This is a genomic window from Nitrospirota bacterium, assembly GCA_016180645.1.
In the GTDB taxonomy this organism is placed as follows: domain Bacteria; phylum JACPQY01; class JACPQY01; order JACPQY01; family JACPQY01; genus JACPAV01.
Genome location: JACPAV010000020.1, coordinates 1 through 57,671 on the forward strand (window position 1 = coordinate 1; position 57,671 = coordinate 57,671).

Here is a 57,671-nt window from a genome sequence, read left to right on the forward strand (position 1 = left end):
CGAAGACGAGGATCCCGCCAGGGCCAAGACTCTCTACTGGCGTGGGAAGGAATTCGGCTGGCGTTCGCTCATGGAGAACAAGTGCTTCAAGAAGCGCTTTGATGCAAAGCCCGCCAACCCGGACTGGTACGATCTCGCCCAATGCTTCACGAAAAAGCAGGAGGCTCAGTATCTCGTATGGACCGCGGCGGCGTGGGGTGGCTGGCTCAAGCTCAGCATGCAGGAGGAGGACGCAAGCTTCGAGATCTTCTTCGACGCCGTGCCCGTCCGGGAGTTCATGGACCGGGCGAGGGTGCTGGATGAGAACTACTACTACGGCATGCCGCTCCTGTTCTTCGGAATCCTGTACACGCAGATGCCGCCCATGGCCGGAGGCGGCAGGGACAAGGCAGAGGAAACCTTTCAAAAGGCCTTCCGTGTTTCAGACGGCAGGTTCCTGCTGGCGAAAGTCATGTACGCCCGATTTCTCCTCGTCGCCATCAAGGATCGGGAGGCCTTCACCAAGACGCTGAAGGAAGTCATCGAAGCGCCCGACGATCTCCTGCCGGAGGCGCGCTTGGCCAACGCGATCGCCAAGAGAAAAGCGACGTTCTTTCTTTCAAGGATGAACGAGCTTTTCTGACCATGCTCGGCGCGGTCACAATTTGAGCTTTTTCCCCGACCCTTCTCTTCGTAGCGTCCGGTTTCATACCGGACGAATTATCGCCCGATGTAAAATCGGGCGCTACCAGGGATGGTTGCCAAGAAAACGCTATTTTCGCCCCCGTGCTTGGTATCTCCTCCTCGTTCTTCTCTTACCGCATCGGGAGGCGGTGCCTGCCGGCGCCTCGCGTGACGAAGGAGTTGTGCTCCGGGAACGACCTCTTGCCCTTCGATTGGCAACCGTTCCCCCCGAAGACACCAGCTACGGGATCGCCATCCGAAGGACCGCCAAGCGTATCGAGGAACGGTCAAAGGGGCGACTCAAGATCAAGCACTATGCCGGTGCTGTGCTTGGAGATGAACCGCCCGTGGCCAAGATGGTCCAAGATGGTGAAATCGAGGCGGGAGGACTTACGGGGCTCGGCTTGGGAAAGATTTCTCCGGAGATCCGCATTCTGGAACTCCCCCTGCTGTTTGAGACGTACCAGGAGCAGGACTACATCATGCAGCGCTATTTCGCCCACTTTGCTGATGGAATGGAGAAACAGGGGGTCAAGCTCCTTTCCCTGATAAGCTACGGCAGGATCAACCTTTGGAGCAACGTTCCCATCCATACAATTGAAGATGCACTGAGCATGAAACTGTGGCTCTGGAAAGGCGATGTGCTTGCCGAAGCGATCACAGCGTCCTTGGGCGGGCGCAAGGAGAACGTGGTGCCGCTGGAGATCACGGAGGTCCCGGCTGCCCTGCATGATGGCCGGGTGAATCTCATCTACAACTTCGCGGCAGGGCTGATCATCTTGGGTTGGTACCCCTATGTGACCCATGTGATCACAGACACGCTAAGCCGGGCGGTGTCGGGCTTTGTGGTGAACCTGAAGGCGTGGAACTCCTTCCCGGCGGATCTTCAGGAAATATGCCGCGATGAGCTACGAAACACGATGGAGACACTCGGAACGTGGATAAGTCGCGACGACCGCACTGCCTACATAGCCTTGGTGAAGCGTGGAATCCAGGGGACGGAAATGAACGAAAAGGAAAAGGAGAAATTCAGAACGAAGATGCGCGAAGTGCGGTTTTCGCTGGTGGGAAAGCTCTATTCACGAGAACTCCTCGACAGTATCCTGGCGGACCTGGAGTCTTTTCGCGCGGCGGAACGACAGAAGGACGCTGCTCCCGGGAAGTATTGATCGTTGCGTAGTCAATGCCGCGTTCACCCTTCGACGAGCTCAGGGCGAACGGCTTTTTCCGCTCGTGGTGAGCTTGTCGAACCATGAGCGGGGTGGGCCCACAGGCGGCCTTATCCAGGCAAGGATCAGGGCGTGACTTACATGGCGATTTCGCTCACCGCGACACTACTCGCGGTCCTGTTGCAGGCAGCTAGCGCGACTGCACCGACCATTGAGCCTCAGCCCGCCCCGGAATACCTCCTGCGCGCGGCTACCCTAGCCCCGGAGGGGTATGTTTGGGTCAAGTACGTTCGCCAACTGTACAATGAGGTTACCCGGCGGACGGACGGCAAGGTCCGGCTGGACTTATACACCGGTGGTTCCACCGGCGACGAGCCGGAAATCGTCGAGCAGATGAGGACCGGTGATCTGGAGGGAGCGGGGATGACCATCAACGGAGCGCATCGTATCGACCCGGCGTTCAGCGTCCTATCCCTACCCTTCCTGTTTGACTCGGCACAGGAGTGGCTCTACGTGGCCGAGCGCATGCTCGAATACTTCAGGCCACGGGCATGGAGGGCAGGATACTACTTGACTTCAATCCTCATACAGGGAGGTCCCACCCAGTGGTATTCCACCCAGCCCCCGATGCCGCTATCCGATCTCATGGAGAAAGCCACATGCTGGGCTTGGGCGGGGGGTGAGCCGACCATGAGGGCGCAGTACGACGCCTGGGGCGCGAAACATGTTTTCGAGACCGGTGCTCTGGAAGTCGCGGAGGCACTCGACAAGGGGAAAATATCCCTTTTCCGTACCTCCGGGCTTGCCATGGTCGCATTCCAGTGGTTTCCATACGTGAAAACTGTCTACATGGTGAACGTCCTCTACGAACCAGGGGTGATCGTCATCACGCGGAAGGCATGGGAGAAGCTGCCACAGGAGTTCCAAAAAGTGATCCAAGACGTCACCCGAGAGCACATGCCGCGACTCAACAAGCGCGCCTTGCACGACGACGAAGTGGCCCTGCTGGGCATGACCAAGCGATACGTGGACATCGTTCATCCCAAGCCGGAGGAGATGGCGTGGCTGAAGGAGAAGAGCATGGCCGTGTGGAAGAAGCTGGAGGGGAAGATGTTCCCGCCGGAACTGCTTTCAAAAGTGATCGAGCTGAGGGACGAATACCGCCGCCTGAAGAATCCGTGATCGCGCAGGAGACCCGCCGGGCAGACACAAACGCTTCCCGTGCAGCTTCGAGGACACGGGCCACTCGCATGACAGCCGCGGTTCTCCTGGCTTTCGCGCTGGGCACATCGGTTGCGCTCGCCGAACCGCCCGTGGGCCGGACCTACGTTATCCGTACCGCGAGTCTTGCGCCTGAAGGGTACGTTTGGACAAAGTACGTTCGCCGTACGTTCGAAGCAATCACCGCGAGAACGGGTGGTCAGGTCCGGTTGGAGTTGCATGCTGGAGGGGTGATGGGTGATGAACCGGAGATGATCCAAAAGCTTGAGGCGGGTGAAATAGACGCGGTGGGTGTGACGTTCAACGGCGCGAACCGCATGGACCCCGCACTAGCGGTACTGGGTTTGCCTTTCCTATTCGATTCGGACTCGGAGTACTCGTACGTAGCAAACAGTCTCCTCCAGTTCTTCCATCAGCGTCTGCTCAAGCAGGGCTACTACATGCTGGCGTTGATTTTCCAAGGTGGAGGAGCACAACTGTTTTCAACCCAACCTCCTACCAGTCTTCGGGAACTCGTATCTACGGGGGTATTCTGGACGTGGAAGGGTGACAGAACACTTGAGGTATGGTTTGAGGCCATGAGAGTGACAAAAACCGTACAGTCAGAAGTACCAGAAGCTCTGGCCCTACTTCAGGACGGACGTGTAAGCGTTTTTTCGACCACTGCGATACCGATGGTCGCCTTGGGATGGTTTCCTTACGTCCGCACAGTGTACATGGTCGATGCGGCCTATCTGATGGGCGTGGTCGTGATCACGCGGCGTGTGTGGGATCGTCTTTCGGCCGACTTGAGACGTGTCATGGATGAAGAGTGGGAAAAGGCGGTGCCCGGTTTCAACAAAGCGATTCTCCGAGACGAAGAGATCGCCCTACTTGGCATGTTGAAGCGGAAGGTAACCATCGTCCACCCGATGCCGGAAGAGATGACTTGGCTCAAAGAGCGGAGCCTGACCATGTGGAAGAAACTTGAGGGTACGTTCTTCCCGCCGGAACTGCTCGATCGGGTCCTTCAACTGCGGGACGAATATCGCAGGCTGAATCCGAAACCATGAGATTTGACGGATTCCGAACCGTCGTGCGTCGGATTTCGTGGGTGGCTGTGGCCGCAGCTCTTTCCACATGGGCGCCGGAGGCAACAAGCCAAGGGATGCCCTCGATGAAAATGGGCGGATCCCATTCCGAAAAGGGAGCGTACGTCCTTCATGTAGGCACGGTTGCGCCCGAAGGCGTGATGTACCACAAGTACGTGATGAGGGCGCTGAGGGAGAGCGAAGAGCGCTCGGCTGGTAGGTTGAGGTTCGTTATGCACGCGGGGGGCTCTGCGGGTGACGAACCGGAGGTCGCGAAAAAGATCCTCGACGGAAGACTGGACGGCGGCGGAATCTCGATCAACGGCGCGCAGAGACTGGAGCCGGAGACGATGATTCTCACGCTTCCCTTCTTCTACGAGTCCGAAGAGGAGTACGAGTACGTGCGGGACAGGCTGCTCCCATATCTCACGGAACGGCTCAATGCCCGCGGGGTCGTACTTCTCGGTTTCATCGAGCGTGGGGGGCCGATCCAGCTTTTTTCAACACAGGAGCACGGGTCTGTGCGGGAGCTGATTGAGAACGCTTCGTGGTGGTCGTGGCAAGGTGATCAGTCCATGCCACTCTTCTTTAGCGGCGTGGGTGCCGGTGCTATCGTCCCGACCGACCTGGACGGCCTCACCCAGGGTTTAAGAAAAGGAAGCATAACTGCATTCAGGACCGCGGTTGCAGATACTGTGATTCTCGGCTGGTATCCATGGGTGAAGGCTATCTACAAGTTCGACTTGGCCCAGGAGTTCGGGATTGTGGTTATGAACCGCCGTTCCTTTGAGAGATTGCCCGCCGACTTGCAAGGTGTCATACGGCGGGTCTATGAGGAGCTGCTGCCGGACATCAACAAGAAGATCCGACGCGACGAGGAGATCGCCATGGTTGGGCTCTACAAGCGCGGGGTGAAGGTCATCCATCCTTCCAAGGAGGACCGCAACTGGCTCTCCCGAAACAAGGAGGCCATCTGGGATGCCTATCAGAAGGAGTTCTTTCCGCGGGGGTTGCTGGACCGGGTGATCGCCTTGCGGGAGGAGTACCGCCGTTCAAAGATCGAATAACGCCTACCGGAGAATTCTCCGCAGATTGCTCAGTGTCCATATGTTCTGGACCGGTCTCGGCGAGGCGGGACAGAGTCAACGATCAGGAACGAAGGCGAGGACGCCGCTCGCGCGCTTGTTTTCCTTTTGAAGCTTCGATCAGACTTGGGGGTGCGAATCTTGACGAAGCCCTCGAAGTTCACGCTCGACAGCTTGCATGGGTGAACTCCTCTCCATCACCACACAACGTACTCATCTCCTTCGATGAGGACCTTTCGGGTTGAGGGGTTCCGAAGAACGTCAACGCGAACGGCGTTGGCACACTGGGAGTGATGCGCTCGTCACCAGGAGAGACTCACCTCCGAATTGAGAGAAGCTGATACTTCACTCCAGTTTGCCATTCGTACGGCCATCAGCCGGTAACTGGGGCAAGGACGGGGAACGAAGGGGCAGGAAATCGCTGTCCGGAGTGGATCAGGAATCAGAACGGGATAAGCTCACGCACCTTGCAGCGGAGAATGCTCGCAAGGCGGCTGAGAACCTCGATCGAAGGTCCTCGGCCACCTCGCTCGAGTAAGCCCAAGTAGTTGGGGGTAAGTCCGGCGGCAGCAGCTAGGCGTTCTTGGGTCAGGCCCGCACGCTTGCGATATTTTCGGATGGCATTGCCAATCTGGCTTCGATGATCCTGAGAGTGTTCCATCATGCTTCGGAAACAGGACGGGGCGCCCGGCGCGAGGGTACGGGGGAGCGGCCAGGCGCCCCTGTGTGGGCTTACAGATCTTGTGGCTTGAGTGTCTTGCGACCGTTGGCCTTGGCGCGCGCGCAGGCCGATGCGATGAGAGACCGAGTCTTGCCGTCGAGCGCCGGGTAGAAATCCGACGAGACGTTGCACCCCTTGGCGGCGTCCTTGGTACGGCTCTTGGAGACGATGAGTTCTTTGGTCTTGGCCATGTTCCCTCCTGTCAGTTGGTTGTTTGAGTCAGCTTCGGGTTAGCAAAGTGGTGCCGCGTTGTCAATCGTGTCGAGAGACGCAGGACGGATGTGCCGATTCTTGCGGGGCTGGATGGGAAACCCCGGTGCGAGGAATTACTGGTTGGCGAGGGCTGTACGGGCGATCAGAACGGCAGATTGAGACCGCCGGTCTTCGGCTTGAGTCCCTTCCGCCTGGCTTCCTGCTCATAGGGGAAGGGACAGCCGCACTTGTCGCAGTCCACCTCCGAACCCAGCACGCAGGGCAGCTTCCGATTGAGCTTCAGATCCAGGGTGAGGGTGCGCCGGGGCATGTTGCACTTCGGCGTGATTTCCTTCGCCGTCTCACTCTTCATCAGCTCCAGCACGACCTCGGAGTTGAGAAGCAAGTCGGGATGTTTTTTCTTGACGGAGACCAGGCGGTCGATGAATCGATCCCTTTCCTCCCACGAGAAATCGAGGACGTTCTTCTGGGTCTCGGTGTGTTTGTAGCCCCTGACCGTCTCATACTGCCGGAGCGGCGTGAAGAGCAGGACAAGAAACGAGACGGACGCCGGCTTCTCGATCCGGCGAAGGTCCTCGACCATGGTCTCCAGGCAACCTTCATTCATGCGGTGGAAGGTGGCCTGAAACACCACGTGGTCGATCGGGCTTTCGCCGAGGTTCTTCATCGTCTTGTCGTAACTGCCCCGACCCCGCACCTGATCGTGAATCCCGCGAGTGCCGTCCAACGAGACAAAAGGGATCAGCCCGGGGAGTTTCGGTATCGGCAGGGTCCCGTTCGTGAAAAGCTGGTTCATCTGGAAGAGTTTCGCCCCCCGCTCCAGAATCTGCGGCCGGTAGGTCGGCTCACCCCCACACCATCCCATACTCACGATCTTGTGCCGCTCCTGGAGGATCTTCATCCCCGCCAGGAACTCTTCCGTGTCGATCTCCTCGGACTCATGCTCCTCCCGATAATAGAAGCAGTGCTTGCACCGAAGATTGCAGCGATCGGTAACATCGACGATGGCGGAGTGGTGTTCCGCGCCGGTCAGATTCTCATACATGGAACCCCCTCTGGCATGATTTTTCTGATTCCATACCATCGAGCGGCTGTGGTCAAGTGGCTAAGCCGGGCGAGGTAGTCCTCCCGGTCCTGGAGATCATGGAGTGCTCATTGTGTTTTCTTCTTGATTCCATGGGACCACACGCAGGATCACAGGCCAGGCCGTAGCCGGCGGATTGTCGTGCACGGTCTGCTTATTGGAACCTGATTTCCGCGCCGGCATGGCCGTAATTCCGCGCGCCCGGCTTCCGGGTTCGACAAATCGGATCGACCTGCTTCGCCTCTCCGGCGAGAAACATACCCCAATGTGCCAGCACAGTGCGTGAATATCTCAGCAGGATTTAGTCATCCAATCCGAAGGTTCAACAAGAAGTTGTTTTATCACCCAAACCACCTTGACATGATTTCGGCGCCGTGCTATTTGCCCCGCCCATGAAATTCTTTGACGCAGTGCGTCAGGCGAGAGTTCAACGAAAAATGGGCCGGAGCGACCTCGCCGAGAAGGTCGGGATCAGCCGGATCTCCATGGGAAGCAGCACTCTCCCGCCTGCGGGTATCGTATCCCCTACCGTGGCAGTCCGTGGGACTGGGCGTTTCTTATTCCGCGTTGTCCTGGGCGCGCTGTTCGCCGGCTGTACGGCCGAAAGACGATCGGACCAGGAGGCGGTTGCTCAGGCGAGGGAGATCATCGTGGACGTCCCTTTGACGCCGGAGGCAGCCGCGGCGATGGTGGGCATAGGGGAGGAGGCGATTTCAGCGGGAGTACGTCTGGGGCGACGTGGGATTTCACAGGAGGTAGTACGGGGGGGCATTCGGGCGGAGGAGACGCAACTGATTGCCTCCGGGATCCGCGGCGGCATCCGTGCGGGCGTGAGGGGCGGAATTCGGGCCGGGTCTCAGACTGGGGTTCGCGGTGGTGCTCAGGAAGGCGTGAGGCTTTCGCCGGGTCGACAGGGATCCGGAGCGCCTGACCTCTCATACGAGTTTCGAGTGACCCTCCCTGCCGGGCTCGATGCTCAGCGGCCGGATCTGTTTGTGGACATTGCTCTCACGGGCGCGCCATCAAGGCCTTTGGTGTCGATGGTGGCTGGGGGTGCAGTGAACGTCGCGACGGGAGGGCAGGTGCAGGTCAACGAACTCGAGTTGGGCACGGGGGCGACCCTCCTGCCGGACCAGGACGGGGATGGTGTCGCGAGCCTCATTGAGGTCGCTGTTTCGATCGTGCTGGTAACGGATATTCGGCCCGATGATCCCGATTCCGTCCCAACGCAGGAACTTGTTCAGAAGGCCTTTCTTCGGATGCAGGAGCGATTGAATGCGCTGCTCAAGGATCAGGGGTTTAACGGGCTCGTGGTGGTGATCGTGGATCTGGCGGCGCCGGACACGAGTGTGAGTGCGGACGTGGCAAAGAACGGGGGCTTCACGAAGAGTACGAGAATCGTCTTTTCGCTGGGATGCACGGAACCCGGCTGCCGGTTTAGCTGCGAGCTCGATGGCGCGGCGGCTGAGCCCTGCGAATCGCCCTATTCAACGGAGGCAGGCGAGGGAAGGCACGAACTGAGGGTAAGGGCTTCGGATGCGCTGGGAAATGCGGACCGCACACCGGCGGTTTTCGTTTGGACCGTCATCACCAAGGGCGCCGCGACGGTGCCGGAGGATGTTCCGGCGCCGGTATCGAATGCGGCGGCCGCGACAGTCAAGTTCGGCTGCGGCGCGGGTTCGGGATGCGCGTTCCGGTGTGAGCTCGACGGGAAGCCGTTTCCCGCGCCTCAGGGTGCGTGCAGTTCACCCCTTGTGCTGAGCGGTCTTGGAGAGGGAGAGCATTTGCTCAAGATTGTGGCAACGGACGCGGCCGGCAACACGGAACCTCAGCCGACGGTGATTGCATGGACGGTAGATACGAAGGCGCCGGACACGCTGGTGAAGTCAAAACCGGCGGCACTCACGAGCAAGGTTGTTGCCGTGTTCGAATTCTCGTCCGACGATGTGGCGGCATCCTTCTCCTGTTCGGTGGACGGCGGAGTCTCCCAAGCGTGCTCGTCCCCGTTCTCGGCGAGCGTGAGCGAAGGTAGGCATGTCTTGCAGGTAGTTGCGACGGACAAGGCGGGAAACGTGGATCCGACTCCCGCTACGGCGGCCTGGGAGTTGGATACGACGGCCCCATCCTTCGCGGGACTGAGTGGATCTCAAGTGGTCTCAGTAAACCAGGTGACACTTTCATGGAGCGCAGCGACGGACAAGGTGACTCCGGCGCAGAAGATCGTCTACGAGATCTGCCAGAGCACGGTGGCGCAGAGTTGTGTGGGAAACTTCGTGGGGGCCGTCGCCGTGCCGGCAGGATCGACATCCTATTCGATGGGCGGGCTTTCGCCGGCCACCAGGTACTACCTTGTAGTGCGAGCGGTGGATGAGGCGGGGAATCGGGAGTCCAACCTGATTGAGAAGAGCGCCGCGACAGTGCTGGATGGGAGGGTGTCCGGCAGCGCACAACATTCGTGTGCGGTAACGGGCGGAGGACTCGTGAAGTGCTGGGGAAGGGGCAATAGCGGCGAATTGGGAGACGGCGTGACGTCGGGCCCGGTTACGTGCGGTGGGTCGTTCTATGCAAATCCGACGCCCGTTACGGTGAACGGGCTTTCGGGAGTTGTGCGTGTTGTGGGTGGCGGAGCCTTCAGTTGTGGGTTGTCGAGTGGAGGGAGCCTACGATGCTGGGGTGGAAATTTCTACGGTCAGCATGGGGATGGCAGCCGAACGACGAAGTCAGTACCTGCCGGTAGTGATGGTGTGCAGGGGTTGAGTGACGTATCCGTGGGTGCAGGAGGATATCACGCCTGCGGAATGTTTTCGGGTGGGGTGGTCAAGTGCTGGGGAGGGAACGGCTACGGCCAACTGGGGGGCGGCGGAACAAGCGGTCCGAATGACTGCGAGGGACAGGCATGCAGCACCACGCCTGCGGCCGTGGTGGGCATCGGTGCCGCGGTTGGTGTGGTTGCGGGGGACCTCTTCGCATGTGCCTTGGAAGGGGACGGCGGTGTGAAGTGCTGGGGTGAAAATTCGATGGGTCAGCTCGGTGACGGTACCGTGGCTGGAAGAGGAACGCCGATGACCGTTCCGGGCGTGACGCCTGCCCGCAGGCTCTTTGCTGGATCCACGCAAGCGTGTGCTCTCATGACCGATGGGAACTACAAGTGCTGGGGCTCCAATGCGTACGGAGAATTGGGTACGGGAGGCACCGGCCCGGATACGTGTGGTTCTACGCCGTGCAGCAGGACTCCTGTGACGTCGGTCAATCTCGCCGGCGCCGTTTTGCCCGCCCTGGGAGCAGGGCACACTTGTGGGCTGTTCGGAGGTGGTGTTGTGAAATGCTGGGGACAAGGCGGGTTGGGCCAACTCGGAAACGGCGGGACAAGCGACAGCACTGCGCCCGTGACCGTGGGCGGACTTGCCGGGGTCGTTGGGATTGCCGCGGGCTGGAATCACACCTGTGCTCTGCGGTCGGATGGGAAGATTCTCTGTTGGGGGGCGAACACATGCGGCCAGCTTGGGGACGGGACCACCGTGGACGGAAGCGTGCCGACGGCGGTCCTGAACTTCCCTTGAGGTGCGTGGTGGCGGTTGGTTCCAGCATGCTGAGGCACTCGCCAAGATCGTCAGCCTCACGCCGGGGAGGACGCGGAATGGAACATGGCCTGCCGGGTGGTTTGCCGGCCATCCTGGCTTGGTTCCTTCTTGTGGCGCCAGGAGTCCTGTTCGGGGTGTCTTGCGAGGGCGGTGGCTTGAGAACGGTGGAGAAGAGGGGACTCTTCACCTTCGAGCCGGCGCCGGGCAGCTACACGTTCACGGAGATCGCAGCGCTTGGCGGCGTGCGCGTTTCGGGGGAAAAGACGAAGAGGATCTTCTACAGATTTTCGACGGCGCCCGTTGTGGGTGACCTGCGGACGAGCGTCATGAAGAACGGTGACCAGATACCGGCGGTGGCGTTCCCGGGGAATGGTTCAGCTCCCACCCTGGAGGCGGTGCTGTATGTTGCCGCCGAATTGGAGAGCGGCGATGTTTCCGAGGTTGTGCGGGTTGACTACAAGCTGGATCTTCCGCCCCATATCTTCTTCGATCCGCCTGTTGGAACGTATGCCGGGGCCGTCAAGGGCAGCGTCAAATGCAACGAAGGCTGTTCGCTGGTCGTTGGGAGGACGGCGGAAGGAGCAGACCGGCAGGAAACGCTGGGGAATGATTCGATGGAGTTCGACCTGGACAAGAACACGGAGGTCGTGGTGGTAGCCAAGGATTCGGCGAACCAGGTGAGACAGGTTACGGTGCACTACACCATCGGCGCGGAGATCCTGCTTACCATTGAGTCGGGGTCCTGTTCGGAAGCAGGCAGGGAGGCCGCGGAGAGCTTGATTGAGCTCAGATGCAAGACGTTTCCCGCGCGGCTCACGTTCACGAGCAACGCGGGTAAGCTGGAATTTTCGCTGGATGGGCAGACGTTTGCGCCGGTGAGCGGCGAGGTCGCCGTGGGAGAGGCGGGGGTTGTTCTGGTGCGCGCATCATCCGGCGCGGCCACGCGGACGTTCCAACTGGTTCTGGGGCAGGAGGGCGACTCGAAGATCTTCCTCTCTCCGAAACCGGGGTCGTATCGGACGGGGTTCACGCTGCGGGTCCTTTCCATACCGCGGGGTGACGTTACGGTTACCATCGTGGGGAGGGGGTTTGAGAAGAAGCCGGTTACGTGCAAATCCTGCAGCTTTGAATTCAAGGAGGAGGGGACCTACAACCTGCTCGTCTCATACGGCGTCATGCAACAAACCGTGGTCTACGTGATCGACTCGAAGGCCCCGGTCGTGACGCTCATCCCCGAGCCGGGGAGTTACAGCGTGACGACGAGCAAGCAGGAGGTCCGCTTCGAGACGGACGAGACGGCGAAAGTGAATGTGGTTGCATGCCAGGACCGGGGGAAGTGCACGGAGTTCAAGGAGGTGAAGCGCATCGGTCTTCCCAGCGGAGCGTGGACGCTGCTCTATCACTCCGTCGACGGCGCGGACAACGTGAGCGCCCCGCTTCAGGCCGTCTACACGATCTCCCAATCGCGGACCGTTCTTCCGAATGAGTTGAAAATCGAGGCGACGCGGAACATTTCCGTGCAAGGCGGCTTCTTCCCGGTCCCGGTGAATCCGTCGACGAAAGTTCAGGCTTCCACGGCGTATCCGCCGTATCCGACCGTCGCCGTAACCCGGGCGGACATCAAGCGAGGCGTCATGTGTACCGAGGCCGGGCTGTTCGCGCCGAGCTTCACATCGACCTTGACCTGCACGGACATGGATGTCGGAGATGCGCCGCTCTTCGCTTCCGGCAATTCCGTCTACTACGGAAACCCGGATTCGACGGCGGGCGCTTCGATCGTGATCTCCTGGCCTCTGCCGATCGAGGAGGTTCGGGCTACGGAGCCGGGGAAGATACTCTTCCTCGACAACGCGGCAAGCGTGTGCATTTGCACGCCGCCGTACGATTGTGGGATCTCGTCGTCCGCGGACCTTGTCGCGATCGGCCAGAGCTTCGCGATGGTCAAGAGAACGGTATCGGGGTCCTCCACGAAGGAGAATACGAATATCGCCTGCCGCAAGCTGGCGTCAGGATCGAGGTTGATCGGAGCGATCTACGACCCCAACCCGGCGGCCCCGGCATCGACGGCAGCGGATCCTTTGCTGGACTTCGCGACGAACGTGGTGGTGGCGAATTCGAGCGGGGGCGCGTTCACGGTGTCCCCTTTCCCGAGCAAGAGCCCGCTGAACGGAACGCCGCTCTTTGGCGACGTGCGCCTGCCCTACACGGTGATCTTCTATAGGGACACATCCGGGCGGGCGCATGCCGTCGTGTGGCGCGAAATCGACAAGGAGTACCAGTTTGACGAGGTGATCCCCATCGACCCGGCCGGATTCGAAATGGTGGGAGACAAGCTCTTGGTGTGCGGCGGGCAGGGGGTCTATTTGGTTTCGGCGGGGATGAAGCAGTACGTCTACCTCGGGGAGACGGATATCGTCGGCTGCGGCATCAACTCGAACTTTTCTTTCATCGTGGTCGAGAAGGCGACGGGAGGCAACCCGAACAAGATCAAGGAACTGGACGTGCTGGCGCAGAATGCGACGCCGAGCGGCCGCGCCGTGTCTCTCCCGCAGAATGCTCATGCGAAGGTACTCACAGCGAAAGACTCGGTGATCGTCGGCCTCCTGGACACGGGCACGGGTCTGAGCGGGTTCACGGCGGACTTTGACGAGGGAACGGCGCGGGTGATGGGAAGCGCGGCGCTGATGAGGTCCAACTACACCTATCCCGACATCGATCCATCTGTTGGGACGGCGGGCTATACAGCGCCTGCATTCAAGTCGGGCCCGGGGGCCGTGCTGGCCATGGCGTCCACAAGCGGTGGGGATGCACCCGTGGTCATTGGATACCGGGATGTATGGTTCAATCTGCCCCTGCTTGTTGGGGGGAACAAAGGGATTTTTACAGGGGAGCGGATGACCAACACCGCTACAACTGGGAATCAGGCGACCGTTTCGGTTCCTTCGACGGCGGCGCAGTTGGCGGTCTACAAGGCGCCAACGACGTCACTGGCGGGGGACCGAGAGTACGAGGTCTGGGGTCCACCGGAGATGTATGGGGTGCCTGCACTTAGAAATCCGCTAAGTACGAATCCAGTTCCGAGTGCCGGCATCCAGTGTGACTTGCAGACTAACGCTGCCCTGCCGGCTATTCAGACGCCGTGCATCTACTTCGTGGGTCCGGACCCAACGACTTTAGGTACGGGATCAAGTCACAAAATGTTGTGGTCCATGGCGCCGAACGCGGGGACTGCCTATCGGTCAACTCTTTCGACGCGATGGGGACTCTACCTGTTCGACCCGGACGACATTCACGTCTTCGGGAACAATTTCGCCCAGGCTTCGGACTCCGCGACCGATGCGCCGGCCACCTACAAGAACCGCGCGTATCCGGGCGGAGCAGTGGATTCCGCGGCGGCCGGATCGTTGGCGGCTGCCGGCCAAACGGACGTCATCCTAAAGGTCGTGCAGGGCGGGGCGTCCAAGATCACCCTGTTGGATTTTTCGGGATCGAAGGAGCTGGGAGGCGTGGGGTCAAGCTCGTTCATGGACCTGTCCCAAGCCGTTGTCTCGGCCGGAAGCTGGGGAGACGTAGCCATGGACAACGCAGGAAAGGGTCTTGTCCTGTCGCCCACGAAGCAGATCCAGGTGACACGGGGCAGTTGTACCGCCCCGGTATGTCCGGCTGCCTTCTCGTTTCCCTACCTCTGGGTGCAGGAGGGCGGGGGCAGCGCGGTGGTGCTCAAACAATACGAGCTCTACAGCTTCACGCCGCCCGCGATGGCGTCTCCGGCCGGTGTCACGTTTTCATGGAAACCGGCGACGCCGATTATCTTCATACAAAGTGACGACTCGTCGCTGTCGATCGACGTAGGAACTTCGTTGAGCACTCTGAAGCCTCTCCCAAAGGAAGGGTTGTCGCTTGAGGCCGTTTCGACCCTCTTCTTCAAAATACCCGTAATAGGGGGGGCGCCGGTGAGTTCCGTCAAATTGCTGGTCCGGGAAATCGGCACTCCGGACAAGCTCGAGTAAGGGGGGCATGAACTTGAAAAGTAAAAAAGAAAAAGTAAAAAGGAAAAAGATTGCAGCAATGCTGGGGATGGCGGGCGGGATCGGCCTCCTCGGCTGTTCGCTCCTGGACGAACCGACAGCCGGCACGGCGGCGGAGAAGGGGATCGAGACCGGGGAGCTTCTTCAAAAGGGCGTGACGAAGGAAGGAGAAGGAGAGGATCGGTTTATCGGGCGGACGTTTGAATACGAGGTCAGGGGGCTGACCCGCACTGAAATCTCACTGCAGCCCGGGCAGAAGATCACGATCCTACCCAAGTATGAGGGGGATCCGCCGCGGCTGTTCGACCCGGACGCGCCGCGCCCGTTCGCCCCGAAAGGATCCCTCGTGTTCGGCTTTGACTTTGACGAGAGGGGACTGTTTCTTTATGACGACTGGCGAAAGTCCAAGGTCGAATTCGTGGTGTCCAGGGAGCTGGTCGGCAAGACGCTGTTTCTTTCGAACAACAATGGCGAGAAGCCTCTGAAGGCGGTGGTCGTGGTGGGCAAGACGGACGCGCCGGCGCCTTGGGCTCCCCGATGGACGATCTCGAGGTCGGTCAATCCGATCTTCAATTGGGATCCGGACCCGCAGTCCGTGAAGTACAATTTCCAAATCGATTCGTCGGGGCGTTTTTCTTCGTCGGAGCTGGTGGCCAGCTTCGACACGTTTCCGACGTCGGGTGGAAGCGAGTCTCCCCTACCGCTGCCACTTTTCAACCTGGGTGAGGTCGCGCGGGTCGTTCTCGGGGAAGGACAATATTACTGGAGGGTGGCCTCGCAGAGAAACCTCGGGCGGCCGCTGGCGCCGGAGTTTGAGTGGTCGGACTACTCCTCCCCCACGCCGTTTTCCGTTGAGTTGGGTCTTCCGCCGTTTGTGCTTTTGGAGAAGCCTCTGGAGCCTATCGCGGTGGGCCGCATACAGAAGATCCGGTTCTTCAGCAGCGCCGACGCCTCGGGGAACATTGTGAGAGTCAGCGTTGGCACGACCGAGTGCAACGACAGCAACTATGGTCGGAGCGTGGGTGACTGGAAGTTCATGGTGGACCGGCGGGAGACGCCGTACGGTCCCGTGGCGTACACCGATTTGTTTGAGCTTCAAGTGGACGAGGCTCCGAAGAAGTACACGATCACGATCGAGGTCGTTGACTCCTTCGATGTCCTTTTCCGTGACATCGCGACCGTACCCATCACGCTGAAGAGCCTCAAGAACCTCCTGCCACCGTCTCTCCAGAAGCTGGATCCGACGATTGACTTGGAGGGGCTGTTCAGTCTCCGGCGGGCGGTGATCCGGCTGAGCGAAGACACCTGTTCGGGAACCAGCGGGGAACCTCGTACGGAATTCTTCAACCCGGAAATCATTACGTCGGATGCATTGGATGCTTTCGATGCTCTGGCGACGGCCTGCCTGACTTCCATCACGGACGGTACGATCAAGTTGGCCAAGATCCTCGCGATGCCGCCCGAGGAGATTCCAACCAAACGAATGCCATTCGTGCGGTTCAAGCTGTCGACCGACCCGACAAAAACCGTGACGCAGGTGCTGACGGCGGTCTGCCAATCGCTCACGCAGACGGCGCAGGGTCTTGCCGGGATGCAGCAGGGCGGCGGTGGCGCGGGAGACGGGACACAGCCGCAGCTCGACTGCTCGGCCTTGCAGCAGCTCAATCCCCAGGTGATCGGCGCGGTCATCGGTCCTTTCCTCAAGTCCGGCCAGACGTTCCTGGATGCGCTGAAGAACGCCGTCAAGGTGGACCTGCTTGTGAATGGGGATGTGTTCAGCCCCAGAATCAAACTCGGGAATCTTGCGGATTTCGTCAAAGTGGATCTGGTGTTTCTGCCGGAAATCGCGTTCATCTTCAACATCGATGTTCCCATCATCGACTTCGAAAGCGTGATCCAAACCAAGATCAACGACGTGCTGGGATCGGCCCAGGTGGGATTGAGACAGGTCTTCAACGAATGCCTGCCGGGCCCGGTGTCGGACATACTCAACCAGTCGTTTACGAACCAGCTCGCCGCCGCCAGCGGGGTTCTTTTCCAGAACGCGCTGACGGGCCGAGCCGGCCTGGCGGGGGGCGGGCTGCCCACGGGCAAGCAGGTGGGAGTCAGACCGCCCGCGCCCGTGAATGCGCCGATGCTGTTTCCCATGAACCCGGCGAACCTGGCCGGGTGGCAGGCGTTTGCGGAGGGGAAAACGAGCAATGAGCAATGAGCAACGAGCAATGAGTAAAAGGAGGATCTATGCCGAGTGAGTTGCGAATGATCCCGCCACCTGAAACGGGCGCGCACCCGTCCTCCGCAGTAGCTGCTACGGAGGGGGAAGCGCCCCGTTCCCTGCCTGCCGCGACGCGTGCGCGTCCTGCGGCGCAGGCAGGCGGGTCGGTTTCAGGTGGTGGGATGATGTTGCGAATGTTGGCGGGTGCCTTGATCGCAGGCGCAGTGGGGGCCGCCACGCTCGGGCCGAGGACGTCACTATCCGAGGAGGAGGGCGCCGGCGGGGCGGGGACGCCGTCGGCGGCGGCATCGCCGACGGCCGAGGAAATCATGAAGAAGGTGGCGGGGAGACCGCGCCCGCGGACGTTTCTTTCATACATATCGATATTCACTCAGGAGTCCGCGGGTGGCAGGCCTCTTCTACAGAAGGGGTCGATCGCCGTGGATTCGAGCGGGGCCACGGGAGAGGACAAAACGAAAAACGACTACCGCATGGCCATGATCCTGAAGGATCCGCCGGATTTCGCCGGGAGCAAGGCGTACGACGAACGGAGGAACGGCGTCCGAACGCAGCTGATTTGTCCGCGGAGCATGCAGGGCCAGTGCCGGCCGGTGCCGTCGGGGTCTTCGCAGTTTTTCGGGACGGAGATTGAATGGGAGGACATCAACCAGGCCGATCCGGACCGGTTTCAGTACGAGATGGAGCGCGAAGAGACGGACCAGTGGATTATTCGCGGCAAGGTAAAGGCCGACCCTTCGATGGGGTACCTTATTCGCGTGGACAAGGCGGAGTACGACGTGCGTTCGATCCTGAAGTACAAGGACGGGAAACTTTTCAAGGAAGTACGGATGCAGGAACGCAAATCCATCACGGGGCTGGCCTACCCCATCCCGACGATTATCGACGTGGAGAACAAGCTTACCGGACGGACCAGCACGATGACCTTGGTGGACCCGAGGGCGGGCGTCAAGATACCGCCGGAGATGCTTCGGGTTCCAGGTCGCTCCTGATCTCGGTAGACGCAAGAAGGGATGAGCCGTGGCCGACACAAGGCTGGGCGCGGGCCGATGGAGAGTGCCATGAGGCGGCTCGGCATGGCATCGTGGGCGGTGGGGGTGCTTTTGGTTTGCGGGCATCTGGAAGTGTGGGCGGAAGACGAAGCGACGGCGCCGAGCGCGATCGAGAAGCAGACCGATCTCTCGGGGTTCGTGGAGTCGCGGACGAACTACGGCTACGGGGGCGCCGAACTGCCGATGGGCATGCGCTTCGGCGGGTACCTGGAGGGTGCAACGAGGCTGGAAAACAGCCTGCTGCGGCTGTCGGTATTGGGTCAATACGGGAATGCGTTTTCCGAGGATCGGAGAACGCAACGGCTCGATGCCGATGTGTGGTACGCGTACGCCCAGGTGTGGATGGGTGAGCACCAGCTGACAGCCGGCAGGCAAGTCCTGAACTGGGGAACGACGCAGGTGTCTCTGATCGATCAGGTCCATCCGGCCAACAGTCGGGAGACTCTCATCCCGGAGGACTTCGCCAAGGTGCCGCTTGAAATGGTGAGCTGGAGCTACGAGGGAATGGAAGCGTACGTATCGTTCTGGCGTCCGAGCTGGCAACCCCTCCTTTCCGAGAGCCAGGCGTTCGTGAAGAGCAAGGCGGCCTTCTCAACCAAGGATCTCCTCATCGACCTGAACGACTTCACCCGCTCTCCGGAGTTCCCGGTGCAGATGGGGTTCCGCGCGGATGTGGCGATTCCGTCCACAACCGTGCGCATCGCTCCATCGGCGCAGGTTCTGGTGGAGCGGATACCCGCATTCGAGTTGGAAAAGGGCCTCCAGGGCACCCCGGGCAAGGGGTTCGAGAAAATCGACAATATCGTGGAGGAAGACGTGGGCGAGTCGGTGGCGGCAACGGGAGAATTCCCGATCGTGATACGGCCCAAGCACTATTTCCTCCTGGGAAGCGGGTTCGAATACCAATTCTGGTACGACGAGAAGAATGATGGGTACAAGTACACGCTGCGGGGCGAAGCGGGATTCTTCTCGGGGCTCAGGCTTCCCGACGAGGATCTGAAACAGAACAGGCTCCAGATCGGTGCGGCGACGGTTGAGATCGCCCGGCGCTTCGGCGACTTCACCGTTATCGATGAGGCGATGTATGCGCGGCACTCGAAGGAGGTTGACCTGGTTGGATTGGACCGGACTACGTGGGCGAACCTCCTGGCCGTGCAATACACGCACGGCGACAACTGGTTCCCGCGCGTGGCGGCGATCTACGTCAACTCCGAAGGGTTCGCCCTGGTTCCGATGCTGGAATATGTGGTCCATCGGGGGGTCGACGCCGCACGGAAGGATTTTCACACAAAGCAAACGTCGATGAAGTTCCGCCTCGGGGCCGTCATGGTGGAGGGAGAGCCCATCCGGGGCCGCGGGGCGCAGGCGGAGATCTTTCCTCGTCTTCAGGCGTCCAACATGGTGTTCGCATGGGTCCGTTATGAGATGTGACCCCGCACCAATCCCGCGCCCAGGCCCTCGCTTGGGTACACGCGAGAGGCGTAGCCGCCTTTCGGCTCCGATCGTTGCCTCACGACAGACAGACGATAGGATAGGTGCTGGGTGAACGGCTGGCTGCCGCCTGTCGAGCGCCTGATGATCCCGGGGCTTGTCATTGCGGGGATGGTCTGCTCGATGCTGATTCGGGCGACTTGGGGCCGGAGGCCGCAGGCTGAACCCTCAAGAACGGGGGGGGCCTCCGGGAGGAATCGGGCGGGGAGAGCTTGGGCGGGGTTGGTCCTGAGGTACCGGTGGCCGATTATCGTGGGGTTCGGCCTGCTGAGCCTGCTCCCTCTATATGCCCGGCCGATCATCTACACCGACCCGATCGGAGAGTTTCCGAAAGACGACCCTCTTTACGTGCAGTACCGCAAGCAGGAACACTTGGGGACGGGCCGGCTGGCGGTGATCTCCCGGAGTTTCCGATGTCTGGACGAGCTATCGAGGATTCTTCCGCGTGACGTGGTTCTCCCGGCGGTGGAAGACACCAGTCCACTTGATCGCAAAGGTCTGTTCTTCATGCGCCCCGAGGACTTGGACACGCTCAAGGACTTGGCGGGAAACTACCCCATCGGGTCCGTTCTGAACGCCGGGTCCGCGGGGGAGCTCTACTACGAGTACGGGAACCTCCTCAGGGTCGCGGTCACCAAGGGAAAGGTGGCCATGAATCCCCGGGACGCCGATACGCGTCTGAATGCGCTGGACCGGTTTGTGGACGACACGGAGAGGATCCTGCTGAGCGGAGCGGCGCGAGCGAGCGATGTCCTGCCTGAGGCGAATCGTGATCTCCCGCGGAATCAAGGGAGGCAAAGGCCCCCTGCGCTCCGCTCCGGAGACGATGAATGGAAGAATCATGGGGCCTCGGCATCGCAGATGGCGATGAAGAAGGCGACGCAAGGACCGCATGACCCTTCTGATCGTCGTCCCCGGAGCGAAGCGGAGGGGGGGAACCCCGGCTGGGATCCCTTTCCGGTGGAGACGATGCTTCTTCCCGGCGATGCGGGGGCGTGGCTCGCAGGGAGGGGTTTTATTCTGCCCGTGACATGGGCATACGAGGGCCTCGAAGCCCAGGCGCGTGCGCCGGCATTCTATACCATGTACCTCAGGGTCACGGCGCCGCACACGGTGGACCCGAACGTGGGGCGGGAGGCCAAGGCGGCCATGCTTCCCCTGTTCAGGCAGGTCGCGAAACAGAAGGGATGTACGGTTGAGGTCACGGCCAACTTGGAGGACGGCCGTGCGGTCATCCGGGAAGAGCCGGATTTCGAGATTGGCGGCGTGTCGGTGGGAAGCGGTGAGATCTACGACTTGGTCCTGCGTGACCTGTGGAAGACGGGATTGGCGACCAGCCTGATTGTTCTCGTGGTGTTTACGCTGTTCCTCCGACGGTTCGCCGTCGGTCTTATTGCGATGGCCGTAACGACGATTCCGGTCCTCATTGCGTGGGGCTTAGGCGGACTCCTTCTGAAAGACATCACGGTGGTCGCCAGCCTGATCATGCCGCTCCTCATCGGACTCGGGGACGACATCTGTCTCCACATGGTGACGCGCCTCCGGAACCTGGATGGAGACGAGTTCAAGGAGGGCTTGGCGGACATCGTGGGACCGACGCTGTGGGCCGGCTCGGTATTTGCCGCCGCGGGGCTGGCTCTGAGCGCCGCGTACATCATGGGCCCGCAGCGTATGGGGGCCTTGGCGACCATTGGAATGGTCTGCACGACGGCTGCCGCCGTGATGCTTGCGCCGGCGCTGATGTCGGTGGTGCCGCTGAAGTACAGGCGGGATCGGGAGGGCTTGCTGAAAGCGTTTGCGGACGCGATCGCCGAACGCGTGCAGGTGGGGGCGACGGTGGTGCAGCGAAGGCCGCGGCTTGTCGTGACCCTGGTTGCGGGGCTGGTTGCAGTGTCGTGCGTGGTGGCGTTCGGGTACCCGGGCGTAAAGATGATATGGAACCCATACAAAGTACTGGCTGAGGTGCCGGGCAAGCGCTGGCTGCACAGGACTCAGGAGGCCACGGGCTATTGGCCGGTACCGACCGCGGTGTATCCATCGGATGGAGGGCCGAGCAAGGGGTCGATCCGAACGGATCGACTGGTCGGCAAGGTGGAATCGTTGGAGAGAGTCATGCCGGGGCTTGAAGCTCCGCGGGTGGTCGAAGAAGCGCGGGCGATCATGGTGAGGGAGGTCGAGAGGGGGAAAAGCGGCAGGGATCGGAAACTGGCCGAGGGGCTGAGAAGGTTCGATGAGGGGCTGGATGCTCTGGGAGAGATGATGGGCTTGAGCGGCCAGGTGTCGAGCTACTACCGCGTGAAGGAGCTACGGGAGAAGGTGCGCTCGCTGATCGCATACGCCATGGAAGACGACGCGGCGCGACGTGAGGCCCTGCGAGACCTGGATACTTGGGCCGCGGCCAGCGTGGCCGGTGGCCGTGACAAGCTGCTGCGCATGGAGACGACCCGGCCGCAGCCGGACGACCTGCCGTTTTTCGGAGAAGGGGGGCGGGAAAGGATGTGGGTGTACCCGCGGGAGGCGGTGGTCCACTTGGCCGATGAAAAGATCGAGGAATGGGTCCGGCACACGGACGCCATGGGTGAAACGATCGGCGCCGAGAAGATCATCCACCACTACATTCAAAGGATGAAGTCGAGTCTGGTGCTGTGCGTCGTCCTGGGGTTTGTCATGATCTTGCTTGCGAATCAGATGGCGGCTGGGTCGTGGAAGACGAACTTGATCATCCTGTCCCTTCCGTTGGCCGCGGCCGTGGTGACGGCGGCGGGCATGGCGGTGGTAGGGATTCCGTTCGATACCTCAAGCGTGTGGGCCTTCGCGCTGCTCCTTGGCATAGGGCTTGACGATGCCGTTCACGTGGTTCATGTCGGCCCGCGGGGATTGGTGCCGATACTTCCACCGATGTTGGTGACCACGCTGACGACGGTGGGAGCGGGTGTCACGTTGCTGTTCGCCGGGACTCCTGGGTTTCGCTCGTTCGGTTGGTTCTACATCTTCAGTCTCACGACGGTGTGGATCCTTTCAGTCTTTTTCCTGCCGTGCCTGCTCCAAGTGATGAAGCTGCGCACGGGCGAGGCCGTGGGCCCAGGCTCAGAACCTGTCCGGGGCTCTGGGTAAAGGAGATCGGGGTGGCTGGAGGAATCCTTCGACTCGGCCGGCCCGCGATGGGCGGGTTGGTATTGTTTGTCCTTACAGGCTGCGGCCCGACGCTCGTGACCGTGAGGGCAAAAGGACGGGTCGTGCTTGACCAGGGAGAACCTGTGGCGGCCGGGGCGCCGCTGATATGTGGATTCTACACGCGCAAAGGGGGCGCGCATGAGGTTCCCTATGATGAAAAGACAGCGCGGGTTCGGCCGGATGGCACATTTGCAATCGAGCACCAGCTTCCCGTTGACGAGACCGGGGGCGTGTTTGCCGGCGTGCATGTGAGGGGACAAGCCATCTTCATTGTGGACACGGACGCAGCGGCTGCCGTCAAGGATTGTCCGGAAGGCGATCGGGGACACGTGTGCGAACTCACGGTCGAAATCGCTGAGAGCTTGACCCCGGAAGCGGCCGCGGTGGCGAAAGCGCGGAGCGAAGGGGAAACGGCGGATCTATCCGGGTTGTGCGGTCTTCGTGAGGGGCTGAACGGGGTGGGACGGATCCCTGAGCTCAAGGAGGCGGAGCAGGAAGAAAAGGCCCGGCTGTCGGGTCGTATCGGTTCGAAGGTGGGGGCGGAGCAGGCGGAGGCGCGGCGCCTGATCGAAGCCGAACGAGAGCCGGAGGCGATTGAGCGGCTGGGCTCGCTGGCGACGATACCATGCGTGGACGATGCTCGACGGAAGGAGCTTCAGAAGGAGGTTGTGCGAGCGGAGGACAGTTTGGCGGTACGGCAGGCCAGGGCGGCCCTCGGCGCCAAGGCGGTCCCTGAGGCGATGGAGATAGTGGACGGCGTGCTGAAACGCAGTCCGAAGCATGTGGGTGCAATCGAAACCCGCGCGGAGGCGTTGGTCGCGCTGGAGAGGAAGGCGGAGGCGGTGCAGGAGATCGAGAAGGCGGTGGGGATTGAGCCGAAGAATCCGGCGCTCAGGCTACGGCTGGCGGACGTGCTCTCATCGATGGATCAGATGGAGGCGGCCGTGAAGCAGTACGAGGCCCACCTTGATCTGGCCCCTCAATCCGTCGAAGGATACGCGGGATTATCAAGAAGTTTGGGGAAACTCGGTCGTTGGAAAGAAGCGATGTACGCAGCCGGCAAGGCGTTCGATCTCGGGAAGGACCGGGCGGAGTATGCGCTTCTGGCGGGGGGATTCGCGCTGCAAGCCGGCGAGCCGGCAGTTGCAGAAGGTCGGTTTGCCGCGGTGCTCGATCTCATACCGGAGTCTTCCGAGGGAGTTGTGGGCGTGGCGACGGCACTGGAGAGGGAGGGGCGCGCGGAGGCGGCGTTGGAAGTGTACGAGAAGGCCGTGCGGGCCGGTTTTCTGGACGCTGCAGGATCGTTATCGGCGGGAAGGGCTCTAAGGCAGGGTGGGAGACTTCAGCCTGCAGTGCGCGCACTCGAGCGGGCCGTGGAGCTGTCTCCGGGGCAGACCGAGCCGGTCTGGCGGGTCGAGGCCACGATTCTACTCGGGCAGGCGCTTTCCGAGCAGGGGTATCTGGATGCGGCGGTCGAGCGTGTCGCGGGCGCGATACGGCGCGTCCCGACGGAGGCGAGGCTCTATGTCGTGCTTGGGGAGCTGCAGCTGAAACGGAAGCGGTACGGCGACGCTATCGCCGCGGGCCTCAAAGCCTATTCGCTGGACAAGAAGGAAGAGACTCGCCTCCTTCTCCTGCATGCTTCGGTGTTGAAGGCCTCCGGAGACCTGGCGACGAGGGGGTTCTCGGCCGAGGAGATTTCCGCGTTGGACCGGTTCCTGAGCGACGCGGTCGTGGTCGATCAAATCGCAAGGCTGACCGGGATGCTGGTGGAGACCTTTCGTGGCCTGACGCTTTATCGGCGTACAGCGCTCTTGGCGATCGCGCTGAAAAAGGATGCATCGAGAAGTTGGATTGAGCTGATGCCGGTGAGACCTCCGGAGAGCCTGGTGAAGAAGCTTCTTCGGATGGGACCCAAGAAGTTTGGAGTGTGGTCGGAATGAAGGAATGTGGTCATGTATTCACGGAGTCATGTGATCATGTGCTCGGACCTGCGTCTCTTCTCCGCTACATGACCCCATCACTACATCACCACATGGCCACATGAGGACGCGCGCGCTTGTGGTTGACGACTCAGACATGGACCGGTCCGTCATGGTTGAGGGTGTTCGGCTGGCGTACTCTGAGGCGGAGATTGCGGAGGCCGGCTCGGGAGCGGACGCGCTTGAGTTGATCCAAGGAAACGCGTTCAACCTGCTGATTACGGACTTGGTGCTTGGAGAGGGGATAGACGGACTCAAGATCATTGAGCACGCCAGGGATGTACTGCCGCGTATCGGCGTGGTGGTCGTCACGGGGCAGCGGGCCACCCAGCCGGATGTGCAGAAGGCCCGGGGTCTGGGAGCGAGGCACCTTCTGTTCAAACCGGTTCAACCGGATCTCGTTAGGCGTGCTTGCCGGGATGCGATGCGGTACCGATCGCTGGCTGAGAAGGCACGAGAGGCTGTGGCTCCCAGGATGACGGTCAATCCGGAGTTGGGAGATATTGCTGAGATTGTTGGAGACAGCCCGCTCGTTAAGGCGATGAAGGCGGATATCTACCGTTTTGCGCGGATGGATTCATACCCGGTGCTTGTCACGGGGGAGACGGGAACGGGCAAGGAGCTTGTAGCCAAGGCCATCCACCGATTCAGCCCGCGGGCGAGGGGTCCGCTCATTCCCGTCAATCTTGCTGAAATCGATCGAGAGCGTTTCGAGTCGGAAATATTCGGCCACGTGCGGGGGGCGTTCACCGGGGCGGACCGTGACAATCCGGGCGCCGTGGGGAGGGCCGAAAAGGGGATACTTTTCCTGGATGAGATTGAAGCCCTGTCATTGGCCTTGCAGGGCAAGCTACTGAGGTTCTTGGAGTCGCGGGAATTCCAGCGAATGGGGGAGAAAGGGCAGCTTCGTTACGCGGACGTGCGAATCGTGCTGGCGACCAACCGGAACTTGGACGAGATGGTGTTGGAGGGAGAGTTCCGGGAAGATCTTTACTTCCGGGTCAATGTCTGTTCAATCGCGCTGCCGCCGCTCCGCGTGCGCGGGGCTGATATTGCAGAGCTGGTGAAGCACTTTATTCAGGTGTTGTCCGGGGAGGTGGGTGTCAAGGTGGAGCGTGTCGAGGATGGCGTATATGAGGCCGCTGCGAAACACGGTTGGCCTGGCAACGTAAGGCAGCTTCGGACGACGGTATTGAGGGCCCTGATGGACGTCACCAAGGCCAATGCAGATCCAGGGGTTGTCAAGGCAGAGGTGTTCGTTTCTCACATGCACGCCAGCCAGCCGTTAGGGGGTTCCATGGGATTGGGATCAGAAGACACTGCCGTGGACGAGAGGGTGGGCCAGTTGATCGAAGACGCGGCGGCGAAGGATCTGTTGGCTCAGCTTTGGTATGAAAAGGTGAGTTGGAAAGAGATATGTCGAAGGATCCCGAGGAACCGAATTACACTCCACACATGGCTGCGGCGGATGTCGGAGGCGGGAAAAATCACCGGCTATCCGCGGAGACTCCACCCGCGGAGTCGGGAGATGGAGTGGTAGGTGATTGTGGGACGGTCGGAGTAACGGGTGGTGGCGCGACGAGTTCTTTTTCAGTTATGGTATCATGGAGTCGTGAACATCGAACCATTCGAAATCGACTTGGACGGCATAGGAGGGCTGCAGATGCGGCGCACGTCCCTCGCGGCGCACCTGATCGGCACGGTCCTCCCTACGCTCCCGGCAGATGTCCTGACGCGGATACAGAGGAAGGCGCTGGAGAGACGGATTGAGGGGGTAAAACGGGTGAAGGCGGAAGAAGGAGAAGAGCCTTGGGACTGGAATCCGGGTGACCAACTTCCCGCAGATGATGGAATCGTCGATGCGCTCCTGGGTCCGGGAACATTTCATCTGTTTCTGGCGGAGACGATGGTGGAAGAACTGATGGGCATCGAGTTCACCAGGGAGCACGTTCCGCAGATGGAGGCCTTCTTCCGCTTCGATGCGCGTACGCGAGTCGAAGCGGAGGCCCGACTGGGCATCCTCTTTGCCTGTCCTTGGTCGGATCCCGGTTGTGATATGATTGAGTCATGAAATCGACGATCGAAAGTCGACAATCATTGGATATCCGATGACGATGAATCCATCGGCCGACGGATGAACATCGAACCATTCGAAATCGACGTGGACGGCATAGGGGGGCTGCAAATGCGGCTTACCTCGCTTGAGGCGCACCTGATTGGCACGGTCCTACCGACACTGCCGGGATCGGTCCAGATGCGGATACGCAATCTGGCGCTCCACAAACGAGTTGAGGCGGTAAAGCGGGTCAAGGCCGCGTGGGGGGAAGGGCCTTGGGAATGGAAGCCTGGTGACCCACTTCCTGCACATGATGGAATTGCCAATGCGCTCCTCGGATCTGGAACGTTTTATCTGTTTGTGGCGGAGACGATGGTTGAGGAGCTGATGGGTATTGAGTGCACGAATGCCCACGTCCCCCAGATGGAGGCCTTCTTCAAGTTTGATGGGCGTGCGAAGCTGGCCTACGACGCCGCACGGGGCGTGCTGTAGCGCCTTTCATCCGCCGGCCGGCAGATTCATGTCCTGACCCACCCCTGAGCGGCAGGCGGGTTATTGCCGCTCGGGAAGCCCGGATGCTCCTTACGCCGCGGACTCTGCGCGGATCTCTTCGGGGAGCATCGTCGGGCGATTTGCTCGCAAGAACCTCGCGACGATCTCTCGGTTTCTCGCCGGGGAAGACCAATTGACGTGCGCGAACTGGCGCATCAGGTGCAAGAGGTGATCCCTGTTTTCCGCGGTGAAGGCGTCCTCGCACTCCACCAGCTCGAGGAACCGAAGAACGGCTGTGGGGCCCGTGAGCATTTGCATCACCTTGCCGTAAGCGGCTTGGTGAATTCCCATCTGGAGCGCGACGAGCGTCGTGTCGAAGCGGCCTACGACCTTCATATGGTCGTGCTTCAGGCGGCGGAACACGGCGGAGCCGGCAGCCAGGCGGGCTCTTATCGCGGCGCACAATCCTTCGCAATGGTTTGCGAGGAGGGTTTGCGCCGCGCTGCGGACGTGGGCGGGAGGCTCATGCTTGGCCTGCCACGCCTCGATGACCGCAATGACGTCCTCTGGATCTCTCACCCTGGCCAGGGCCTCATCCAGAGGTACGATGTCCTCTTGCGTGACGATCATGCCGAACGTGTCGTTTTCACGCTGTTCCCTGAAGTCGCTGAGGATCTGTTTCACCCTCTGCGACGGGGAGTTCGCTGCGTGTTTGATCATGGTGGTCTCCTTCCTTCCCGCCGCGTAGGTTCTCTCCCGAATGACGGGAGGGATCTGCGCGGCGGGAGAAAGGGCCATCAGCCGCAACGCCAAGGGCGAGGCGGCCAATTCGGGCGAGACAGTCACCAACAGGATAACAACCGCCTGCACACTCAGGCGTGGGTCAGGAATTTGCACAAGGATCCCACCACCTGTCCGCCTCAGGCGGACCGGAAGGCAGGTCTTCGGCCTGGTGACGGGTGGTGGGATGATGGCGCGTGGGCCATGCACCACGTGGGGTGCATGGTTCACACCGAAGGAGGGAGACCGAAGACTGAGGCTCACAGCATCCTCAAGGAGAAGCGGCCCCGGCCGGTTTCTTTCACCTTGTAGAGTTCGTCGTCGGCGGCGCGGAGGGCAACGACAGGAGGCACGGTGGCAGGCGCTCGCACGAATCCGGAGCTGAGGGAGTAGGGCACCGACTGGAGTTCCTTGGGGACAAGGTCGTAGAGCTGTTTTGCCTTGTCCTTGAGACGGGAGGCGTCCGTGGGACAGAAAAACACCCCGAATTCGTCGCCGCCTAAGCGGCCGGCAAAACTGCCCTGACTGGTGACGGACTTGAGGCAGGCCGCCGCGGTCTTGATCGCCTCATTGCCCCCGTCATGACCGAGGCTGTCGTTGATCCTTTTGAGGAAATCCACGTCCACGAAGGCGACCCCGTAGGAATCCGTCGGCCGAAGCTGCCGGCATTCATCGACAACGCGTTTCATGAAGTAGGCGTGAAGGAACAAGCCCGTAAGTCCGTCCAGGGTGGCTCCTCGCTCGGCATATCGCGCGCGCTGGGCAAGGTTTCGGACTTTGTCGGTGTTGCGGCGTCGCATCTTGGCAAGAAGGTCGGCGCGGTTAAGGAGGAACCACGCTTCGCCGAGGTTACGAGGAGAAAGGGAGACATCGCAGCCCGCGATCAGGAGGTCGGTAACGCGATCGAGAGACAACTCATCGGTCCAGACGGCGATACAGGACACGTGGTCGGCGAGCGGACCGCCCCCGGATGCCAGGAGGAGGGCTCGGAGGGCCGTGGCGTCGTCCGCGCCGCAGTAGATGATGCGGAGGTCCCCCGGGGCCGTGGGGTCGATTCGATTCTCGTTTTGAGCCCAGGTGACACGGAGCCCGTCTGGACTGAACACGGTCATCCGGGTTGCGAGCTGTGCCGCGCTGACATCCCCGATGAGGATCCAGACCGGTGGCGGGAGGGCGGCTGAAGTGCCGTTGTCCCCTTCGCGTCGCTCCGGGGACGACCCCCTTCGCTCCGCTCCGGGGACGATGATAGGATTCGCGATGGGGTCTTCGCGTCGCGATCGGATTTGCCGTGGGGTCTGTGCGTCGACCCGGGGGCTAGGCTGGTACGGCATGGCTTTGAATGTGTCGGATAATGGATTCAGGCGTGTGTTGCCTCAGCACGCGGTCCGCTTTTGCGGGTGTGACGAGGACGTCGACGGGGGTACTGAAACCATAGGAATTCACCTCTGTGGGCGGGCCGACGTCCGAGGATCTGGACGCGAGAAGCGCTGTGTTGTCCCCTTCGCTCGTGGGCCTTGCTAGGCTTCGCGCAAGGCCCACGTCCGGGGACGACGAGCAGAATTGCCATGGGATCATTGCGTCGTGGATGACAGGGCACCATCCCGAGGGGAGATGACCTTGGGGATCGGAAAACCGCCTCGGGGTTTCAAGAATGATTTCGTCCTGCTCGAGTCCCAGGAACTCGGCGAGTTCAATCTCGGCAGAGCCGGGATGGGCGGCCAGTTCGAGGAAAGCCTGCTCCCCGGGACGGAGCGATAGCACCGTCCGATAGAGACCTCTCTCGCCGACGCGTGTGCCCCGAACGAGGGCATCGGCGACCACATTGCCTTGCGTGGCGATCCATGTCTTGCAGTCGTCCGGCGTCTTGCCGCTGAGTGCGCGAAGCACGTCCTCGGGCTCCATGAGCAGGGCATCGATGGCCTTCTTGATCATCGCCCTGCCCGCACGGACGCAGGGGTGATGATACAACGTGCGGCGAAGGGCCGCGATGTTTTCGCTCCAAAGTCGCGTGAGGGGGGCAGCAAAATCCAGGACAGTGAGCCGATCGTATGAGTCGGTTGTGACAACGGACGGATAGAGAATGCCTGGAAGCTCGGCGAGGGAGGCGAGGCCTGCATGGAAGGCACTACGTGGATGGACGTCGGCCTGAACGCATCCCAAGGGGGCAAAGAGACAGTCCGCGAGGAGGGTCGCGGTCTCGCGGCGGTTCTCGTAGGCGTCGGTTGAGGGCAGGCTGTCAGGGAGTGGGTAGACCAGGTTGGCGAGAGTAAGCGGATCAAGCCCCATCGCCTTGAGCGGTTCGCCGAGTGTTTGGAGGATGATTTCGCGTCCGGTTCGGGGAATAAGGACTTCGTCCAGGGCTTCGGCGATGAGGTCCAGGAGGGGGCTGGCGGCGAAGGCAATGTCATGAACGAGCGCAGCCGCGAGGTAGCGAAGCTCGTCTTCAGGGGCCAGGATCTCCGTGATTTCCGGAACGTTGTTCCGGAGCGCGGCGAGCATGGCCTGAGCCCGTTCCAATGATCCGAGGGCGTGTTCAAAGCGGTCATTCTTGGACCCGGGATAAACCAGGTCCGCGCCGTTCCAGACGGGAGCTCTCCGCAGGCTTTGGAGCGCTTCGGATTCCACGAGCGGTATGAGAGGGAGCGGAACACGAACGCTCGACAAGGGCTGTTGAATCATGATCCATCGGGGCATGGGGCACCTACTGGATCGTGAATTCTTTCGTGTGGGGACACGCGCCGGATAGCGACGTGTCCGGATTGCTCCAGTTGCCGCCGCGGTCGCGGACCGATACGAGGATACGCCAAGCGCCGCTTGGATCGGGTGGCCGTGGCGAATCCGGAAGTGGCACGGAGGCGGTCTTGGAGGAATCGCACACATGGAGGAGGTCGATCCATTCACGAAGGGAGGAAGGCAGCTGGGAAATGTTTTTCATGTCGCATTCGGGCGCATTCTGCACGCAGATGGCGATGCCTTTGCCTTGATACAGGATGTCCTGGCCTTCGCATGGAGTGTAGGGGGTTGACGAGCTGAGTGAGGAGACAGGGTAAAGGCTGGTCCACAAGGGGGAGAAGCTGCCGGAGCCTGCGTGGCACCCGTAGGTAGCGCCACAGTTGGACGGATCTGCGGGACTCAGGGCGAATTCGCCGAGGGGGATGCGATTCTCGCTCGTTCCGCACTTGCCCGCCGGCGGAGTCGAGGCTCGTTCCAAATAGACGGTTGCTCGATCGACGTCGGAGACGTGATCGAAGGCGACAACGTCGAGTCCAAGCTTGAGTGTTCCCGCCGAAAAGGAGGGGATACCGTTCGCGCTGAAGAGGGCCATTCGAACCTCTGGAGTGCTGGTATCCTGAGATCCGGACCCAGAAAGGTTATCCGTGAGGACCAGACGCCTGACGGTGAGGAAGTTGCCGGACGTGTCGACGGCCTCAACTGAAAGCAGGGCGCGGCAGGGGGCGCTCGGGCAGGATGGAATCATGGGATATCCGATGGGGCCCATGCTCCAGTGGCCATAGTAACCCCAGGCGTCCTCGAGGGTGTTGCGCCACGTGTCGGCCGGAGTGCGGGAAAGGTCCCTGGGGCAGTAGGTGGAGGGGAGTCCATCCTGCCAGACGGTGACGCCTTGGCGTCCGGGCTGGAGGCTTTCGATCTTGAGGCACCAGCGGTAAAGATCAATGCCTCTGTCATCCTGGAGCGCCGGGAGGGGGACCCCGGAAATCAGATTGCCGGTGTACCTGGGGTCCCCGCTGAGGAGGAGTTGCGGAGGTGTTTCGTCAACGACCACGGCGATTGATTTCACGGAAGTCTTGATGCCCGCGTAGTCGGCGGCTTCGTAGAAGAGAAATCTGGCGCAGCTGGAGCCGTGGCAGAACAGGTCCTCCGGAATACGGTAGAACGGGACAGGCTTTGTGAAAGATCGAGGGGCGCATTCGGTGGGCGAAATGTCGCCACGGGATCGGTAGCAGCGTTCCGCCTCGGTGTTGGGGGTACAGGAAGCTTGCGGACCAGTTGGTGTCACACAATAGGAGAGACGCGATAGATCGTTGGTCTCGGGTGAAGGCGTGCGAACAAAATTGGCTGGGAGGGGGCCGGTGTAGAGGCCGTCCTTGAGATCGCAATCGAGAAGGATCTGCCCGTCCTCGAACGGAGGGCGTTTCTCCCACGAGGAACCTGACCAGCGCTTGTGGAAAGATCGGCCGGGATTGCGCACGACGCAGCGGGTGGGCTCGGTGTCGGAGTAAAATCCCCCGCAGTCGGTGGAGCAATTGCCAAGGGTATCGCAGGCCTGGACACAGAGCCCCATGCTGAGGGCCTTACCTTGCGGTACGCCAAGCGTGATCGACATCTCGAACGATGCCTGGCCGGAATCGTTCGATATCGAGTAGTCGTCCGGTATGCAGTAGAAGGGATGATCGGCGGACCAATCGTATACCTCAGCGTTCGGCCACACGCAGTAGCTGATGCGTGAGACCCCGACCTGGTCCGACGCGCTGATGAGGATCGGCACGGAGGAGCGACCTGAGACGGCCTCACCGAAGGGTCCTGTAAGGAGAAGCCCTGGACCCGACGCGTCGACGGTAACCTTGGCGCGGACGATATCGGATAGGACGTCATCCACGGTTGCGGCCCGCGCCAGAAGCTCATATGTGCGGGTCTCGCTGAATGCCTGTGGCGGAAGAGCTTGTAGAAAGAGAGTCTCGCTGACGGTGGTCATTTGGGTCCAGTCGGACGGTCCGCAGGTCTGTGTGGATGTGGTGACAAAGCAGTACTCCAGCCTGTGGAGCATTTGTCCCTGGGGGGCCGAAGCCTTGATGGTGATCGGGTGGTTCAGGGAAACAAGATATGCCGGACTCAGGGTGATGATCGGTTTGGGCGCGGACTCCGTCGCTGGGGGCAGGGTATCGCGAGCTGGAGCATCTGGATCGGAATTTGTAATGGTCTGAGCAGCGGGGGCTGGGAAGGGTTCAGCGTTCGAGGTTTGTGCGGCTACCGAAGCATCGCTATGGGACGCAGCCTGCATCCACGTGAGGACTGATTTGAGGCCGGCGTCGTTGACGGCGTAGAACGCAAGCCAAGTGGCGCAGTTGTTGCCCCCTGCGCTACGCTCCGGGGACGACGAATGGAAGGTCAATGGGGTCTTTGCGTCGCAGGGAGCGGTTGCACGTCGGGCCGCCGCCTGGATCTGTCCCAGTGAGATTTGGGTGGTTCGGCGCGGCGGGAGTCCGTTCAGGGCTTCTCTGATCGGAGTATGGCACGTAGCGGTTTCTATGGATGCTGTCACATCGGAACACCAGACGATTTCGCGGAGGCCGGAATCAGGGTCTTCGGCGTGCAGCAGGAATTGGAGGCCGTTCGCAAGGGACGTCTTGGTAATCTGTGTGAGGGGAGGGGTGGAATCGGTGACAACCGCACCCTCGGATGAAACGACGGTTGGTTCGGATGGATCCTCCTCCAAGCACGAGTAGGACGATAGGGTAGCAACCGTAAGGGCAAGGATGTACAGGATGCCACGTGCAGGACGCGCAAACGGTGCCGGCAAGGGCGAGGAGCCTACTCCGCCGAAGAAGTCAGTTCGGCTGCGAAGGGTGGATGGCCGACCCGGCCCGGCGCCGATTGTGTGTCGCCCGTTTCCAAGGCTAATGGGTGTCATGTTCATTTCTATACGCAAGGCGTGCCAGACTCATTGACTTAACTCCTTACCCCGACTTGACATATCGCACGGTTGAACTGCGCGATCCTCCGAGTTTGTTTCAGCCGAAACAAGGGCAGGAGATTAGGGGCCGTAGATCCATCCAGAGCGCCGATAGTTGGGCCAGCCGGGGACGGGGAAGCCCCACCTCCACTTGAGATGCGCAAAATAGCCCGGTGGTTTCCCTTTCCTGGCCTTCCTTCGGAAAAGACCCACGACGATCCCCACGAGGAGGCCGATGGGAAACGCGACATAGACGCCGAGGAGTTGCATGGTGATGAGGCTGCCGAGGGCGGTGGCGATCGCCATCGGTTTTACATCGGACTTGTCGAGCCCGAGGATGGAAACGGGTTGATCGACGAGAGTGTGAACCTTTCGGGGCATGATTCCCTACCTTCGTGCGATGGAAATGCCGGTTCGCACGGCTTGGAACGTGGTTCGGCCTGCACCGAGACCCTTTTGGTAGGCTGCTCGACCTGCGCCCATCCCCTTGGAGACGACCGTGCCGGAAACGCCGGATGCACCCGATGCCACCTTGTGTGTCTGATGGAAACTCCGGATGGCGGCGATACTCGGCGCAAGCAGAATATCGAAGATGACGAAGCAGGCGAGAACGGGAAGCCCGTACAAAAGAGCGAACTGGGCAAACTGAAGGGCGAACTGGGTGACGAAGAGGTCCTCAAACATCGCGCCGCGGAAGGCGCCAAGGTCCATGGAAGAACCGGAGGAATAGAGCGCATTGACGATAATGGAGCCGCTATCGTGCGTAAGATCGGGGCGATCGAGAAAGGCGGTCATCATTTTCCAGCTCAGTCCCTGAAAGGACGTGACGACGAGGTAGAAATAAGGGAGGGACCTCACGACAAACGCCAGGCCGAAAAAGCCGAGGTAGGCACGCCAGCCGATGATCGGGACAAAAGAAAGGAGCATCGTAAGGGGAAACGCGAGCGCCAGGACCAGGTTCATGACTCCGTTGACGAGTGAAAATACGTACGGGCCCACGGCGTCTGCAACGTAGGTCTTGACGAGGATCCCAAGGCCATAGAGGAAGCCCATGACGATGTACTGAGTAGATTGTGCGGCCGCTATCTTGGTGAAGCCCTTGACGCGATCGATCACGCCATCCGTTCCCGTGAAGGCGTCAAACGCGGAAGCCTCCTGGCGGAGGTGGGCGAGCTCGATTTGGGTGCGTAGCGAGGATTCGGCCCAGAGTCGGCCGGCGCCGTGAAGAGCTCTGTTTTGCGTGAGGCCGAGATCCTGGAGGGACTTCTCGGCGAGGGTGTCGACGTTTTGGAGGCGCTGCTTGCAGGTCTCGCTGAGATTCGACCTGTTTTGCGTGTCGGCGTACTCGACCCCGCAGGTTTCGAGGAATTCATCGACCGCGTCCTGGATGGCAGGGGAAGTGAATTTTGCGTTGACGGCAGCGGAGATCCGGGTCATGTGGGCCGGGACGTCGCCTAAGGTCTTCTGCATAGCGTCCGCGGTGGCGGTCGTGATGCCGGACCAGAAGGAGTCGGTGAGCGAGAGAATGAGCCAGTAGGGGCGAGGAACGTAGACGATGTCTTGGTCACCGGTGGAAGCAAGCCGATACTTCCCTTCGGCAATCCATTGCCAGGGAAGATTGGTTGTGGGCTGCGGTGCCGTCCCTTCCGCTCCGCTCCACGGACGACGCGATGAAGAATCATGAGGTCCTTGCGTCGTAGCGGCTCCCGTCTTGGGGCCGGCATCCGGGTAGATCCTGGGAAAAGCATTCATGGAGAGAGGCGCCGGAAGGGCGATGCAGGACAGAAGGATCAGCCACGGAATGGACGTCGAGAGGATCCGGGGGGTCCGGGCGAAGTACAGACGGACGATGAGGACGAGGACGGTAACAAGGGTCGTGGCTTGGGCCAGGCTGAGAAGAAGACGGCTCTTGGTGAGGAGGGATAGGCTCTGTTCAAGGATGAGAGCTCCTTTCCAGGCCAGCTGCTGGTCGAGGAACGTCAGGGTGACCATGGGGCCCCCTCCGCTCGTGGGCCTTGCTTGGCTCCCGCCTTCGCGAAGCCCGCTCCGGTGGGCGTAGGAAGGTCGCGCAAGGCCCACGTCCGGGGACGATGAGTGGAAAGATCATAAGGTCTTGGCATCGCTACACTCTGGCGTCCAGGAATCCGCTGAAGAGCATACGAGTGATGCGGAAACTCCAGCGGGGGAGGCCCTTGAGCGCGAAGAGGCTCCCGATATAGAAAATGTTGCGAAGCGTATCGATGTCGACGGAGTGGGATTCGTTGAAGACCGTGGAGGCGGCCTGCAGGCCGCTGAGGAGCGGGTCATGGATATCGGCGGCCATGTTGGAGCTGAAACTGCCGAGCAGGGAGTCGATGACATGAAAGAGAAAGACGTAGATGGGCCAGCTGCGTGCCCAAAAGAGAAACATGGCGTAGCGGATGACCGTCGAGTAGTTGGTCGTTGTCAGGGTGACGATGGCAAACACAGGGTAAAGGAGGAGAATAACGAAGGAGATACCGCCCCCGATGGCGGTCATAAGGGGAAGACCGAAAAGGTGTATCACGATTTTTGAAACCCAGCCGAGGGCACTGGTGATGAGGGAGATCACGCCGCCCCCCTTGTCCACCAGGAGGCTGGTCGATTGCTCCCAGGTTTCGACCTCCTCTTCGGCCCACATCTGCATTTGTTTCTTGGCCAGGCCTTCCTTGTTAAGACCAGCGGCGGCAACGAGCTGGTCGGGTAGAGTCATGCCGACCTGCTCCCTGGCTTTTTGAAGCATCTCTTTCTGAAGGAGATCTTTCGCATCCTTGCACGACATGTGATTGACGTCGGCAGTCGACGGACCCGGCGACGCGGGGATTCCATAACGATTCTGTTCGTCGTCCCCGGAGCGAAGCGGAGGGGGCGCGGGCAGATGGCTGAGGGCCTGGTCAAGCGTCTCGCCGCCTCCGAGATATGGAGCGGCCGAGGCAAAACAGTGGTCGAGCCAAGACCGAAGATCCTGCCGCAGGCGGGGATCGGGCAGCGCGGACGCCGCCATGAGGTAGGATTGTCTGGCGTTCAGGAATGGGGCCTCCCGAAAGGTCCCCTTCACGCCATAATCGGCCGCAGCGACGGTGAAGGTGACAAGAGAGTCAACGATGGTGACCGGAAGAGCCAGAAGGAGGGGTACGGGCGCAGATGCCCGCACGTTGATTCCTTGGTAGAAATTCACTGCCGACGGTCCGGCAACGGTGAATTCCTTGATCCTCACATTGACCGGCATGAAGAGGAGGGCGCCCAGGAAGAGCTTGAGCACGACCTGCGGAAAGGAAAGGTAGTCGCCCTGAAAGAGGATTCTGAAGACCATATAGGCGATCAGGACCAAGGAGACGGCCGCGGCCAGAGAGGGAATGAGACCCTTCCCGAAAGGACCGAGGGCCGCCGTGACGGCCCGGAAGGCCATGTCGGTCAGGAGAGAGTCCAGCCTGGTGAGGGATTGAACGGTGAAGGTCACCCCGCACCTATCCTTTCAAGGTGGCTTCGGATGCCGAAGATTGTAGCCGAAGACAGCTTCCCCTCACGCGCGATGTCGATTGAGATCCCGTGACGGGATAGGTGCGGGGTCATGGGTGTTTCGCGAGCACCGAGGGAGGCGGCTGGGCGCCGGCCTCAAGGAGAACATCGACGGGGCGGATTGCACCATAGCGCACCTGCTCAATCACCCAGGCTTTCTTGGTGCGTTCGTAGGCGGCCACCTCGTTCAGAAGTTCAACGAGCGCCTGCCTGAAGATGTCATGGTAGTCTGAAAGTTTCCCGACGTTGCCCTCCAGAACGCCAAGATCGGTCTGAACGGTCTGGATGAGCGCGCGGAGCTCCTCTTTGGCTCCCGTCTGAAGCTGGAGCGTGTCGTTGGGGACGGACTGGCCGGCGGCTTCGGGAAAGATGTGGGCGCGGTTGGCGGCCGTGAGAACGGCCTGGGTGCGTCTCAAGACGACGAAATTCGCCAGGTGTTCAGCGACGATGTCTTTGGCGAGAAAACACAAGCGGTCGAACTCGTCGTTGTGGGTTTCGGCGTTGGCGCGACAGAGCGCGGCTCCATAGTAGGTGAGGGAACCAAGGGGGATTTGACGGGCGTCCGCGAAGGCGCCGTCGCAGACTCCACCGGGCATGAGGGGGGTGTCGGAGCCGAAGGTTTTGGTCGTGCCGTAGACGGTAAGGCTGAGACCTGAACGACCCCCGGGTACGGAATAGAGCTTTTCCAGTTCGGCCCGGGCGCCATCGGGCCCTACAATGGACGGATTGGCGGCGATCCGGTCCACGGTGCGCGTGACTTCCTCCTTGAGGCAGCGGCGGAGCTCGCGCGTCTTATCGCCAATGGGTGTGCTCGTGGTCTGACCGGCCTCGATGGAGCTTTGCATTGGCCAAAGTTTGCGCCCCCAATTCGCCCAGACGTTTCCGGCGATCTTTTCCATGGCTTGGTCCGCAGTGAAAGCGCCGGGGATGCCGAGTTTCTTCCACCAGTCTTCCAATGCAGAGGGGTCGCTGCAGCCGCCGGCGTCCGCGGCCTGACCTTTGCGAGCGACGCACTCGAGTCGTTTGTTGTAGTCTTTGAGGAAGGGACTGCTGGATCCTTGCGTTTCTTGAGAGAGCTTGAGGGCTGCAAACTGGGCCATTTGTTGACAATCGGCCATCTGGAAGGAGGCAACCATCGCGCCGATACGTTGCAGCTCGTCGATGGTGGAACCGACCTTGGGCAGGTGTTTCATGAGATACAGGGAAGCAAAGCCGGCGGTAGCCGGCAGACTGGAGACCACCTGGCGGAGCTGGTCGACGTTGGCGTGCTGGACAATGAAATTGTTCACGTCGAATTGGCAACCGTTCATATGAACACCCGGCATCTGCAGACGAAAGAGCTCCGTATTGGATGGCGGCTGATCAGGAGCCCAGTGCAAATTGAACGTTCGGAGATCCGTGTCCCCCGAGGCGCTTCCCGATCCATACCAAGGGGGCCTTTTGTCGGGGGTGCGACCATAATCAGTCGCGAAGGGTTCCGCATGGGCCGGAGGAACGGGCGCCACCAAAACGAGAAACGCCGTCGCGAGGCCGAACGAGACGAGAAGGATGCGACGCAAAGACCCCATGGCGAATCCGATCGTCGTCCCGGTGCCGATCCTCATACCCTTCCGATCACCGTCCCCGGAGGGGGCCGGAGCGAAGCGAAGGGGGCGCGGCGTCTTCACCCCGCACCTATTCTTTCGTCTGTCTGAGGCGTGGCAAAGACAGGTGCCGATAGGCGGCTTTGCCTCCGACACGATCCCACCCGGCGCGCTTCTTTCGGAATAGGTGCGGGGTTCATCGGATCCAGTGGGGGAGGTCCGGCGCAACCTCGCGGAGTCTTCCGAGGATTGCATCGCGCGAGCTCAGGCCGCGCAGCTGCGTGGGTTCCGAGCTATGAGGCGAGAGAAATATCATTGTAGGTGTCGTCGTGATCTTTGCCGATTCGAAGAGCGAATCACCCGGGATGAACGGGAACGGAAGGGCGCGTTTCGGATAACCGGTGGATGGGGCGACGCCGATGACCTGAATGTGGCCGTGGGATATCTTGAGGATCTCGGCAAGAATCGGTTCCTGCTGGGCGCAAAAAGGGCACCCCTCGCGTGAGAAATAGAGAATGGTGGGGCGGTCAGGCGCTGGAAATTGGAAGCTGGCGTTCTGGGGCGATGCGTTCTGCGGCGATGGTTGAGCTGGGAGAGGAAGGGCGCCAGGGATGGTATACCCCATGGATGCCCATTCGGCCGCAAGGGCCTGGGCGAGCAAGGCGGATCCGTAGTTGACCCGAGTCATGGTCTCTCTGAGCTTCGCGGCGATCTCCGAGGCTTTTTGTTCCGTGGGCGCGGCAAGAAACAGTTGGACCTCCTGCTCGGTCGGCCCCACGGCGCCAGGCGCCTGGGGTGGTCGCCCAGGCTCTTCCTCTTCTGTGTCTCGTGGAGCGGGGGCAAGGGTCTTGTTCTTGGGAAGCTGAGTGGGTGGCACCTTGTCGTTGGAGGATGGCTTCACACAGTCCCGTGAAAAGAAGTTGATCTTGCACGGTAGGAAATCGATCCACGCGCCGGCGAGTCCGGGCGAGATGATGGCACCCGAGAGGATGACAAGGGTCGATAGGACCGACCGCAGGGGAACAAGGAGCTTGGCGAGGGTATTCATCTGTGGGGCGGTGATGGTGGAGTGCCTTGCATCCGGTCAGGCCCTGTGGGGAGAAACAACGAATCCGAGGGTAGTGGGTCCTCCCCGGACAGGAGTTGTCGTAAGGTGGTAAGGCTCTGCCTGACTTGGTGGTATGTTTTAATCTGGGTCCGAAGGGCAGCGAGAACAGCGGTTGGCTGGGCACTGGAGGCGTCCAGGAGATGCGGGCAGCTGGCCCTTTCCGTGCAGCGGCCCTGAGATGACGGCTTGAGCAGATAGGCGGTAGCTGCCGCGGCCGCAACGAGGAAGAAGAATGTTCGGAGCAGAGGGCGAGGGCACCTCTGCGGGCCTGTCGCTGGGTTCAGGGGGCTGGTCTTCATGGGTCAGGCAGGCAGTGCGGAGAGGTCGGTGCGATTGAGAGTTCGATCCGCAACGAACTGTTCAATCGCGTGGGCGATGCCGGAGAGCTTCATGGCGACAACCGCGGCCGCAAATTTCTCAAGCTGGGAGAATACGAGGCGGCCAATGGTGGATCGGAGAATGCGGGATGCTCCGAGATCAAGATGAAGGAGGATCTCCGCGTCGATGCGGGTCTTCCCGTCGCCGGCTAAAAATCGGTACAAGCCTTCTCCGGTAATGTAGGCATCGAAGCCCTCGACGCGGATCGTCCAGGTGATCGAATTGGTGCGTGGGCACCAGGAACTGACCGTGACGAAAGCGATCTCCTGTGCGCCGATCGCCTTGCGGAGGAGCTTGGGAACGTTCGCCTCCACCACCCAGCGGTCGGTCCGGATTACGGTTCCCTGAGAACTCGTCTTGTGAATCGGCTTGATGGATCGAATGTCAGGCATGTAGTCCGTGAGCGATTCGAGATTCGTAAGGGCCAGCGAGAACAGGTCATCCGCGGAGCCGGCGTGGACGACCAGGTCCTTCTGTATTCGCAGTGTCTTTTTGGTTTGCATCTCCAACCTCCTCTTTTGGAGAAACTATAAGCATGGGCGTGCCAAGGGACTGATGCAGCCGTTCGGGATGACTGGGAATTCCACGCAGGCGGCACCACAAATACTCCGTGTTTGTTTCAGGTGAAACATCCGGCAAGGGGGAGGAACCGCTGACGATGAGGTCGGTGATCGCGGGCGGGAGGCTCCGTTGTTTCAGGTGAAACAAACGCGGAGGACTTTTGGTTAGGGTCGCATGGATTTAGGCGTCATAGCAGGGGATTGGGCAGGTACCTTGGCATGGGGTTGCTCTATGGTGTGGTCATGAGTGTGATCGAGTCCGCAAGACGATGTAGAGACCCCATCAACCTTCCACTCATCGTCCCCGAAGCGAAGCGGAGGGGGCGATCAGGCGCGAACGCTCTGACGGGAGCGGCCGGGTCGGCCATCCTGGCCGCTTCCGGCACCGCTACCGCGTCCTGCGGGCGGGAATCGATCCACCAAGAAATAAGGAAGGAAATGAATCGAAGGGAAGCAAACCGCCGCTCGATAGAGCGGCATCCCGAAAGGGAAGGAGGTACAGTCGAATGAATACATCGGTAAGAAAAAGAATTGCAGCGCTCGTCGGCGGATTGTGCTTGACGATCGCCGTGCTGGCCGGAACCGCCGCAGTGGCGCGTGAAGCGGCCGCTGCAGGGACCTCGAACTCGGTGAACATCTCGCCGGAGTTCAACGATATCGTCACGTACACGGACAGCGCGACAAGCCTCACGAAGGGAGTGTTGATCCCGCTTCTTTTCGTGATCGGAATCGCGATGTTCCTGCTCGGGCTGTACATCGCGAAAGGTTCACTGGTGGTGAGAAGCCTCACGGCCTTCCTTCTCGCCGGCTTCGTGGTGGGGCTTGCGAATAAGGCGTTGACTAAGATCAACGGGTTCAACAGCACCGCAGTGGTGGTGACCACCCCCACCAGCAGCCAGCCCTAAGAGCGGCCGGCGATGGCGGTGTCAAGAGCTGTCCTGGAGGTCCTCTTCTCCAGAGGAGAGGACCTCGGGGAGCTCCTGCCGTACGGGTTCCATGATCGTTCGGCCGGGGTGTACATGGGAGTGGACGGCGCGATGGGCGCCATCTTCGAGCTCACACCGTGCGCCTCGGAAAGCGAAACGGAAGAGATCCGGAACGAGGCCGTAGCGAAAGCCGAACGGTTCTTCGCGGATATCCCTTCAGGCGTTGACGCCCAGTTCATCATTGTTTCGAGTGGTCACGTCGATGAGGACGTGGACGCGTACGAAGCCGGAACGGACACGGACAATAAGATCGTGCGGGCCTTGGTGGACAACCGGATGGCGCGGCATCAACGGGCGGTACGCGAAGGGTTCGTCCCGGGTGACCCGATGCGGGCGAGATCCGTGCGGTACTACTTCACGCTGCGTTATGGCAAACGTGAGATTGAGGGTGGCTGGTCACGCGTTCTCGGGATGGTCCGTTCGGGCAGCTACCACAGGGACAAGGTAGATCGCCGGCACGATGAAGTGAAGGAGGTTTTCCAACGCTGGGTGGAGACGGTTCGCCGAGGACTCGACTGGTTGGGCCTCGACCCGCGACCCGTGGGTCCTTCTGCTCTTCTGCGGCTACTCGACATCATCCTGAATCCGAATCTGTCGTATCAGCGTCCGCTTGACGGTCGCACACCCTTCGACCCGGAGTTGCCTTTGCGACATCAGGTTTGCCGGGAGGTGTACGAGGTCGCAGGGGGGCGGATCCTAACGGGTGCGGAACAGGGGACGGAAGGGCGCAAGGTCATCAAGGCATTCTCCCTCACGGGTCTTCCGAGTCAGGTACGGCCGGGGATGATCCAGGATCTGATCGAACGCATCCCCTACGATTTTGTGGCTACGCTGAACTTCAGAGTTGAGGACAGCCTGGATGCCATTCAGGGCCTCGATGTCGCCCGTTTTTTTCTGGGGCGTCACTCGCGGGGTATGCTCGGCCAGGAGAATTTCGGTGCCCGGGCAACGCTGGAGGAGATTGAGGAGGTTTCGACGGAGGTTCATTCCCAGGGGAGGCGCCTGATAAAGTTTGCGCTCCACGTCGTGGCCGTCGGCAAAGCGTCGCAAGAGGCGCGCATTGAGGACGAGGTGGGGCAGGCGTTTCGGAGCCTGATGGGGACTGCGACGGTAGAAAGAATTGTGTGCCTGCCGGTCCTCCTTTCGTCTCTCCCGCTTGGCTTCGACGCGGCGCTCGACACGAGCCTCAGGCGCCTTCGGACCGTGCTGTCAGACCGCTTCGCTTGCCTGACGCCCGTGTGGGGCTGCTGGCGGGGAATGAACAATCGGGTGGCGGCCTATGTCAACCGATTGGGGGAGATGGTTGGCTTTGATTTGTTTGGAGCGGACGGAGCGCCGCACGCGATGATCTTGGGTGGGACGGGGAAGGGGAAAAGCTTTATGATGCAGGACCTCATCCTCCAGACCTTCCGGCACAGGGACAAGCCGTACTTTTTCGTGATCGACATGATGGGCGGATCCTACCGAAAACTGTGCGAGGTTTTGGGGGGGCGATACATCGAGGTGGACCTCAAGAAGCCGGTGCGGATGAACCTTTTCGCCGGCGAATATTCCGAGGACCAGGCTGCGTATTGGACGAATCTGTTGTACCTCATGGTCAAGGACCAAGGGGCCAAGGGTCCCATGTCGCACGAAGTCAGGGCCGTGCTGACCGATGGCGTTAGGTCCGCGTTCGCGGGCAAGGGAGGGGAGGAGGTTTTCCTTTCGGATGTGGCGGACGCTCTCCGATCTCTGGGGGATTTGGGAGCGGGTCTTGCGCTCAGACTACGGCCGTTTCTGAGGGGGGTCGGCGTCTTCGGCGAGATATTTGACGGTCCCTCAACCCTGCCTACGGGGGACCTGCCACGTTTCACCGTGTTTGACCTGACGGGAGCCAAGGAACACAAAGACCTCCACGCACCACTGCTGGGCGCCGTGATCCAACAGATCCAGCGACTGGTTTCGGGGCCGGCTCTGCGCGGGGTGAGAAAGATCATCCCGATGGACGAAGGCTGGGCGGCGCTAAAGGATGATGCGGGCGAGGAGTTCGCGAGGGAGGCGTGGAAAACTTTCCGAAAAATGTACGCGGCGGTTCTGTTCATGACGCAGGACATGGAAGACGTGGCCAAGAGCGCGGCTGGACAAGCGATCATCAACAACTCATCAACCTTTATTATCTTCCAGCACAGAGACGAGGCGTTTTCATCGCTCAAGAGCGGACTTAACCTGTCAGACGCCCGGACCAACTTGGTGCGCTCCCTGCAATGGAAGAAGGGGTATTTCAGCGAAGTGTACGTGAAAACGGCACACGGCGGCCGAACGGTGGATACGGTACTGAGGGTGATTCCGGACGGGTTCAGCTATTGGATGTTCACGATGGACGGAGACGATCTGAAGGTGCTCGATGAAAAGCAGCGGAGCGCGGGAAACCTTTTGGCAGCGATCGAGGCGCTTTCGAAGGAGAAGCCGCATGGAGCGAAGGCGGCCTAAATTGAGAAACCTTCGTTACGTGGTGGCGGGTGTGGCGGCAAGCGCGTGCCTGCTGTGGGACCTTTCGTCGGCCAGTGCCTCGGAGAGCCCAACCGGAGTAGCCGGGGACCTGGTGAATCTTTGTTACTCGTTCCTCAACCCCACGTGTCTTGGGTACGGCCTTGAAGTCAAACCGGTTGTGTGCCCGGCAACAAATGCGGCGGTCAGCTACTACACGCCGCGGTTCATTGTCGAAATCGTCAACAAGCCGGGTGAAGTGCTCTTGGGTGAACCCTTCAGCTACTTGGTCGAGAGGGCGCTGGAGGAGGTGCAAGCCGGGTGGAAAACGATGGGCATGGGTGTGATCGGGGGGGCGCTGGGAGCCTTGAGCGGAAGAAGCGCCGAAATGGCGGCGCTGGGGGCGGGGACGGGTGCGCTCCTGGGGGAGCTCGGACTCGAACGCCTGGGCTCGGGTGAAAGCAAGTACGAGAACGGATCGTTTCAATTCAGGCGCGAAGCCCACGTGTACGAGCTGGACTGGGATCCCTACTCAATGCTGGAACTGGACCAGAACTGCGAGCCGAGAATGATTCCAGATTATCCGTTGATCTATCCGGTTTATCTCTCAGAACTGGACTTCTGGCACTGGTCGACCGGATTGGGAGATTTTGTCGCAACCGATGAGTTGGCCTTCAAGGGAAAGACGCTTGCGACAGGGGTTCCGCGGGCCTTGTTGGGGTTCAAGACGCTCGGTCCGTACGGACCGGCGTACCCGACCTACGGTGAGGTCGAAGATCCAGGGAACGAAGCGCAGGGCGCGCTTGTACTCGCGCTGCGGGCGGTCCAACGAAGTCACGACCTGGGTCTACCCGGGCTGAGCATGGGAGACGTGAGAAGAGTTCTTCTTTCCGACGCAGGTAAGCTTGGCGCCGGTACGTGCGTGGACCCGAACATGGACATGAAGGACATGCCGGCGCACATGTTTGACTTCTCCAAAAGTTCCGCTCTCAACATGAATGGCTGGGTCCTCTACGTCTACGAAAAGCGCACACACTGCGTGGACAAGGCTACCTGGCGGTGCGGAGTGGGGGTTGCAGCCCGGGCCATAGGGGCCGTAACGGGACCGAAGGGATACTTGCTTGTGGAAGGTGGGGCGAGGTGGCTCAAGAGCGCGGAAGTGAGCATGCGCGTGAAGGAGTTTTCGGAGAAGGTCATCGAGACGTATCGGGAATACAGGAAGTACATCAAGACCCTCCTCAAGCTGGCGGGCGTGGTGATCAGCGCGTACACGATCTATCGATCGGTGGATGAAATCAGGCAGATGTCGAAAACGGCGGGAGATGAGAAGGCGGCCCGCGAGGCAACGGGGAAGGACGGTGTGGAGACGGTGTCGAGGGCCAACCGGGTCCGATCACAGTCCGAGCGCTGCGCAGGCCTCGCCGCGGGAGACCGGGAGAGCTGTCTAAAATCCGAAATGCGCAAGGAGGAGTGTCAAGAGAATACGGAGTGTAACTCTGTGAGCAGGGAGCAGGATGCCAGGATTAAGGGGGCGGCCACGGCGCATTCGCGCCACCTGGGCGGCGGCAGATATGAAATCAGCGACGGGACGCAGACCACGATCATCCAACTGCCCGTCGCGCCGGAGGCGACGCAAGGCCCCGATGATTCTTCCTCTCGTCGTCCCCGGAGCGGAGCGGAGGGGAATGACAAATGAGCGTCGTCGGGGTGGTGCAGGATCACTGGCGCGTTTTCCACTCAAGTGTATTGGGTCAGGGCGGATGGATTCCTGTCGCGCACTCGGGCGGGCTGCTGTGGCTCAGTCTCTCGCCCGGTCTGGGCTTCCTGATGCTGTGCCTTGGCGCCGCCAGCCGCGCGCGCGGCCGGCGGGGAACGGGGTTATGGGTGAACCTGGCGTTGAACCATCTGGTGCTGGGAGTTTCGTACTGGGCGCTTGTGGGTCTCAGGATCCACGGCGCACTGATGGAGTCCGCCGGATTTGGGGGAGAGATGGTGGCTCTGGAAGTCCTGCTCCTGAGCGGACTGGTCGGAGTTCATTACTACTACCGGCAAGCGGGTCGACCGAACGCTACGGTGGTTGAGGAGTGGGAGGCCGGGATGGGTCTGACGACGCAAGGCCCCCATGATTCTTCATCTCGCGACGCGAAGATCCCATGTCGATTCCTGTCGTCGTCCCGGTGCCAATCCCCATCGCTTCCAATCACCGTCCCCGGAGGGGGGCCGAAGCGGAGCGAAGGGGATCGTCCGTGGAGCGGAGCGGAGGGGACGAAGGCGCAAGCCCCCGTGCGCTTCTGGGTGAGGTGCGTCTGTTGGGTGTACTTGGTCCTTCCGGCGGTGCTGTATCTCGCAGTCCGCGCGAGGCGGGGTTGGGGTGCTGGGCGGGGCGGCGATGCTGAGATCCCACGATCCTTCCACTCACGACGCCAAGACCCCATGGCGAATCCGCCCGTCGCCCCAGAAGCGGAGCGAATGGGGTCGTCCCTGGAGCGGAGCGGAGGGGGCGGCGGCGCGGATGATTTGCGGTTGACGCCTGAAGAGCGGGGATACGATGTGGCTTGATCTCCTTGCGTTTTATAAGAGGTGGATCCGCGTCTTCTCGGAGGCTATTCCTTGGGCGCTAACAAAGGGAGACTGGAAGGACGTTCTACATGTCATGGCGTTGAGCGTGTGTTCGGTGGGATTTGTGGTGGGTGTTCGCCTTCTTCGAAAGTCTTGTTCGAATGGCGACGGTGCCACGATGGCAGACCGTACCCGGAGGTCCATGGATGGACCGGGAGGGTGCGGGCGGCGGAGGGCCGTCCATCGTTTCTCGTACCCGCTCGCGCAGTGCCTCATCAGTACAGGTCTGGTGTACTGGGTATTTCTCTGGTTCGGATGGGGAGGGATCTTCATGGGCTACCCATCCATTTTCGCCGGGGTAATGATCGTGTACGCGGGTACGGCGCTGCTGCATCCAAGACTTCACTACCTGCTGATTGGCCAAAAGCTCATGGATGAATTTGCCATAACCGTGCTCTACCCGTGGTATCGGGCCACGGGCAGACCGGTCCTAACGGATCCCGGATTCGCCGTCCGGTTTGTGTCTATGGCAATTCCGCTGTCGCGCGCCGCGAGGTATGTCGTGGGGGAAATACTCAGGGATCGGAAGGCGGATTCCGGAGAAAACGCGTTTGCGTTTTGTCGACGCCTCTACAAGGAAAGCCTCGACCCATCGCGTCGGGGCGTCCTGAAGCGGCACCGGACGCCGGCAGGGTCGCCCCCTCCGCTCCGCTTCGGGGACGATGAGTGGAAGGATCATGGGATCTCAGCATCGCCGGCTGGGAGTCATTCGCCCACGTCACCCTCCGCCGCCCTCCATGGCGCTCCGGGTACGGTCGGCCATCCTGGCACCGCAGTCGCGGTCCACGATGAAAAGACAATGGAAATTGATAGACAGCGCGAGGTCAGGGGTGAGGGGCCGCAGAGGGCGGCTTCCGTAGGGTCCACCCTTGAAAAGGCGTCGAGGCCGGAGGGGACCGCGAGTGAATCGGAGCGCGCACCTCGGCGTACCAGTGAACCTGCCCGCCGGCAGGACGCCGAAGGGGTGCCGGACCTTCCTTCGCCCGCCGTAGCGGGCTTCGCGAAGGCGGGAGCGGCCAGGATGGCCGACCCGGCCCGAAGCGGAGCGGAAGGGGCGAAAACAGCGGGCGATGGGGAGATCAGGGGTCCGCTGAAAGAGTTGGAACTGGAACTCGGGGCGAAGGAACCGTGGGTGGGCACGACTCTGCGGTATCTGACGGAAGAGCGCGTGCCTTTCCCGATGAGTGGTGAGGAGCGCGTTGAGGATCTGTTCCGGAGATCCCAGTGCCTCACGTGGAGCATTGCACGCCAGATCGGGAACGTTTCCGAGAGCGGCCGGTATGCCTCCATCACGCAAAGGATCATGTCTCGGCACAAGGGGGCGCGCATCATTACGATCCCCCCCGAGGGTCCGGGGCGGCCACTGGAGGTTCTATTGGGGGTGGGCGCAAAGTCGGTTGATGATCCGGAATTCGTTCATTGGCTGGGAACGGGATTCCTGATGGCCGCGGTAATCCGTGAGGCGAGCGTAGCCGGAGGGTGGCGTGTGGTCATGCTGTGCCGGGAGAGGACCGTTACGCCGGCGTTGGATGAAAATGATCGGGGGACGGAGACGCACGGGCAGTTAAAGAATAAATTCGAGCAGTACAGGGAAGTGCTCCGCTGGGTTCCCGGAGCGACATTGGTGTGGGTCACGAACAGTGAGGCGCGGGCGCTGGGGATCCTCGAGGACGCCGCGGCGGTTCTTCCGCCGGAAATGGTTTCCCGAGTATTGGTACGGGCCATGGTCGGGAGGGAGTCGGTTCTGCGTCTTGGCGGAAACGCGGCTCCGGTTGTGCTCGGGCACCTGTCGGTTCGGATGCCCACCGGTGAGACAAGGCGGGAGATTCATCTGCTCCATGACAGACGAGCTGGGGAACGTGGGCCGGGCGGCGACAGTGTTAGACCTTTGGTGGCTCTACCCACGGCGAAAGGAGACAGGGTTGTCATGGAGAAGAGCCAACCCCCGAGTCCCACAAACACAAACGGAGAGAGTGTCGACGTTGTGGCGTACGTGACTGGCAAGGATGGAGAGAAATCGGCGGGCCAACTCCCACTGCAAGAAACGGGTGGCAGCACGGAGCGGCCGCGGGCTGCGTTGCACCCAGGCTACATGGAGCACCCTTGCGAAGTGGGTAGGCTGGTTTTCCCGGGTTACGTGCGGTTGGACGCCGCTGAAGGGACGGGAGTTCGTGCATAGGAAGCTAGGGACGACAAGGAGCTTCCCATATCCGTTGATGCAAGTGTTTCAAAGGATCGGTAAGAAGTACACGCTCCAGGATGTGCGACTGTTTTTCGCCCATCCGGATCTGGTCGTGGAATCACTGCGGAGTGAGACATGTGAAAGCTTGGGAGGGGTTCCGCTGGAGCTGACCGGGCTGGAGGACTATCTCCTGTTGTGTTCAGTTCGTTTCATCGGAGGAACCCGGAGGGGAAAGCGATGAAGAAGGACAAGGATGCCGAATTCGATGTGATCTTGTGGATAGTCGTGGCCATCCTGGCCGGGGCCTACATGCTCCACTTGGCGGGGGGCCGCGTCCCGGGTCTGGAGGAGACGTTTGCCGAGGCGGACGGCAGTTTCGACGAGGCCCTCGATCTTTCGAGTGGAACCGCCCGCCTGCTGTCGGATCACGGCTGGTTTCCGGATCGATACATTGACGCTTCTTGGCCGATCCGTCGTGTGATCCTGGCGGCGCACAAGAACGGAAGCCTCCCGGCGAAGATCAAGGTCCGATGTTTGGTTCATCTCTGGAGGCTTGCGGTTGGGGGGTTGTTCGTCGTGTTTGGCTGGCTCGTCTGGTGGGCTGTGTTTTCGGCCAAGCGAGACAAAGTATCTGAGATGGCAGGAAAAAATGTCGGAGAAATCGAAGCTGGATACCACATTTCAATGCGGCCGTGGGTCGCGTACCCGGTGCTTCGATTGACAACCAGAGGCCGACGACTGACTGGATGCGTTGTAGATACCGTCCGCACCCCGGAGATTGTGGAGTTGTGCCTTGAGATGGGGCTCCTCTATGCGAGTTACCCGGGTGAACGATTGACGTTCGGTGCAGGGCGTGACGGGGGGCGGCTTTTGGATGCGGTCGTAGAGATGTTGGAACACTTCCGCAGACGGAAGTGGCCGGCGAGTCTGCGACGGGACCGTCGCGCGCGGGATCTTGCGTTCGCGGGGGTCATGGGCGCTCCTCTGGGGAAGCTGGACTCCGACCAACGAGGGGAGGGAACCCACCACTTTCTTGGCCCCTATCATGAGCACAAGAGCAGGATGCTTATCGCCGGACTGAAGACCTTCCAGGCGCTCCCGCAGGATGACAGACAGCGGCTTCTGTTGTGGGTTGGGACCCATCATAGCGACTCTTTACCGGATGAGTGCAGGGGGGAGAGAGACATCGCGCGGTTCATCTGTCACGCGGAGAGCGACGTGGTGGCAGAGCGAGCCAGTGAGGTCCACGACCTCGTAGAGGGGACGACGGCCGAAGAGGCCGGTAGGCGAAGGGAGCAGGCGCGACGCAGGGACCCCATAACGATTCCTTCCGTCGTCCCCGGAGCGGAGCGCAGGGGGCATGGACTTTAGCGGGTCAAGCAGTTGGAAGCGCGATGGGGCCGAACGCACGCGTCACCTCGGCCTTGATCCGAGCGGGTGGCTGTTTGTGGCGCTCGTTCCGGTCACCTTCATAGTCGTGGATCCGAGCCAAGTCCCGACAGCGGCGTACGCGCTGCTGCTGGCCGTTGGCTCTATTGCCGTTTGGCGACGCCGCAGCAAGCAGCGAGAAGGAGGTTCCAATGTTTAGGTGGTTCGGACGGGGTGAAGACCGTCGGAGGCCGACGACGGGTGGCCGAAGGCTTGGAGGCTTTCCAAGGGTGTTTCAAACCGGACGAAGTGTGGAGAGTGGGAAGCCGGTCTGGATCTGGAACGATGGGGTGGAGCACGTGATAATCGTCGGCATCAGCGGGGCGGGGAAGACGACGTTTCTCAAGTACCTGGCGAATTGCATCATCTCCGGGGGCGGGGGGTATCTCCATGTGACAGGTAAGCCGACAGATGAGGTCCTGAAAACGCTGCACTGGATGGCGGTTCACGCGGGGCGGGGAGACCAGTTCTATCTGCTGGACATCAACCGGATCGGGCGCGACGGGCCCGCAGTGCCACGATGGCAGACGACGCCGGGATCGGATGGCCATTCCAATCGTCGTCCCTGGAGCGGAGCGGAAGGGACCGTACCCGGAGGTCCATGGATGGACCGGGAGGGTGCGGACCGAGAGGCTGCGGGGGTATATGGTCGGGCGCTTCGAACCCATCGGTGGGATCCGTTGTTCGGTTTGACGGCCCCGGAACAGGTTCAAGTGGTTCTGAGCGTGCTGGACCCCGAATATTTCCGGGGCGACAAGATCTACTACTCGGAAATGGCCACGAGTTTCCTGCATCCGCTGATGCAAGCGCTGCGAAGCACGGGCGTGAGGTACACCCTCAAGGATGTAAGGGCTTTCTTTGCGTATCCGGAACTGGCCGTACGGTATCTCCGGAGTGGAACGTATCGCCGCTCGCAAGGGATTCCGGAAGAGGTGAAACTCTTGGAGGACGAGCTGCTCCGATACCAGATGTCAAAAAGCAACACGGACAAGTTGGCCATGATGCTGTCGCAGATGGACGCGAACCTCCGGTTTTTTACCAGCCCTCCGTACGATGAAGTCTTCTGCCCGGCTGTCCCGGACTTTGAGATGATGGATTGCATCCGAGGGAATGCCGTGGTGGCCGTGTGTCTGGCGCCCATGGGGCGGGAGGATATCGCACGGAGGTTCGGGCGACTTTTCGTGGCAAACCTGAAGGCTTCCATCGGGCGGATTCTGATGAATCTCTCGTACCAGAAGCCCGACCCTATCTTCACGGTAGCTCTGGATGAGTTCGGCGCGTTTGCTTCTCCGCAGATGGCGGTGTTATTCGAGCAATGCCGGGAGGCGCGGGTTCGACTCATTCCCGCGTTGCAGACAATCGAGACATTGGAGGACCCGAGCCTGGGGTTGAATCCTTCTTTTCGGAAAAGGGTCTTCGAAAACTGCGCCGTCAAGATGTTTTTTACTCTCGGGGCGGACAGCGCGGATATCGCTCAAGGTTACTTTGGACAGACGCGCAAAACATATCGGTCGGTGAGCCGGTCGGACCAACGCGGGCTTTCGATGGCCGCGCATGGGCTTTCCCACCTGGGTCGGAGTTTGGGCAAGGGCTGGCAGGAGGGATACCAGGAGCGGGAGGCGTGGACGGTTCCGGCTCGCGAATTCATAGGGCTCAGGAAGTGGGAGGCGATTGTGGACGAGGGAGACTCAGTGCCGCGCCGGGCGGATTTGATGCGCCTGTTTGACTGCCCGGAGGGACATGAGATGAGATTGCTGTCCCATCAGGGGCACTTTGTGGGGCGGCTGCCACAGAAAGAAGGGAGGCCCGTGGGTCCGGGATCGGTCAGCATGCTGAACATGTGGGAGTCCTGCGTGAAGCAAGTCAGGCTGCAATGCTAAACGGCTCGTGTTCGAAAGGCGGTGCCCGGACGGCGGACCGTACCCGGAGCGCCAAGGATGGCGCGAGAGGGTGCACCCTGACGTGAGTATGCTGTGGGGTGTGGTCTTGGCTGCGATCGTCGCTCTTGACTCGACGCAAGGACCGGATGATTCTTCATCTCGCGGCGTAAAGGCCGAACGGCCGTTCCGCTCGCCGCCCTTGGAGCGAAGCGCAGAGGGTCGTCCGTGGCTCGTGCTACGCAGCGAGGCGCCGCTTCGCAGAGTAGCAAGCGGAGCGGAGGGGACGGAGTGCCAGGATCCTTTCACACCAGCAGCGGTCGAGTTCGGTCTGTCGCCGAAGTTGCTGTACGCGATTGCAAAGGTGGAAAGTGGCGCGCGGCGAAACGCTCTAAACGTGAGAGGCAAAGGTTATCAGGGGCTGTTGCCTTCCGAAGCGGCCGGTAAGGCGCAGGTTGCCTGGCGTAGGGGGGAATCGTTTGACCTGTGCGTCATGCAGATCAATTCGCAGCATCTGGGGAAGGAGCTGGCGCGGGGAGAAGCTGTACACCTGTTGGACGCTGGCGATTGTGTTCGGCGTGGAGCACGCATACTTGCAGAGAACTATCTCCGGACCAAGGACATCTTACGGGCAATTGCGTTGTACCACAGCCCGAATCGGGCGCGGGGCGATGCTTATGCGTTGAAGGTAATGCGTGCATGGCGGGCCATTGGGAGTGAAAGGCTTTGCGTCGAGGCGGTTGAGCCTTGGGATGGTGTTGGCAAGGTCGAAGCCCAGTCAAATAGGGTGAGTGAACCGCGCAAGAACAACCGCCAAGCGCGCCTTGTTGGTCGGGCTTCCTTCAGGTAGCGAAACCCCGTTCTTCACCGTCAGAGTTCCCATAGTCCAGCGTGTGTTGGTCGAGCTTGCGCCAGAAGGCCATCACGCTGCGTGAGGGTTCGGTCAAATTCTTTGCATGGCGACGACTTGCCCCTTATCCCGAAGGCATGCTGGAGAGAATTCCGAAGTGGGCACTGGCATCGCGCAGCAAGTCTGATGTCAATCACGTCCCCAAGACCGACGTACCAGACCAGAGTTGAAATCAGGCAACAATGCCCCTGGCCAATGAGGAGCCGGTGAGGAACCTATCTTGAGGGCGTTCGTTTTTCCGCCTGAAGCTTTTCCTTAACCCAGCGGTTTATCAGGAAAGTGGAGGACATGCCCCGCCTTCTTGCGAGCTGCTGCACTTGCCGAGAGAGCCTTTCATCGAGGGCGCAATATGTCGTCTCCGACTGGATGTCCACGTCGATAGAAACGGGTTTCGTATTCGGCCAATAGTCGGACAGGTCGTGCGTATCCCAGAACTCCCCGATCTCCCGATAGGACTTGGCTCCCGATAGGGAACTCCTGCCTCTCCTAGATCTCATTTCTCCTCCGTTCGGACCGACTCATGTCTCTTGCGGATAGTATGAGGGCTTGGTGGTTTTTCTTCAACACGAAGAACGCAATCAAGTATCGTCCGGAACGTGTGCGTCCCATGGCCTCGTACACATTCTCACCCTTGCGGTACCCCTTTTCAACGAAGCGGAATGAGGGAAGATTTGACAGGAGTTCCCGTACTTCACTTTTCTCTACGTGGTGTTTCGTGGCCAACTTGTGGACGATATCGTCGAGCCAGATAAGTCCATCGATTCTCAACCGTCCGCGGGCCACGGATTACGGCAGGTTCGTAACGGGGACGGGGGTGAGGCGGTTGACGGTGGTGCCGTCGCCGAGCTGGCCGAAATCGCCGCGTCCCCAGCATTTGACCGCGCCGTCGGAAAGAAGGGAACAGGTGTGAGAGGCTCCCCCCGCGACGGCCACACCGCCCGAAAGGGAAGACACGGCGATGGGAGTCAGGCGATTAGCGGTCGTCCCGTCCCCAAGCTGACCGTAGCCATTGTTCCCCCAGCATTTCACCGTGCCGTCGGAAAGAAGGGAACAGGTGTGAGAGGCGCCCCCCGCGACGGCGACAGTTCCCGACAGGCTGCTCACGGCCACGGGGGTCGATTTGTCCGCCGCCGTCCCATCCCCGATCTGACCGGTGTTATTCTGCCCCCAGCATTTCACCGTGCCGTCGGATAGAAGGGAACAGGTGTGATCGTAGCTCCCCGCCACGGCCACAGTTCCCGACAGGTTGCTCACGGCCACGGGGTTCGATTTGTCCGCCGTCGTCCCATCCCCAAGCTGACCGAAGAGATTGTACCCCCAGCACTTCACCGTGCCGTCGGAAAGAAGGGAACAGGTGTGGGAGGTGCCCCCCGCCACGGCCACAGTTCCCGACAGGCTGCTCACGGCCACGGGGTTCGATTTGTTCACCGTCGTCCCGTCCCCAAGCTGACCGAAGAGATTGTACCCCCAGCACTTCACCGTGCCGTCGGAAAGAAGGGAACAGGTGTGAAGCCCGCCCCCCACGATGGCCACACCGCCCGACAGGCTGCTCACGGCCACGGGGGTCGACTTGTCGGCGGTCGTCCCGTCCCCGAGTTGGCCAAAATTGTTGGCACCTCCGCCGCCCCAGCATTTCACCGTGCCGTCGGAAAGAAGCGAACAGGTGTGATTCTGGCCCCCGGACACGGCGACACCGCCCGTGAGATTGCTCACGGCCACGGGGGTCGTCTTTTGCGCCCCCGTCCCGTCCCCAAGCTGACCGTAGAGATTGTATCCCCAGCATTTCATCGTGCCGTCGGAAAGAAGGGAACAGGTGTGATTGCCGAGGTGGGCGGTGAGTCCTTCGCGCCACGGCCGGGCAGGGGCGCCGGAGGCAGTGCCTTCGTGGAGGCGCGGAAGTTTCACGCCCATCGGGCTGGCGGGCATGGAGACGGTAACGCGAGTCGATTTGTCTACCGTCGTCCCGTCCCCAAGCTCACCGTAGAGATTGTTCCCCCAGCATTTCACCGTCCCATCCGAGGCGAGGGCGCAGGTGTGGGAGTTCCCTCCCGCCACGGCAACCGCGCCCGAAAGGGCGGAAACGACGACCGGAGTCGTCTTGTTCGCCGTCGTCCCGTCCCCAAGCTGACCATTGAGATTGTATCCCCAGCATTTCACCTTCCCATCCGAGGCGAGGGCGCAGGTGTGGTAGATCCCTCCCGCCATGGCGACCGCGCCGGAAAGGGTGGAAACGGCCACCGGAGTCGTCTTGTCCGCCGTCGTCCCATCCCCAAGCCCGCCATACAAATTGCGGCCCCAGCATTTCACCGTTCCATCCGAGGCGAGGGCGCAGGCGTGATAGTACCCTCCCGCCACGGCGACCGCGCCGGAAAGGGAGGTGACGGTCACGGGGGTCGATTTATTGACCGTCGTCCCGTCCCCAAGCTGACCAGAGCCATTGTCACCCCAGCATTTCACCGTGCCGTCGGAAAGAAGGGAACAGGTGTGCCAGTTGCCCCCCGCGACGGCGACAGCCCCGCTCAGCGCGGACACGGCGATCGGGGTCGATTTGCCCACCGTCGTCCCGTCCCCTAGCCGACCGCTGCCATTGTACCCCCAGCATTTCACCGTGCCGTCGGATAGGAGGGAACAGGTGTGAATATTACCCCCCGCGACGGCGACAGCCCCGCTCAGCGTGGACACAGCGATGGGCGTCGTCTTATTCACCGTCGTCCCGTCCCCAAGCTGACCCTCGTTATTGTCCCCCCAGCACTTCACTTTGCCGTCGGAATGAAGGGAGCAGGTGTGATTGTAGCCCCCCGCAACGGCTACAGCCGCGCTCAGCGCGGACACAGCGACGGGGGTCGATTTATTGACCGTCGTCCCATCCCCAAGCTGACCACTGGAATTGTATCCCCAGCATTTCACCGCTCCACCGGAGGCGAGGACGCACGTGTGGTAGCCGAAGTGGGTCGTGACGACCTGCGCAATGCCGATGGTGGACCACGTGAGGGCGGATTTTTCGACGGTGTTGGATTCGACGTTGAGGGCTTCATCGCGGGCGCGGACGCGGTAGTAGACTTTGGTTCCCTGCGTGAGCGAGCCGTCGTTGTACGTCGTCGCACCGGCCGAGGTTGTGAACGTCACGCTCCAGGTGGTGGTGCAGTAGTTGGGCGTGGTGGCGCGACAGATTTGGTACACGATCGCGCCGGAAGCGCTCACGGTGTCCGACGCCGCGCTCCATGCGAGATCAACGTTCGTTGCCGACGTTGCCGTGGCGGAGGTCAGCCCGCCGAACGTCGGCGGCGTGTTGTCGAATGTGAACGCGTTCCCCGCGCCGGGCGTTTCGATGTTCGTCACGTTGTCGCTCGCCCGGGACTTGATCGTGTATGCGCTTCCACTGACCCACGTTGGAAGTGTGAAGGAAGAATTCCATGAGGTGGTCCCCGACGTGGCAAGCCACACAAGCCCCGCCTGCCATGCGGAAGTTCCATCCCAGTAGAAGCTGTCGGAATTCCTCTGAACGGAAAGCTGCACGGTGTTGATTCCGCTTCCGGCGCCATCCGCAGCCGTACCGGAAATGAGGGCCAGCGAACTTAGCTTCGCGTTGTTGGCGGGCGTTGTGATCGCGGACGACGGCGCCGCCGTATCCGGTTTGAAGCCGTCCGAGAACGCCCACGCGCCGAAATTGTTGACATTGTCCTTACCACGAACGCAGTGGTAGTAGGTCGTTCCATTCGTCAGCGCGAGTCCGGTGCGATTGATGTTCGTGGCCACCAGTTGCGTGGTGCCGGCCATGTCTCCGGTGCATGCGGTGGAACTGCTGATGTTCTGTTCATAGCCCGCCACTCCGCTACCGGCATCGCTGAATCCCGCCCAATTCGAGTCCGTTGCATTCGTAGCCGACTGAAAATCGACATCCGCCCCCGTGCCGTCGTTCACCGTTCCCGCGGTGGGGCCCGCGGTATCCAATGTGATCGTATCGGAGACCGGCGAGCTGGGGTTTCCCGCGGCATCCGCGAACGTGGCATAGACCGTTTTGGTTCCATCGCCCGCCGCCAGGGTCCAAGCCTTCGAGGTGGAATAGGTTTCGAAGGACGAATAGGACGAATTGTCGTTCGAGAAGGACATGGACGTCGCTCCCGTAGCCGAGAGGGTGAGCGTGACGGAGGTGGTGCCGGCGTAGGCCGCACCGGCGTTGATCGAGTTCGTGCCGCCCGTGGGGGGGGTCTTGTCATTGGTTTTTGAGGTCACCGGGCTCTGATTCCCGG

At 61.0% G+C, this 57,671-nt stretch carries 40 protein-coding genes (1 of these 40 running past the window's edge); 24 read left to right on the plus strand and 16 right to left on the minus strand.

What is annotated here, in order from left to right:
- From HYT87_12595 to dctP (HYT87_12615), 5 genes are all read left to right on the plus strand, one after another.
- Positions 1 to 622: hypothetical protein (locus HYT87_12595; GenBank protein ID MBI2060600.1), on the plus strand; the 622-nt coding region annotated here is incomplete at its 5' end.
- Positions 623 to 875: 253 nt separating this feature from the next.
- Complete coding sequence (gene dctP / locus HYT87_12600) at positions 876 to 1,832, plus strand: TRAP transporter substrate-binding protein DctP (protein ID MBI2060601.1); 957 nt, start codon at positions 876 to 878, stop codon at positions 1,830 to 1,832.
- Between the two features lie 132 nt (positions 1,833 to 1,964).
- Positions 1,965 to 3,014, plus strand: coding sequence for a TRAP transporter substrate-binding protein DctP (dctP, locus tag HYT87_12605; protein MBI2060602.1), 1,050 nt, complete (start codon positions 1,965 to 1,967; stop codon positions 3,012 to 3,014).
- Positions 3,015 to 3,082: 68 nt separating this feature from the next.
- Positions 3,083 to 4,105, plus strand: a complete 1,023-nt coding sequence (gene dctP, locus HYT87_12610) for a TRAP transporter substrate-binding protein DctP (GenBank protein MBI2060603.1) — start codon at positions 3,083 to 3,085, stop codon at positions 4,103 to 4,105.
- A 41-nt stretch (positions 4,106 to 4,146) separates the two neighbouring features.
- Positions 4,147 to 5,190: a TRAP transporter substrate-binding protein DctP gene (gene dctP, locus HYT87_12615; protein ID MBI2060604.1), complete on the plus strand. Its 1,044-nt coding sequence runs from the start codon at positions 4,147 to 4,149 to the stop codon at positions 5,188 to 5,190.
- 460 nt (positions 5,191 to 5,650) lie between these two features.
- On the opposite strand, the gene HYT87_12620 is transcribed toward dctP (HYT87_12615), so the two are convergent.
- The 3 genes from HYT87_12620 to HYT87_12630 form a co-directional block, all read right to left on the minus strand.
- Positions 5,651 to 5,869 (minus strand): helix-turn-helix transcriptional regulator, encoded by a 219-nt coding sequence (locus HYT87_12620; GenBank protein MBI2060605.1) that lies wholly within the window; start codon positions 5,867 to 5,869, stop codon positions 5,651 to 5,653.
- 71 nt (positions 5,870 to 5,940) lie between these two features.
- Positions 5,941 to 6,120: a DUF1931 domain-containing protein gene (locus HYT87_12625; GenBank protein ID MBI2060606.1), complete on the minus strand. Its 180-nt coding sequence runs from the start codon at positions 6,118 to 6,120 to the stop codon at positions 5,941 to 5,943.
- A 164-nt stretch (positions 6,121 to 6,284) separates the two neighbouring features.
- Positions 6,285 to 7,187 carry a radical SAM protein gene (locus tag HYT87_12630; protein MBI2060607.1) on the minus strand — a complete coding sequence of 301 codons (903 nt, stop codon included), beginning with the start codon at positions 7,185 to 7,187 and terminating at the stop codon, positions 6,285 to 6,287.
- A 431-nt stretch (positions 7,188 to 7,618) separates the two neighbouring features.
- On the opposite strand from HYT87_12630, the gene HYT87_12635 reads away from it, so the two are divergent.
- From HYT87_12635 to HYT87_12680, 10 genes are all read left to right on the plus strand, one after another.
- Positions 7,619 to 10,786, plus strand: a complete 3,168-nt coding sequence (locus tag HYT87_12635) for a hypothetical protein (protein MBI2060608.1) — start codon at positions 7,619 to 7,621, stop codon at positions 10,784 to 10,786.
- 77 nt (positions 10,787 to 10,863) lie between these two features.
- Positions 10,864 to 14,817 (plus strand): hypothetical protein, encoded by a 3,954-nt coding sequence (locus tag HYT87_12640; protein ID MBI2060609.1) that lies wholly within the window; start codon positions 10,864 to 10,866, stop codon positions 14,815 to 14,817.
- Between the two features lie 13 nt (positions 14,818 to 14,830).
- Positions 14,831 to 17,047, plus strand: a complete 2,217-nt coding sequence (locus tag HYT87_12645) for a hypothetical protein (GenBank protein ID MBI2060610.1) — start codon at positions 14,831 to 14,833, stop codon at positions 17,045 to 17,047.
- 197 nt (positions 17,048 to 17,244) lie between these two features.
- The gene (locus HYT87_12650; GenBank protein MBI2060611.1) at positions 17,245 to 18,060 is read left to right on the plus strand and encodes an outer membrane lipoprotein-sorting protein; all 816 of its coding nucleotides are present in this window, start codon (positions 17,245 to 17,247) and stop codon (positions 18,058 to 18,060) included.
- A 69-nt stretch (positions 18,061 to 18,129) separates the two neighbouring features.
- On the plus strand, positions 18,130 to 19,551 hold the full coding sequence (locus HYT87_12655) for a hypothetical protein (GenBank protein MBI2060612.1): 1,422 nt from the start codon (positions 18,130 to 18,132) through the stop codon (positions 19,549 to 19,551).
- Positions 19,552 to 19,662: 111 nt separating this feature from the next.
- Positions 19,663 to 22,725 carry an MMPL family transporter gene (locus HYT87_12660; protein ID MBI2060613.1) on the plus strand — a complete coding sequence of 1,021 codons (3,063 nt, stop codon included), beginning with the start codon at positions 19,663 to 19,665 and terminating at the stop codon, positions 22,723 to 22,725.
- An 11-nt stretch (positions 22,726 to 22,736) separates the two neighbouring features.
- The gene (locus HYT87_12665) at positions 22,737 to 24,728 is read left to right on the plus strand and encodes a tetratricopeptide repeat protein (GenBank protein MBI2060614.1); all 1,992 of its coding nucleotides are present in this window, start codon (positions 22,737 to 22,739) and stop codon (positions 24,726 to 24,728) included.
- 100 nt (positions 24,729 to 24,828) lie between these two features.
- A complete protein-coding gene (locus HYT87_12670; GenBank protein ID MBI2060615.1) occupies positions 24,829 to 26,307 on the plus strand; it encodes a sigma-54-dependent Fis family transcriptional regulator in 1,479 nt (492 codons plus the stop codon).
- A gap of 72 nt (positions 26,308 to 26,379) precedes the next feature.
- A complete protein-coding gene (locus tag HYT87_12675; GenBank protein MBI2060616.1) occupies positions 26,380 to 26,838 on the plus strand; it encodes a hypothetical protein in 459 nt (152 codons plus the stop codon).
- Positions 26,839 to 26,901: 63 nt separating this feature from the next.
- Positions 26,902 to 27,315: a hypothetical protein gene (locus HYT87_12680; protein MBI2060617.1), complete on the plus strand. Its 414-nt coding sequence runs from the start codon at positions 26,902 to 26,904 to the stop codon at positions 27,313 to 27,315.
- A gap of 90 nt (positions 27,316 to 27,405) precedes the next feature.
- On the opposite strand, the gene HYT87_12685 is transcribed toward HYT87_12680, so the two are convergent.
- The 10 genes from HYT87_12685 to HYT87_12730 form a co-directional block, all read right to left on the minus strand.
- Positions 27,406 to 28,185 (minus strand): hypothetical protein, encoded by a 780-nt coding sequence (locus tag HYT87_12685; GenBank protein ID MBI2060618.1) that lies wholly within the window; start codon positions 28,183 to 28,185, stop codon positions 27,406 to 27,408.
- A 170-nt stretch (positions 28,186 to 28,355) separates the two neighbouring features.
- Positions 28,356 to 29,426 carry a GGDEF domain-containing protein gene (locus HYT87_12690; GenBank protein MBI2060619.1) on the minus strand — a complete coding sequence of 357 codons (1,071 nt, stop codon included), beginning with the start codon at positions 29,424 to 29,426 and terminating at the stop codon, positions 28,356 to 28,358.
- Positions 29,410 to 30,789: a hypothetical protein gene (locus HYT87_12695; protein ID MBI2060620.1), complete on the minus strand. Its 1,380-nt coding sequence runs from the start codon at positions 30,787 to 30,789 to the stop codon at positions 29,410 to 29,412. The genes HYT87_12690 and HYT87_12695 overlap by 17 nt, the downstream gene beginning before the upstream one ends.
- Positions 30,790 to 30,796: 7 nt before the next feature.
- On the minus strand, positions 30,797 to 33,634 hold the full coding sequence (locus HYT87_12700) for a hypothetical protein (protein ID MBI2060621.1): 2,838 nt from the start codon (positions 33,632 to 33,634) through the stop codon (positions 30,797 to 30,799).
- Positions 33,635 to 33,868: 234 nt separating this feature from the next.
- Entirely contained in the window at positions 33,869 to 34,168 is a 300-nt protein-coding gene (locus tag HYT87_12705) for a hypothetical protein (protein ID MBI2060622.1), read from the minus strand.
- A 6-nt stretch (positions 34,169 to 34,174) separates the two neighbouring features.
- Complete coding sequence (locus tag HYT87_12710; protein MBI2060623.1) at positions 34,175 to 35,779, minus strand: hypothetical protein; 1,605 nt, start codon at positions 35,777 to 35,779, stop codon at positions 34,175 to 34,177.
- A gap of 130 nt (positions 35,780 to 35,909) precedes the next feature.
- Positions 35,910 to 37,265 (minus strand): hypothetical protein, encoded by a 1,356-nt coding sequence (locus HYT87_12715; protein ID MBI2060624.1) that lies wholly within the window; start codon positions 37,263 to 37,265, stop codon positions 35,910 to 35,912.
- 109 nt (positions 37,266 to 37,374) lie between these two features.
- Entirely contained in the window at positions 37,375 to 38,991 is a 1,617-nt protein-coding gene (locus tag HYT87_12720) for a hypothetical protein (GenBank protein MBI2060625.1), read from the minus strand.
- 112 nt (positions 38,992 to 39,103) lie between these two features.
- Positions 39,104 to 39,955 carry a conjugal transfer protein TraF gene (traF, locus tag HYT87_12725; protein MBI2060626.1) on the minus strand — a complete coding sequence of 284 codons (852 nt, stop codon included), beginning with the start codon at positions 39,953 to 39,955 and terminating at the stop codon, positions 39,104 to 39,106.
- Between the two features lie 362 nt (positions 39,956 to 40,317).
- Positions 40,318 to 40,896, minus strand: coding sequence for a hypothetical protein (locus HYT87_12730; GenBank protein MBI2060627.1), 579 nt, complete (start codon positions 40,894 to 40,896; stop codon positions 40,318 to 40,320).
- A gap of 563 nt (positions 40,897 to 41,459) precedes the next feature.
- Between HYT87_12730 and HYT87_12735 the strand changes: the two genes are divergently transcribed.
- The 9 genes from HYT87_12735 to HYT87_12775 all read left to right on the plus strand — a co-directional run bounded on the left by HYT87_12735 (position 41,460) and on the right by HYT87_12775 (position 53,361).
- Positions 41,460 to 41,858: a hypothetical protein gene (locus tag HYT87_12735; GenBank protein MBI2060628.1), complete on the plus strand. Its 399-nt coding sequence runs from the start codon at positions 41,460 to 41,462 to the stop codon at positions 41,856 to 41,858.
- Positions 41,859 to 41,870: 12 nt separating this feature from the next.
- Positions 41,871 to 44,408, plus strand: a complete 2,538-nt coding sequence (locus HYT87_12740; GenBank protein MBI2060629.1) for a TraC family protein — start codon at positions 41,871 to 41,873, stop codon at positions 44,406 to 44,408.
- A gap of 1 nt (position 44,409) precedes the next feature.
- Positions 44,410 to 46,101 (plus strand): hypothetical protein, encoded by a 1,692-nt coding sequence (locus tag HYT87_12745; GenBank protein MBI2060630.1) that lies wholly within the window; start codon positions 44,410 to 44,412, stop codon positions 46,099 to 46,101.
- On the plus strand, positions 46,098 to 46,964 hold the full coding sequence (locus tag HYT87_12750) for a hypothetical protein (GenBank protein ID MBI2060631.1): 867 nt from the start codon (positions 46,098 to 46,100) through the stop codon (positions 46,962 to 46,964). Before HYT87_12745 ends, HYT87_12750 begins: the two co-directional genes overlap by 4 nt.
- A 178-nt stretch (positions 46,965 to 47,142) precedes the next feature.
- Positions 47,143 to 49,203, plus strand: coding sequence for a hypothetical protein (locus HYT87_12755; GenBank protein ID MBI2060632.1), 2,061 nt, complete (start codon positions 47,143 to 47,145; stop codon positions 49,201 to 49,203).
- Positions 49,204 to 49,240: 37 nt separating this feature from the next.
- Entirely contained in the window at positions 49,241 to 49,447 is a 207-nt protein-coding gene (locus tag HYT87_12760; GenBank protein MBI2060633.1) for a hypothetical protein, read from the plus strand.
- Positions 49,444 to 50,577 (plus strand): hypothetical protein, encoded by a 1,134-nt coding sequence (locus HYT87_12765; protein ID MBI2060634.1) that lies wholly within the window; start codon positions 49,444 to 49,446, stop codon positions 50,575 to 50,577. Before HYT87_12760 ends, HYT87_12765 begins: the two co-directional genes overlap by 4 nt.
- A gap of 209 nt (positions 50,578 to 50,786) precedes the next feature.
- Positions 50,787 to 52,514 (plus strand): TraM recognition domain-containing protein, encoded by a 1,728-nt coding sequence (locus HYT87_12770; GenBank protein ID MBI2060635.1) that lies wholly within the window; start codon positions 50,787 to 50,789, stop codon positions 52,512 to 52,514.
- Between the two features lie 106 nt (positions 52,515 to 52,620).
- Positions 52,621 to 53,361 carry a lytic transglycosylase domain-containing protein gene (locus HYT87_12775; GenBank protein MBI2060636.1) on the plus strand — a complete coding sequence of 247 codons (741 nt, stop codon included), beginning with the start codon at positions 52,621 to 52,623 and terminating at the stop codon, positions 53,359 to 53,361.
- A gap of 275 nt (positions 53,362 to 53,636) precedes the next feature.
- On the opposite strand, the gene HYT87_12780 is transcribed toward HYT87_12775, so the two are convergent.
- The 3 genes in view from HYT87_12780 to HYT87_12790 are tightly spaced (at most 18 nt apart) and all read right to left on the minus strand, a layout consistent with a single transcriptional unit that may run on beyond the window.
- Complete coding sequence (locus tag HYT87_12780; GenBank protein MBI2060637.1) at positions 53,637 to 53,918, minus strand: hypothetical protein; 282 nt, start codon at positions 53,916 to 53,918, stop codon at positions 53,637 to 53,639.
- Positions 53,908 to 54,189: a BrnT family toxin gene (locus tag HYT87_12785; protein ID MBI2060638.1), complete on the minus strand. Its 282-nt coding sequence runs from the start codon at positions 54,187 to 54,189 to the stop codon at positions 53,908 to 53,910. Before HYT87_12785 ends, HYT87_12780 begins: the two co-directional genes overlap by 11 nt.
- A gap of 18 nt (positions 54,190 to 54,207) precedes the next feature.
- Positions 54,208 to 57,671 carry the end of a recombinase family protein gene (locus HYT87_12790; protein MBI2060639.1) on the minus strand. Its footprint extends 3,838 nt past the window's final position, so the window shows 3,464 of its 7,302 coding nt (coding positions 3,839-7,302); its start codon lies off the right edge, out of view; it ends in the stop codon at positions 54,208 to 54,210.

Coding starts and splice junctions, on each gene's coding strand:
- dctP (MBI2060603.1), top strand. CDS start 3,083: ATGACAGCCGCGGTTCTCCTGGCTTTCGCGCTGGGCACATCGGTTGCG.
- HYT87_12620 (MBI2060605.1), bottom strand. CDS start 5,869: ATGGAACACTCTCAGGATCATCGAAGCCAGATTGGCAATGCCATCCGA.
- HYT87_12625 (MBI2060606.1), bottom strand. CDS start 6,120: ATGGCCAAGACCAAAGAACTCATCGTCTCCAAGAGCCGTACCAAGGAC.
- HYT87_12630 (MBI2060607.1), bottom strand. CDS start 7,187: ATGTATGAGAATCTGACCGGCGCGGAACACCACTCCGCCATCGTCGAT.
- HYT87_12635 (MBI2060608.1), top strand. CDS start 7,619: ATGAAATTCTTTGACGCAGTGCGTCAGGCGAGAGTTCAACGAAAAATG.
- HYT87_12640 (MBI2060609.1), top strand. CDS start 10,864: ATGGAACATGGCCTGCCGGGTGGTTTGCCGGCCATCCTGGCTTGGTTC.
- HYT87_12650 (MBI2060611.1), top strand. CDS start 17,245: ATGTTGGCGGGTGCCTTGATCGCAGGCGCAGTGGGGGCCGCCACGCTC.
- HYT87_12655 (MBI2060612.1), top strand. CDS start 18,130: ATGAGGCGGCTCGGCATGGCATCGTGGGCGGTGGGGGTGCTTTTGGTT.
- HYT87_12670 (MBI2060615.1), top strand. CDS start 24,829: ATGAGGACGCGCGCGCTTGTGGTTGACGACTCAGACATGGACCGGTCC.
- HYT87_12680 (MBI2060617.1), top strand. CDS start 26,902: ATGAACATCGAACCATTCGAAATCGACGTGGACGGCATAGGGGGGCTG.
- HYT87_12690 (MBI2060619.1), bottom strand. CDS start 29,426: ATGCCGTACCAGCCTAGCCCCCGGGTCGACGCACAGACCCCACGGCAA.
- HYT87_12695 (MBI2060620.1), bottom strand. CDS start 30,789: ATGCCCCGATGGATCATGATTCAACAGCCCTTGTCGAGCGTTCGTGTT.
- HYT87_12705 (MBI2060622.1), bottom strand. CDS start 34,168: ATGCCCCGAAAGGTTCACACTCTCGTCGATCAACCCGTTTCCATCCTC.
- HYT87_12710 (MBI2060623.1), bottom strand. CDS start 35,779: ATGGTCACCCTGACGTTCCTCGACCAGCAGCTGGCCTGGAAAGGAGCT.
- traF (MBI2060626.1), bottom strand. CDS start 39,955: ATGAATACCCTCGCCAAGCTCCTTGTTCCCCTGCGGTCGGTCCTATCG.
- HYT87_12730 (MBI2060627.1), bottom strand. CDS start 40,896: ATGCAAACCAAAAAGACACTGCGAATACAGAAGGACCTGGTCGTCCAC.
- HYT87_12735 (MBI2060628.1), top strand. CDS start 41,460: ATGAATACATCGGTAAGAAAAAGAATTGCAGCGCTCGTCGGCGGATTG.
- HYT87_12740 (MBI2060629.1), top strand. CDS start 41,871: ATGGCGGTGTCAAGAGCTGTCCTGGAGGTCCTCTTCTCCAGAGGAGAG.
- HYT87_12750 (MBI2060631.1), top strand. CDS start 46,098: ATGAGCGTCGTCGGGGTGGTGCAGGATCACTGGCGCGTTTTCCACTCA.
- HYT87_12755 (MBI2060632.1), top strand. CDS start 47,143: ATGGCAGACCGTACCCGGAGGTCCATGGATGGACCGGGAGGGTGCGGG.
- HYT87_12760 (MBI2060633.1), top strand. CDS start 49,241: ATGCAAGTGTTTCAAAGGATCGGTAAGAAGTACACGCTCCAGGATGTG.
- HYT87_12765 (MBI2060634.1), top strand. CDS start 49,444: ATGAAGAAGGACAAGGATGCCGAATTCGATGTGATCTTGTGGATAGTC.
- HYT87_12770 (MBI2060635.1), top strand. CDS start 50,787: ATGTTTAGGTGGTTCGGACGGGGTGAAGACCGTCGGAGGCCGACGACG.
- HYT87_12780 (MBI2060637.1), bottom strand. CDS start 53,918: ATGAGATCTAGGAGAGGCAGGAGTTCCCTATCGGGAGCCAAGTCCTAT.